Annotated in this window: 53 protein-coding genes and 1 tRNA gene; 16 read left to right on the plus strand and 38 right to left on the minus strand. The window is 43.9% G+C overall.

Annotation, left to right across the window (positions count from 1 at the left end):
• The 3 genes from ACFI6G_RS17675 to ACFI6G_RS17685 form a co-directional block, all read right to left on the minus strand.
• Positions 1-429, minus strand: a 429-nt coding sequence (locus ACFI6G_RS17675) for an NADPH-dependent FMN reductase (RefSeq protein WP_462710383.1), incomplete at its 3' end; no start/stop codon positions are given.
• Between the two features lie 174 nt (positions 430-603).
• The gene (locus ACFI6G_RS17680; RefSeq protein WP_010436875.1) at positions 604-867 is read right to left on the minus strand and encodes a YfcL family protein; all 264 of its coding nucleotides are present in this window, start codon (positions 865-867) and stop codon (positions 604-606) included.
• 9 nt (positions 868-876) lie between these two features.
• Positions 877-1,407, minus strand: a complete 531-nt coding sequence (locus ACFI6G_RS17685; RefSeq protein ID WP_010436873.1) for an elongation factor P hydroxylase — start codon at positions 1,405-1,407, stop codon at positions 877-879.
• 300 nt (positions 1,408-1,707) lie between these two features.
• Here ACFI6G_RS17685 and ACFI6G_RS17690 point away from each other — a divergent pair, with 300 nt between their 5' ends.
• The gene (locus ACFI6G_RS17690) at positions 1,708-2,331 is read left to right on the plus strand and encodes a trimeric intracellular cation channel family protein (RefSeq protein ID WP_004734183.1); all 624 of its coding nucleotides are present in this window, start codon (positions 1,708-1,710) and stop codon (positions 2,329-2,331) included.
• Positions 2,332-2,458: 127 nt separating this feature from the next.
• Here the strand turns inward: ACFI6G_RS17690 and aroC are convergent, their stop codons facing one another.
• Positions 2,459-3,544 (minus strand): chorismate synthase, encoded by a 1,086-nt coding sequence (aroC, locus tag ACFI6G_RS17695; protein ID WP_010436870.1) that lies wholly within the window; start codon positions 3,542-3,544, stop codon positions 2,459-2,461.
• A 267-nt stretch (positions 3,545-3,811) separates the two neighbouring features.
• Positions 3,812-3,888 (minus strand) — tRNA-Arg (locus ACFI6G_RS17700).
• A 211-nt stretch (positions 3,889-4,099) separates the two neighbouring features.
• On the opposite strand from ACFI6G_RS17700, the gene folD reads away from it, so the two are divergent.
• The gene (gene folD, locus ACFI6G_RS17705) at positions 4,100-4,957 is read left to right on the plus strand and encodes a bifunctional methylenetetrahydrofolate dehydrogenase/methenyltetrahydrofolate cyclohydrolase FolD (RefSeq protein ID WP_462710384.1); all 858 of its coding nucleotides are present in this window, start codon (positions 4,100-4,102) and stop codon (positions 4,955-4,957) included.
• Positions 4,958-5,072: 115 nt separating this feature from the next.
• Here the strand turns inward: folD and ACFI6G_RS17710 are convergent, their stop codons facing one another.
• From ACFI6G_RS17710 to ACFI6G_RS17730, 5 genes are all read right to left on the minus strand, one after another.
• On the minus strand, positions 5,073-6,887 hold the full coding sequence (locus ACFI6G_RS17710) for a cation:proton antiporter (protein WP_016783792.1): 1,815 nt from the start codon (positions 6,885-6,887) through the stop codon (positions 5,073-5,075).
• 184 nt (positions 6,888-7,071) lie between these two features.
• On the minus strand, positions 7,072-8,271 hold the full coding sequence (locus ACFI6G_RS17715; protein WP_016783791.1) for a NupC/NupG family nucleoside CNT transporter: 1,200 nt from the start codon (positions 8,269-8,271) through the stop codon (positions 7,072-7,074).
• A 205-nt stretch (positions 8,272-8,476) separates the two neighbouring features.
• Positions 8,477-9,397 carry a LysR family transcriptional regulator gene (locus ACFI6G_RS17720; RefSeq protein ID WP_016789605.1) on the minus strand — a complete coding sequence of 307 codons (921 nt, stop codon included), beginning with the start codon at positions 9,395-9,397 and terminating at the stop codon, positions 8,477-8,479.
• A 145-nt stretch (positions 9,398-9,542) separates the two neighbouring features.
• Positions 9,543-10,541 carry a lytic murein transglycosylase gene (locus ACFI6G_RS17725; protein ID WP_016767501.1) on the minus strand — a complete coding sequence of 333 codons (999 nt, stop codon included), beginning with the start codon at positions 10,539-10,541 and terminating at the stop codon, positions 9,543-9,545.
• A 30-nt stretch (positions 10,542-10,571) separates the two neighbouring features.
• Positions 10,572-10,862, minus strand: a complete 291-nt coding sequence (locus tag ACFI6G_RS17730) for a YcgL domain-containing protein (RefSeq protein WP_010436854.1) — start codon at positions 10,860-10,862, stop codon at positions 10,572-10,574.
• A gap of 221 nt (positions 10,863-11,083) precedes the next feature.
• On the opposite strand from ACFI6G_RS17730, the gene minC reads away from it, so the two are divergent.
• The 3 genes from minC to minE are packed head-to-tail and all read left to right on the plus strand — an operon-like array spanning position 11,084 to position 12,850.
• A complete protein-coding gene (gene minC / locus ACFI6G_RS17735) occupies positions 11,084-11,746 on the plus strand; it encodes a septum site-determining protein MinC (protein ID WP_010436851.1) in 663 nt (220 codons plus the stop codon).
• 21 nt (positions 11,747-11,767) lie between these two features.
• The gene (gene minD, locus ACFI6G_RS17740) at positions 11,768-12,580 is read left to right on the plus strand and encodes a septum site-determining protein MinD (RefSeq protein ID WP_010436849.1); all 813 of its coding nucleotides are present in this window, start codon (positions 11,768-11,770) and stop codon (positions 12,578-12,580) included.
• Positions 12,581-12,586: 6 nt separating this feature from the next.
• Positions 12,587-12,850: a cell division topological specificity factor MinE gene (gene minE, locus ACFI6G_RS17745; protein WP_010436847.1), complete on the plus strand. Its 264-nt coding sequence runs from the start codon at positions 12,587-12,589 to the stop codon at positions 12,848-12,850.
• A gap of 111 nt (positions 12,851-12,961) precedes the next feature.
• Here the strand turns inward: minE and rnd are convergent, their stop codons facing one another.
• The 8 genes from rnd to ACFI6G_RS17785 all read right to left on the minus strand — a co-directional run bounded on the left by rnd (position 12,962) and on the right by ACFI6G_RS17785 (position 20,991).
• Positions 12,962-14,080, minus strand: coding sequence for a ribonuclease D (rnd, locus tag ACFI6G_RS17750; RefSeq protein WP_010436844.1), 1,119 nt, complete (start codon positions 14,078-14,080; stop codon positions 12,962-12,964).
• 144 nt (positions 14,081-14,224) lie between these two features.
• The gene (gene fadD, locus ACFI6G_RS17755) at positions 14,225-15,919 is read right to left on the minus strand and encodes a long-chain-fatty-acid--CoA ligase FadD (protein WP_010436843.1); all 1,695 of its coding nucleotides are present in this window, start codon (positions 15,917-15,919) and stop codon (positions 14,225-14,227) included.
• Positions 15,920-16,024: 105 nt separating this feature from the next.
• Positions 16,025-16,876 carry an alpha/beta fold hydrolase gene (locus tag ACFI6G_RS17760; RefSeq protein WP_010436841.1) on the minus strand — a complete coding sequence of 284 codons (852 nt, stop codon included), beginning with the start codon at positions 16,874-16,876 and terminating at the stop codon, positions 16,025-16,027.
• A 53-nt stretch (positions 16,877-16,929) separates the two neighbouring features.
• The gene (locus tag ACFI6G_RS17765; protein ID WP_010436838.1) at positions 16,930-17,490 is read right to left on the minus strand and encodes a Slp family lipoprotein; all 561 of its coding nucleotides are present in this window, start codon (positions 17,488-17,490) and stop codon (positions 16,930-16,932) included.
• 39 nt (positions 17,491-17,529) lie between these two features.
• Positions 17,530-17,835 (minus strand): hypothetical protein, encoded by a 306-nt coding sequence (locus tag ACFI6G_RS17770; RefSeq protein WP_010436836.1) that lies wholly within the window; start codon positions 17,833-17,835, stop codon positions 17,530-17,532.
• Between the two features lie 105 nt (positions 17,836-17,940).
• Positions 17,941-18,642 carry a tRNA (adenosine(37)-N6)-threonylcarbamoyltransferase complex dimerization subunit type 1 TsaB gene (gene tsaB / locus ACFI6G_RS17775; RefSeq protein WP_010436833.1) on the minus strand — a complete coding sequence of 234 codons (702 nt, stop codon included), beginning with the start codon at positions 18,640-18,642 and terminating at the stop codon, positions 17,941-17,943.
• A gap of 59 nt (positions 18,643-18,701) precedes the next feature.
• Positions 18,702-20,630 (minus strand): ATP-dependent DNA helicase, encoded by a 1,929-nt coding sequence (locus ACFI6G_RS17780; protein WP_016767494.1) that lies wholly within the window; start codon positions 20,628-20,630, stop codon positions 18,702-18,704.
• A gap of 160 nt (positions 20,631-20,790) precedes the next feature.
• Positions 20,791-20,991, minus strand: a complete 201-nt coding sequence (locus ACFI6G_RS17785; RefSeq protein WP_010436827.1) for a hypothetical protein — start codon at positions 20,989-20,991, stop codon at positions 20,791-20,793.
• A gap of 281 nt (positions 20,992-21,272) precedes the next feature.
• On the opposite strand from ACFI6G_RS17785, the gene purU reads away from it, so the two are divergent.
• Entirely contained in the window at positions 21,273-22,106 is an 834-nt protein-coding gene (gene purU / locus ACFI6G_RS17790) for a formyltetrahydrofolate deformylase (protein ID WP_010436824.1), read from the plus strand.
• A gap of 114 nt (positions 22,107-22,220) precedes the next feature.
• Here the strand turns inward: purU and ACFI6G_RS17795 are convergent, their stop codons facing one another.
• A complete protein-coding gene (locus ACFI6G_RS17795; RefSeq protein ID WP_010436821.1) occupies positions 22,221-22,826 on the minus strand; it encodes a VOC family protein in 606 nt (201 codons plus the stop codon).
• A gap of 348 nt (positions 22,827-23,174) precedes the next feature.
• Here ACFI6G_RS17795 and argS point away from each other — a divergent pair, with 348 nt between their 5' ends.
• Both argS and ACFI6G_RS17805 read left to right on the plus strand, forming a co-directional pair.
• Positions 23,175-24,908 carry an arginine--tRNA ligase gene (gene argS, locus ACFI6G_RS17800; protein ID WP_010436816.1) on the plus strand — a complete coding sequence of 578 codons (1,734 nt, stop codon included), beginning with the start codon at positions 23,175-23,177 and terminating at the stop codon, positions 24,906-24,908.
• 269 nt (positions 24,909-25,177) lie between these two features.
• Positions 25,178-25,606, plus strand: coding sequence for an HIT family protein (locus ACFI6G_RS17805; protein ID WP_016767492.1), 429 nt, complete (start codon positions 25,178-25,180; stop codon positions 25,604-25,606).
• 136 nt (positions 25,607-25,742) lie between these two features.
• Here the strand turns inward: ACFI6G_RS17805 and ACFI6G_RS17810 are convergent, their stop codons facing one another.
• From ACFI6G_RS17810 to znuA, 5 genes are all read right to left on the minus strand, one after another.
• Positions 25,743-25,973 (minus strand): FeoC-like transcriptional regulator, encoded by a 231-nt coding sequence (locus ACFI6G_RS17810; RefSeq protein WP_016767491.1) that lies wholly within the window; start codon positions 25,971-25,973, stop codon positions 25,743-25,745.
• A complete protein-coding gene (gene feoB / locus ACFI6G_RS17815; RefSeq protein ID WP_010436809.1) occupies positions 25,970-28,243 on the minus strand; it encodes a Fe(2+) transporter permease subunit FeoB in 2,274 nt (757 codons plus the stop codon). Before feoB ends, ACFI6G_RS17810 begins: the two co-directional genes overlap by 4 nt.
• Positions 28,244-28,465 carry a FeoA family protein gene (locus ACFI6G_RS17820; protein WP_004734203.1) on the minus strand — a complete coding sequence of 74 codons (222 nt, stop codon included), beginning with the start codon at positions 28,463-28,465 and terminating at the stop codon, positions 28,244-28,246.
• A gap of 637 nt (positions 28,466-29,102) precedes the next feature.
• Positions 29,103-32,453, minus strand: a complete 3,351-nt coding sequence (locus tag ACFI6G_RS17825; RefSeq protein WP_065612598.1) for a helix-turn-helix domain-containing protein — start codon at positions 32,451-32,453, stop codon at positions 29,103-29,105.
• A gap of 281 nt (positions 32,454-32,734) precedes the next feature.
• Positions 32,735-33,619, minus strand: coding sequence for a zinc ABC transporter substrate-binding protein ZnuA (gene znuA / locus ACFI6G_RS17830; protein WP_016787725.1), 885 nt, complete (start codon positions 33,617-33,619; stop codon positions 32,735-32,737).
• A gap of 83 nt (positions 33,620-33,702) precedes the next feature.
• On the opposite strand from znuA, the gene znuC reads away from it, so the two are divergent.
• Entirely contained in the window at positions 33,703-34,485 is a 783-nt protein-coding gene (gene znuC / locus ACFI6G_RS17835; protein WP_010436800.1) for a zinc ABC transporter ATP-binding protein ZnuC, read from the plus strand.
• Complete coding sequence (gene znuB, locus ACFI6G_RS17840) at positions 34,485-35,270, plus strand: zinc ABC transporter permease subunit ZnuB (protein ID WP_016787726.1); 786 nt, start codon at positions 34,485-34,487, stop codon at positions 35,268-35,270. The genes znuC and znuB overlap by 1 nt, the downstream gene beginning before the upstream one ends.
• A 131-nt stretch (positions 35,271-35,401) precedes the next feature.
• On the opposite strand, the gene sucD is transcribed toward znuB, so the two are convergent.
• From sucD to sdhC, 8 genes are all read right to left on the minus strand, one after another.
• Positions 35,402-36,274 carry a succinate--CoA ligase subunit alpha gene (sucD, locus tag ACFI6G_RS17845; RefSeq protein ID WP_004734209.1) on the minus strand — a complete coding sequence of 291 codons (873 nt, stop codon included), beginning with the start codon at positions 36,272-36,274 and terminating at the stop codon, positions 35,402-35,404.
• Positions 36,274-37,440: an ADP-forming succinate--CoA ligase subunit beta gene (sucC, locus tag ACFI6G_RS17850; protein WP_010436793.1), complete on the minus strand. Its 1,167-nt coding sequence runs from the start codon at positions 37,438-37,440 to the stop codon at positions 36,274-36,276. The genes sucD and sucC overlap by 1 nt, the downstream gene beginning before the upstream one ends.
• Before the next feature lie 206 nt (positions 37,441-37,646).
• Entirely contained in the window at positions 37,647-38,855 is a 1,209-nt protein-coding gene (gene odhB / locus ACFI6G_RS17855; protein WP_016767487.1) for a 2-oxoglutarate dehydrogenase complex dihydrolipoyllysine-residue succinyltransferase, read from the minus strand.
• Between the two features lie 21 nt (positions 38,856-38,876).
• Positions 38,877-41,696, minus strand: a complete 2,820-nt coding sequence (gene sucA, locus ACFI6G_RS17860) for a 2-oxoglutarate dehydrogenase E1 component (RefSeq protein ID WP_010436776.1) — start codon at positions 41,694-41,696, stop codon at positions 38,877-38,879.
• Positions 41,697-41,793: 97 nt separating this feature from the next.
• Positions 41,794-42,507 carry a succinate dehydrogenase iron-sulfur subunit gene (locus ACFI6G_RS17865; RefSeq protein ID WP_010436773.1) on the minus strand — a complete coding sequence of 238 codons (714 nt, stop codon included), beginning with the start codon at positions 42,505-42,507 and terminating at the stop codon, positions 41,794-41,796.
• A 12-nt stretch (positions 42,508-42,519) separates the two neighbouring features.
• Positions 42,520-44,286, minus strand: coding sequence for a succinate dehydrogenase flavoprotein subunit (gene sdhA, locus ACFI6G_RS17870; RefSeq protein ID WP_010436771.1), 1,767 nt, complete (start codon positions 44,284-44,286; stop codon positions 42,520-42,522).
• The gene (sdhD, locus tag ACFI6G_RS17875; protein ID WP_010436768.1) at positions 44,287-44,634 is read right to left on the minus strand and encodes a succinate dehydrogenase, hydrophobic membrane anchor protein; all 348 of its coding nucleotides are present in this window, start codon (positions 44,632-44,634) and stop codon (positions 44,287-44,289) included.
• Positions 44,628-45,020, minus strand: a complete 393-nt coding sequence (gene sdhC, locus ACFI6G_RS17880; protein ID WP_010436766.1) for a succinate dehydrogenase cytochrome b556 subunit — start codon at positions 45,018-45,020, stop codon at positions 44,628-44,630. Before sdhC ends, sdhD begins: the two co-directional genes overlap by 7 nt.
• Before the next feature lie 417 nt (positions 45,021-45,437).
• Between sdhC and ACFI6G_RS17885 the strand changes: the two genes are divergently transcribed.
• Positions 45,438-46,727 carry a citrate synthase gene (locus ACFI6G_RS17885; RefSeq protein ID WP_010436764.1) on the plus strand — a complete coding sequence of 430 codons (1,290 nt, stop codon included), beginning with the start codon at positions 45,438-45,440 and terminating at the stop codon, positions 46,725-46,727.
• Between the two features lie 167 nt (positions 46,728-46,894).
• Here ACFI6G_RS17885 and ACFI6G_RS17890 read toward each other — a convergent pair whose 3' ends face one another.
• On the minus strand, positions 46,895-47,653 hold the full coding sequence (locus ACFI6G_RS17890) for a Nif3-like dinuclear metal center hexameric protein (protein WP_102277881.1): 759 nt from the start codon (positions 47,651-47,653) through the stop codon (positions 46,895-46,897).
• 123 nt (positions 47,654-47,776) lie between these two features.
• On the opposite strand from ACFI6G_RS17890, the gene ACFI6G_RS17895 reads away from it, so the two are divergent.
• On the plus strand, positions 47,777-48,535 hold the full coding sequence (locus ACFI6G_RS17895) for a DUF1853 family protein (RefSeq protein WP_102277882.1): 759 nt from the start codon (positions 47,777-47,779) through the stop codon (positions 48,533-48,535).
• Between the two features lie 121 nt (positions 48,536-48,656).
• Here ACFI6G_RS17895 and pgm read toward each other — a convergent pair whose 3' ends face one another.
• Together pgm and seqA are read right to left on the minus strand one after the other, a co-directional pair.
• Positions 48,657-50,303, minus strand: coding sequence for a phosphoglucomutase (alpha-D-glucose-1,6-bisphosphate-dependent) (gene pgm, locus ACFI6G_RS17900; protein ID WP_016794721.1), 1,647 nt, complete (start codon positions 50,301-50,303; stop codon positions 48,657-48,659).
• A gap of 93 nt (positions 50,304-50,396) precedes the next feature.
• On the minus strand, positions 50,397-50,936 hold the full coding sequence (seqA, locus tag ACFI6G_RS17905; RefSeq protein ID WP_010436756.1) for a replication initiation negative regulator SeqA: 540 nt from the start codon (positions 50,934-50,936) through the stop codon (positions 50,397-50,399).
• A gap of 93 nt (positions 50,937-51,029) precedes the next feature.
• On the opposite strand from seqA, the gene ACFI6G_RS17910 reads away from it, so the two are divergent.
• The 3 genes from ACFI6G_RS17910 to fldA all read left to right on the plus strand — a co-directional run bounded on the left by ACFI6G_RS17910 (position 51,030) and on the right by fldA (position 52,709).
• Positions 51,030-51,791, plus strand: a complete 762-nt coding sequence (locus ACFI6G_RS17910) for an alpha/beta fold hydrolase (RefSeq protein ID WP_462710385.1) — start codon at positions 51,030-51,032, stop codon at positions 51,789-51,791.
• A gap of 108 nt (positions 51,792-51,899) precedes the next feature.
• Positions 51,900-52,118, plus strand: a complete 219-nt coding sequence (locus tag ACFI6G_RS17915; RefSeq protein ID WP_010436749.1) for a DUF2788 domain-containing protein — start codon at positions 51,900-51,902, stop codon at positions 52,116-52,118.
• A gap of 57 nt (positions 52,119-52,175) precedes the next feature.
• Positions 52,176-52,709, plus strand: a complete 534-nt coding sequence (gene fldA, locus ACFI6G_RS17920; protein WP_010436745.1) for a flavodoxin FldA — start codon at positions 52,176-52,178, stop codon at positions 52,707-52,709.
• Between the two features lie 92 nt (positions 52,710-52,801).
• Here the strand turns inward: fldA and ACFI6G_RS17925 are convergent, their stop codons facing one another.
• The gene (locus tag ACFI6G_RS17925; protein WP_010436742.1) at positions 52,802-53,308 is read right to left on the minus strand and encodes a DUF4442 domain-containing protein; all 507 of its coding nucleotides are present in this window, start codon (positions 53,306-53,308) and stop codon (positions 52,802-52,804) included.
• A gap of 207 nt (positions 53,309-53,515) precedes the next feature.
• Here ACFI6G_RS17925 and fcrX point away from each other — a divergent pair, with 207 nt between their 5' ends.
• Positions 53,516-53,965, plus strand: a complete 450-nt coding sequence (gene fcrX / locus ACFI6G_RS17930) for a ferric iron uptake transcriptional regulator FcrX (RefSeq protein WP_010436739.1) — start codon at positions 53,516-53,518, stop codon at positions 53,963-53,965.
• 160 nt (positions 53,966-54,125) lie between these two features.
• On the opposite strand, the gene glnS is transcribed toward fcrX, so the two are convergent.
• Both glnS and nagE read right to left on the minus strand, forming a co-directional pair.
• A complete protein-coding gene (glnS, locus tag ACFI6G_RS17935) occupies positions 54,126-55,793 on the minus strand; it encodes a glutamine--tRNA ligase (protein WP_016767481.1) in 1,668 nt (555 codons plus the stop codon).
• A 302-nt stretch (positions 55,794-56,095) separates the two neighbouring features.
• Positions 56,096-57,655 (minus strand): N-acetylglucosamine-specific PTS transporter subunit IIBC, encoded by a 1,560-nt coding sequence (gene nagE / locus ACFI6G_RS17940; RefSeq protein ID WP_010436734.1) that lies wholly within the window; start codon positions 57,653-57,655, stop codon positions 56,096-56,098.
• Positions 57,656-57,671: the final 16 nt, after the last annotated feature.

A 57,671-nucleotide genomic window follows, 5' to 3' on the forward strand; every position in this document is an offset into this window, starting at 1 on the left:
TACTGAAAGCGACGCTTTAACGTTACCGCCAAAAAATGGTGCTGAACCTGTTGCCGCACCAAGCACAGTTTGCGCACCACCAGGACCAGGAGAAGTCGCTAAGTAAACCGCTGGCTTGTCACCAAATACTGAACGTTCAATGCGTGTCGCCCAATCAAAGAGATTTTTGTACGCTGCAGGATAGTGACCATTGTGTTCTGCAAACGAGATAACAAATACGTCAGCTTCTGCTAAATCACGCAAGAATGCCTGCGCACCTTCAGCTTGGCCAATTTCTTTCTCAGTATCTTCACTGAACATAGGAACGTTGTAATCGTTGATGTTTAGAACTTTTACTTCAGCACCTTCAATCAAGTTAGCTGCGTAAGTTGCTAATGCTTTGTTGATGGAGGTAGAGCTTGTGCTTGCACCAAATGCGATAACTTTCATGATGTGACCTTTCTGTAATTCCGTTAAGTGGGATTAGAATAACGTAGCCAGGAAATGGAACCATCACAAGAAATGAACGGACTCATTCAAAAATTTCGAATGAGTCTCAAACTATTCACGACTCAGCAAAATGAAAAGGGAGGGACTGAGCGGATAATGATAAATAGCTAGCGATCAAGCTTGATTCTGTAGCTCAACCCAAAGGTCATTGACGATAGTGCGGTCTGCTGGTGTTAGTTCAGAGCGTGCATCTTCTAAACTCTTTTCAATGCGTACTTTTACTTCAGCCACGTCTTCAATACCTTCTTCTTCACATGAAGCCACTGAAAGAGAAATATGACCACGTAAGTAACCACCAGCAAACAATTCATCGTCTGATGCGTTTTCAATGCGAGCATCAATTACTTCAAGTAGTTTTTCTTCAAATTCGATAATCATAATATTCTCTTATTTCACAATAAATTGACTAGCACATAACGGTTCAACATCGTAGAAGCTGCGTAATGCTTCAGAAAGCATTTTTACTCTAGGAGGGAGGCCAACTTCTAAGATACCCATGACTTCACTGTGTACTTTATTCATAAAGGCCAAGCGATCTGGCTCAAAATCGCCGTGTAGATTGTCACAGCTGACATTAAAAGGAAAGCCTGCGCTCGTCGCAATGATCCATTCATACGCTTGTGGGCGTATTTCGACTTTTTCAAACTCAGCTTGAACTGACTCAGTTCGGCCATCAGGTTCATACCAATAGCCAAAGTCTTCCAATAAACGACGCTCAGGACCAGCGACACACCAATGTGCTATTTCATGTAACGCAGAGGCATAGAAGCCGCGAGCGAAAACAATTCGATGATGTGGAGTGTCGTCGTCGGCAGGTAAATAGATCGGCTCATCAGCGCCGAGCTCCAATTTGGTGTTAAAGCTTTCAAAGAAAGTCTGATTAAAAATGTCGATAATGTCTGAGTATTGGTGCGTCATAAATTCATATTTAAGTAAAAAGAACAGGGGCATTTTGCGTTTTTTTAAGCACTCGGTAAAGCCCTATAACGAGTAATGATTTTGTGCTAACCATTAGACTTTATCGTGACAATCGATTGCTGATCCAAGATTACACCACTTTGAGGTAAATAATTAGTTTAGCTAATCCGAAATGCCTATTCACGGTACAAATATTCATTCGTCAATCAGCGTTTTTACTACTACACTCGCGCTTCATTTTTATATCCTCAAGGCCTTATAAAACTCCAATTTATAGACCTAAATTATAGAGCTACAGCAATGCTACTAAGTGTTTTGTATATCATTGGCATCACGGCAGAAGCCATGACCGGCGCTCTCAGTGCTGGCAAACAAAAAATGGATTGGTTTGGTGTAATGTTGGTTGCAAGTGCAACGGCAATTGGCGGCGGTACAGTACGAGATATCTTACTCGGCCATTACCCTTTAGGTTGGGTTGAAAACCCACAATATCTGGCGATCACCTGTATCGCAGGTGTTATCACAACAGGACTGGCTAAATGGGTAATCAAGTTAAAAGGCTTGTTCATTCGTTTAGATGCTCTAGGTCTTATCGTGTTCAGCATCATTGGCACGAAGGTCGCGATGACCATGGGTCTGCACCCAATGATCTGTATGGTGTCTGCCTTGGTAACTGGCGTGTTTGGTGGTTTGTTGCGTGACCTTATCTGCCGTCAAACACCATTGGTTCTGCATGAAGAGCTATATGCATCTGTCGCACTTGTCGCTTCAGGTTTATACCTAGGTTTGCTTGAGCTTGGCATTAACGACGTAACCGCAACGATTGTTACGCTTGTGGTTGGTTACTTGCTGCGTATGGCGGCCGTACGATTCAAGTGGCGCTTACCTTCGTTTCAGCTTGACCCTGAAAGCTCGGTACACTAGCGCTTGCTAGTACTAAAATACGAAACGCTGCGCGTCATGCACTAAAATATAAAAAAAGGGGCAGCCTCATAATGAGACAGCCCCTTTTAGTATCTATAATTTCAATATTGAAAGAATAGATGCAAAATTAGATTTTTGGCGTTTCAGTTGTCACACCAAAGTTTTGACCGCGATGGCGTAGCAAGTGATCAAGCAGAACGATAGCCAGCATCGCTTCAGCAATAGGCACCGCACGGATACCCACACATGGATCGTGGCGACCTTTAGTGATTAACTGCGTTGCTTCACCGTCTTTAGTGATCGTGTCACCAGGAACGGTAATGCTTGATGTTGGTTTAAGCGCAATGCTTGCCACAATATCTTGACCAGTAGAAATGCCGCCTAAGATACCGCCAGCATGGTTGCTGCTGAAGCCTTCTGGAGTTAATGGATCACGGTGTTCACTACCACGTTGATTAACGACATCAAAGCCATCACCAATCTCAACACCTTTCACCGCATTAATGCTCATTAGAGCGTGAGCAATGTCAGCATCTAAACGATCAAATATTGGCTCACCAAGGCCTACAGGCACTTTAGTCGCAACCACTTGAATCTTCGCACCGATCGAGTTGCCTTCTTTTAGCAGGTCACGAATCAGTTGGTCAAACTCAGGAACTTTGTCGGCATCTGGGCAGAAAAACGCGTTGTTTTCGATCTCATTCCAATCCACTTTATCAATTGAGATATCACCCATTTGAGAGAGGTAAGCTTGGATTTCAATACCAAATTCTTGTTTCAGGTATTTCTTCGCAATTGCACCTGCCGCAACACGCATTGCAGTTTCACGAGCAGAAGAGCGACCGCCGCCACGGTAATCACGCACACCGTACTTTTGATGGTAGGTATAGTCAGCATGACCAGGACGGAATTTGTCTTTAATTTCGGAATAGTCTTTAGAGCGTTGGTCTGTATTTTCAATCAATAGACCAATAGAAGTGCCCGTAGTTTGGCCTTCAAATACACCTGATAAGATTTTCACTTCATCCGCTTCACGGCGAGCCGTTGTATAACGAGAAGTACCAGGGCGACGACGGTCCAAATCTCTTTGAAGGTCTGCTTCGGTAATTTCTAATCCTGGTGGGCACCCATCTACGATACATCCTAGTGCGATACCGTGACTTTCTCCGAACGTAGTCACGCGGAAATGTTGTCCGATACTGTTTCCTGCCATTACTTCCTCTAAATCAGCTATTGGCAGAAGGTTTGATTCTTAAACCGACTGGCTAATAGCTTTACTTGTCTATTCTTCGTGAATTCATAGTGGCTTTATTACCAAATGATGTAAACCCAAAAAACGAACAATTTTAACTTTATCTTACATAAGCCGAATGAAACGAATAACAGAAGAAAATGAGTAGCGCTTGAAAAGAAGTGTTTTATGATGTGTAAAATGCAAAAAACCCGACAACTCGGAGAGTTATCGGGTTTCTTTAAATAATGGCACGCCCTGAAGGATTCGAACCTTCGACCACCTCCTTAGAAGGGAGGTGCTCTATCCAGCTGAGCTAAGGGCGCGCTACAGGAACGAATTATACGAATTCGAATCAGTAAAGCAACGGCTTTATGTAACATTCTGATCTAAGTGAGTAAAAAAAGGGCAACAAACATATAAGTGTTGAAAATTAAACCAAAGCAATCGTTTGCTTGATGGTAATCAAAAAGATTTTCTGGAATAATGCGCCAAAAACATCAGCCACTAACTTGAATATCAATACTAAGGAAATTCATGACTGCTCAAAATATTGATGGAAAGCTAATTTCTCAAACGGTTCGCTCTGAAGTAGCGGCACGTGTAAAGGCTCGTACAGAAGCTGGACTACGCGCTCCGGGCCTAGCGGTTGTTTTAGTGGGTGAAGACCCAGCTTCTCAGGTTTACGTAGGAAGTAAGCGTAAAGCGTGTGAAGAAGTTGGCTTCGTTTCTAAATCTTACGATTTGCCAGCCACAACGACAGAAAATGAACTACTAACATTGGTAGACCAACTGAACGAAGATCCGGAAATTGACGGTATTCTAGTTCAACTACCTTTGCCTGCTGGTATTGATACTACTCACGTTCTTGAGCGCATCACACCAGAAAAAGACGTTGATGGCTTCCACCCATACAACGTAGGTCGTTTGGCTCAACGTATGCCTAAGTTACGCTCTTGTACGCCTAAAGGCATCATAACGCTGCTTGACCGTTACAACATCGACTTACGTGGAAAACACGCGGTTGTGGTTGGCGCATCAAACATCGTAGGTCGCCCAATGACTCTAGAGCTTCTTCTAGCAGGTTGCACGACAACAACATGTCACCGCTTCACCAAAGACCTTGAAGGTCATGTACGTCAAGCCGATGTTGTGGTGGTTGCCGTTGGTAAGCCTAACTTCATTCCTGGTGCTTGGATTAAGAAAGGTGCTGTTGTGGTCGATGTTGGTATCAACCGTTTGGAATCTGGCAAGCTCGTTGGCGACGTTGAATACGATGTGGCTAAAGAGAGTGCAAGCTTCATCACACCAGTACCGGGTGGTGTAGGTCCAATGACAGTAGCGAGCCTAATCGAGAATACAATGATCGCTTGTGAACAATTTCACTCAAAGTAACTCGCAGCGACAGTATGAATAAAATGAAAAAGCCGCAACGTGAAGAACGTTGCGGCTTTTTCTATGCTTTTCACTTTTGATACTAAGCTACTCACTTTTAATATAGAGCGACTCGCTACTTATCTGGAATATCGGTTTTTTCTGTCTGTTCAGAAGGTGGTAGTAAGCTAACGATCTCACAATCGGTGGATGCTAGTTTTTCCAAGTCAGAACCTTGTGTCACTAAGCGGAAATCACCGTCGGTAATCACCCCAAGAGGAATCGCTTTAGGGTACAGAGCCTTAAACTCGTTGAGATCAAATGCTTCTGTTAAGCCTGTGCTCTTAATTTGGCTGCCTTGAGCCATTAGTGAATTCAATTTGGAATACGTCACGCCTTCAGAAAACAGACTTCTATTTCCATCGCGGTTCACTTGATGCCTTTCATGTTTATTCTCTGAGGATTCAAGCTCAAACACTTTATTCTCTCCAAACTCGTCTTGATAGTGCATGCTAACTAACGGGTTGGTTTGACGATACGGCGATACAATCATCGCACGCCCTATTCCATCCAAATCAAGATTATTTTCAGCGTGGCTCGAAGCTGGATTACCAAAATAGACATTCAAGTTATCCATGCGCGCCAAGCGAATGCTTTCCCAGTTGGTATCGGCAAGCACACTGTTAATGTTATGTGTCGCCAGTACTTTGGCAAACTGCCGTGCAAAGTGAGTCGCACCAAAGAATACAACCCCTTGTGCCTTCTCCTGGGTCACACCTAACTTCCTTGCCCACCAACTGGCAGTGAGACTCTGAATCACAACCGTACCGATGATGACCAAAAACACCATTGGCACCAACAGGTCTGCGCCTTCGATTAATTGCTTTTCTTGAAGCTTGATTGCAAACAGAGAAGAAACTGCGGCAGCGACGATCCCGCGAGGCGCTATCCAACTCAAAAACCATTTATCTGCCGAGCTGAGATCCGTGCCGATCCCGCTGATCCACACACTCAGAGGACGAGCCACCAGCATAACGACCGCTAATAAGCCAATACCCCCCCAACCTATCGAGAGGAAAGTCCCTGAATCAAGTCGACTCGCCAGTAAGATAAACAGTGCTGAGATAAGTAACACAGTTAAGGTTTCTTTGAACTCAATAATATCTTCAAGATCCAACCCTTTCACGTTAGCAAGCCAGATACCCATGATGGTCACGGTTAATAGACCAGACTCTTCACTCAGGTCATTAGAAAAAGAGAACGCCGCCAACATCAACGTCAGGACAGCCACGTTACGTAGATAATGCGGAAACCAGTGCCCTTGTAACATCTTAGCAATCAGGTGACCGCCAATACTGCCTAACCCCAAACCAATCGCTAGAGTCAGCCCCAAAGCTGAAAGTACATGCCCAGTAGGATCGGCAGAAGAGACAATGTATTCATAAACAAGAACAGCAAATAGAGCGCCGATAGGATCAATAATAATCCCCTCCCATCGCAATATATTGCCTAAAGAGGATTTGGGCTGAATACTACGTAGCATAGGTACAATTACCGTCGGGCCAGTGACAACCACCAATGCCCCAAACAGTGCCGCTAACGGCCAACTGAAATCGACAAAATAATAAGCCCCCATCACGATGCACGCCCATGTAATCAACATGCCGAAACTCACTAAGTGAGTCACCATCCGGCCATGACCTCTGATTTCTTTGAAATTCAGAGTTAATGCACCTTCAAACAGAATGATAGCAACACCTAACGAAATCAGCGGAAATAGAACATCACCGAAAATAACATCGGGATTAAGGATAGTTAAACCGGGACCTAGCAACAGGCCAACGATAAGAAGAGGGAGAATCGCGGGAAGACGCAAACGCCAGCCAAGTAGCTGACAAGCTAAAGACAAAAGTCCAATTAACGCCAAAGAAGAAGTAATCGACAAATCCATTTGTGCCCCTAAAAATTTGTACCACACCCTGTGATACAAACCTATTTGCTGAAACAAGAAAGCCTACGTGATTAAACTATAGGCTCTCTTTTTCGTGCTAACCGAATATTATTGCGATTAATCAGTCACTTTACTATAGGGGAAATAAAGTGACTGACTCATCCATTCGGTACTTATCATCTAGCTACAGAGAAAGTACCACACCAGCAATCGCTGCACTCATTAAGTTAGCAAGCACACCCGCACAAATCGCTTTAAAACCGTATTGTGAGATGAAAGAACGACGCTCTGGAACTAAACTGCCCAAACCACCGATCAGAATCGCCATGGTAGAAATGTTAGCAAAACCACATAAAGCAAAAGTCACGATCGCTTGTGAGTGTTCGCTCAATGCATCTTTTACGTCCATTAGCTGAATGAAAGCCACGAACTCGTTCACGACAATCTTGTTACCGATCAGTGAACCTGCAACCACAGCCTCTGACCATGGCACACCAATCAGCCATGCAACAGGAGCGAACACATAACCTAGGATAAGTTCGAAGCTTAGATTTACGCCAAACCAGTCACCAGCTATGCCCAGTAAGCCATTTAGCATTGCTATCACACTGATAAAGGCAAGTAGTGTTGCGCCCACTGCAACAGCAATGCGAAGTCCAGACATAGCCCCATCTGCCATTGCCTCAACGACGTTTGTTGCTCGTGGAATTTCAACGTCAGACTCAATATTTTCTTGAGCCTCATCTGCGTTACCTGGTACCAAAATCTTGGCCATCAATAGACCAGCAGGCGCTGACATAAATGCCGCAGCGATCAGGTAGTTCAAATCAACACCAAGCGATGCATAGCCAACTAACGTGCCACCAGCCACTGAAGCCAAACCACATACCATCACCGCAAACAGCTGTGAGTCTGTCATGTGTTTTAGATAAGGTTTAACCACCAATGGCGCTTCGATCATGCCAACAAAGATGTTTGCCGTCGCAGACAGTGACTCCGCGCGGCCTGTACCTAGGAACTTTTGCAAAGCGCCGCCGATGAGGTTGATCACCTTTGGCATAAAGCCGATGTGGTACAAACCTGAAATCAATGCAGAGAAAAAGATAATGATGCCCAAAACATTAATCGCAAAAACGAATCCATTATTGGTAAGGCCACCAAAAAGGAAGTTTATCCCTTCTTGACCGTAATTGATTAAGCTAGACACCGCGCCTGTGGCTGCATTCAATACTTCTTTGCCCATTGGAACATACAGTACCAATAGCGCGAATGTAACTTGCAGTAAGAAAGCTAGAGAAACCGTTCTCAGCGGGATATTTTTTCTGTCCGTAGATAGTAACCAAGCGGCAACTAAAATAGTGATAATTCCAAGTAGGGAAGCCATGTGCGTCAACCTAAAAGTTGTAGGTAGGAAAGGCGACGCATTGTATAGAGGAAATCGTTTGCGGCAAGGTGCGATTGTTAACGTGATGTTGGGGTAATCAATTCGGAACAATGTAATTAATTAAATCATTGAATTTTAATAAATAACTTTGATTAAAAAGCATACTTTTTCCATATGGAAATTATATTTATAGATTTAGAAAAAGTTAGCGATGTAATTCAACGCAGGTTTTAAGGTTTTCATCCCAATAGGTCGGTGATCCGATATGGTCTTTAATAAATTCAATCACCGCGGAAAGCTTCTTCGGCATATTCTTGCGGCTAGGGTATACGGCATAGAAAGGCATCAACTGGCTCGCTCGCCATTCCGGTAAAACTTGGATGAGCTTGCCCGTTCTAAACTCTTCCTTCACTAAATATGTGGCTAGATAAGCTACGCCCCACCCTGAAACTGCCGCATCCCGTACTGCTTCAGCCAAATCCACAGAATAATCACCCGCTACTTTAACGCTAAGGTTCTCTTGCCCGTTATCAAACGCCCAAGATGTGTAATCTCGCTCTCGGCTACGATAGATAAGGCAGTTATGGTCAATCAGGTCAGAAGGCACATGTGGAGTCCCTGCTTTAATTAGATAGTCAGGAGATGCAGCCACCACAAACTGACTGTCTGCCAATCGCTGCGCAATATAACCTTCGGGCAAATCTTCGTTATTGGTGATCCAGAGATCCAATCGCTCTTCAATCATATCTACCTTGTAGTCAAACAAGTGGACCTCGATTCTCAGCTGAGGATAAAGTTGTCTGAGCTGATCAATCGCAGGAATGATATGCAGTGTGCCAAATGACTGTGACAAGCCGACTCTCAATATTCCAGAAATATCATCTCGTTGGCTGTCCATATCCATTTGAGCCGCTTTGACAGTATTGAACAGCTGCTCACAGTGCTGATAGAACACTTCCCCAGCTTCGGTCAGCGTTAGGCTACGTGTGGTTCTTTGTACCAGCTTGATACCTATCGAATCTTCGAGCAAAGCAACTTGCTTACTGATGTGAGACACCGACACATTCAAACTTTTTGCAGCACTGGTAAAGCCTTCATGCTTGATTAACGCATGGAATATCACCATCTGTGCGGCTCTATCTGTTAGCACAAGGCCACCTTCTTAAATCTCTGAAATATAAAATCGGATAAAACAAAAAGGACTCCGAAGAGTCCTTTAGTTCGTTCGGCCTATACTAGGCTAAATGCTATTCAAGGCGACCTTAGGTCGATTAATCAAACTTAATTCTGTCTGCTAGGTGGCTAACTGCTAACGCAAAGTAGTAAGAACGATTCCACTTCATTAACACATTGTAGTTGTTGTAAATGAGGTACGAACGACCAGTTTCATCATCAGGCATAATCAGCCAAGCTTTGATGTCTTCGTCTAGCTTAGGTAGCGCGCGACCATCGAAACGCGTAATACCGAGTTCAGACCACTCTTTTAAGTACTTCGCTTTGTCTTCGTCTCGACCTTGCATCTCAATAGACACGGTTGATGGAACGTGAACCTGACGCCCCCAAGTATATTTGTCATCCCAACCCGATTGGCTGAGATAATTAGCCGCCGAAGCAAACACATCTTCTTCAGTACCCCAAATATCTTTCTTGCCATCACCACTGCCATCAGCGGCGTAAGCTAAAAATGAGCTTGGCATAAACTGAGGTTGACCCATAGCACCAGCCCAAGAGCCTTTCATGTCTTTGGGTGCTATATGTCCTTGGTCGAGAATCGTTAGTGCGGCCATAGCTTCTTTACGGAAGAAAGCTTCTCTGCGTCCTTCATAAGCCATGGTCGTCAATGCATCGATAACGCTGTAATTCCCCGTGAACTTACCAAAATTACTCTCTACGCCCCATAACGCGACAATGAACCTTGGTTGAACGCCATACTCATCGCCAATACGCTTTAACGCTTGGTAATGCTCTTTATAAAGCGCTCGCGCCTGCTTCACTTTCCAATCTGGCACTGCTCTTGGAATGTACTCATCCAGAGTCAGTTTTTTCTCAGGCTGATTTTTGTCGGCTTTCACGGCTCTTGGCTTAAACGTCACACCATCAAAGGCTTCTTCAATGATCGCTTCGGAAATGCCTTCTTCACGGCCTTGTTGCTTTAGTTTTTCTACATATTGCTCAAAGCTCAACTCTTCAGCTTGTACTGAGCTAATGGCCAAGCTATTACCCAATAATAACGCCGACACTGCCAATATGGTTTTTGAAAATTTACTCAACGATCACTCCTCCCTGAATTGAGGTGGCTATCACTCTTCGTCTTGAACTTTTTGTTGCGATTTACGCTCTTTATGAAGCTCAAGCTCATTAACCGGTGGTGGCGGAACCTGCAAAAAGAAACCATCGGTATTCAGTGACTCTCTCACTTTATCGATGTTCACTTGAGCCAGTTTACGACCATCCATTTTAATTACCATTACAAAACTAGGTTTACCAAACATTTGCATCAATGCGTCAGGAACTTGTGAGAAATCATCCTTCTTAGGGATATAAAGGTATGTTCCTTCTTTCTTTGAACTTTTATATATAGAACACAGCATGACAAACCTTTTTTAATTGTTTATGACTACAAAACTCTCACTTGCGAGATCAATAGTTTATGTTGGGGAAATATTGAGAACAAAACGTTCATTTGACAACAAGATTACTTGCTGTGCTTGGTTTGGGAATATAACATGATAAACCTAGTTTCAGGCAATGCCCTTTATTTTATTGATAAAGAAATTGTACCCATTCGCTATTGAGGTCCTGTAGTTTTTCGATGTCTAGTAACCCAGATCTAAAAGGTAGCAGTTTTACGCTATCTGTATTGCACTTATCCGATGATCAAGTCGAAAATGCAGTGTCTTTTCTTCAAGAGAAGGTAGACCAAGCACCTACGTTTTTCGCTGCTGCGCCCGTTGTTATCAACATCAGTAAAGTCGCAGGCGATATCGACTTTATTCGACTGAAAAGCGGTATCTCTCAAGCGGGCATGATCCCGGTTGGCGTGGCTGGCTGTTCTGATAAGCGTATGCAAAACCTAGCGAAAGAAGCTGGCTTTGCTGTTATGACAGCAAGCAAGTCTCCCTCTCAAGCTCCGGCGAAAATGGCTCCGATAAAAGTGGTGAGAACACCGATTCGTTCAGGCCAACAGGTGTATGCAAAAGATGGCGATCTATTAATCCTAAGTCATGTAAGCGCCGGAGCAGAAGTGATAGCCGATGGCAGCATCCATATTCATGGCACTTTACGAGGCCGTGCTATTGCAGGTGCAAGTGGTCAAACTGAAGCAAAAATAATTTGTAATGATTTACAAGCCGAGCTGGTTTCCATTGCTGGAAATTACTGGCTCAGCGATCAAATTGATAGCGAGTACTGGCAGAAGAAAACCATGTTCAGTATGGCAAACGATGTATTAAACGTTGATGTCCTCGCAATATAAGAGAAATAAAAGGAAAACAGAATGGCACGCATTATCGTTGTAACGTCAGGTAAAGGCGGGGTAGGCAAAACAACCTCCAGTGCAGCTATAGCCTCGGGTTTGGCTTTAAAAGGAAAGAAAACCGCAGTTATCGACTTTGATATCGGTCTGCGTAACCTAGATTTAATCATGGGTTGTGAGCGTCGTGTTGTTTACGACTTCGTTAACGTTATCAATGGTGAAGCGACGCTGAACCAAGCGATGATCAAAGACAAGCGCACGGAAAACCTGTTCATTCTTCCTGCGTCTCAAACTCGTGATAAAGACGCACTGACGAAAGATGGTGTTCGTCGTGTATTTGATGAACTGGATGAAATGGGCTTTGATTTCATCATCTGTGATTCTCCGGCAGGTATCGAGCAAGGTGCTCTGATGGCGTTGTACTTCGCTGACGAAGCGATTGTTACGACTAACCCAGAAGTTTCTTCTGTACGCGATTCAGACCGTATTCTAGGTATTCTTGACTCTAAATCTCGTCGTTCAGAAGACGGCTTAGAGCCAGTGAAAACGCACCTTCTACTGACTCGCTACAACCCAGCACGTGTGACTCAAGGTGAGATGCTAAGTGTAGAAGACGTTGAAGAAATTCTGCACATATCTCTACTGGGTGTAATTCCAGAGAGCCAAGCGGTATTGAACGCATCGAACAAAGGTGTGCCCGTTATCTTTGACGAAGCAACCGATGCAGGCATGGCTTACAATGATACTGTAGAACGACTACTGGGTAACCAAGTAGACTTCCGTTTCTTAACGGAGCAGAAGAAAGGCATCTTCAAAAGACTGTTCGGGGGCTAATACGCAATGTCATTATTAGAGTTTTTTAGACCACAGAAAAAGACAACCGCAAACCTAGCCAAAGAGCGTTTGCAGATCATTGTTGCAGAGCGACGTAGCCATGACGACCCAGCACCGTCATACTTACCACAACTAAAAGAAGACATCTTGAAGTGTATTGCAAAGTACGTTGAGGTGGATCCTTCAATGGTTGATCTAACGTTCGAACACAAAGATGACGACATTTCAGTATTAGAGCTGAATGTTAAACTTCCAGAAGAAGATCGATAAGTAGAGCTAGAGCCGTGCTTATCAATACTCAATAAAAAAGAGAGCCTAGGCTCTCTTTTTTGTATCTACATTTATAGTTGTAGTTCGCTTAAACTTGGGAGCAATAAACGGTTATTTGATCGCTTTGTTAAGCTTCTCGCCAACCACTTCTAAACGCCAGCCTTGCATAACATCAGGCAATTTCTCAGGGTTACGGTCATGTTTCCAAACCCAGCTCAACACTTGATTTAGTTGCTTCTTGGATGCTAAAAATTCCGTTGCTAAACCACTGTGTTGCGATGCCGTTTTCACTTCGTCTTTCAACACTTTGAATACTTGCTTGTAGCCTGGATAGTCCATTAAGCGTTCTACTGGTGCTGGGTACTCTTCTTCTGGAGTATGCTCAGCTAACTTAACGATTGAACTGATTTTAGCACCATGGCGGCGTACAGAGCGGTAATCAAAACCTTCTTGCTCCATTTGCTTGGGATCTTTCATCGAAAAACGCGCCACGGCCCACAAGTCTTGCTCTTTGAATACAAAGTTCAACGCTAAATCGCGCTTAATCGCTTCTTTTAAACGCCAAGTTGCAAGGGGTCTTAAGATAGCGAGCTGCTTAGGCTTTAACTGCCACGCACCCTTAATATCAAGGTAAGCGCTGTCAGGGTTTGCTTTACGGATACGCTTAGCCACTTGTAAATCAGACTCTTGTTGAGCCGCTTCCCACCAGCCTGCTTCCATCACTTTTTCTAGAAGCTTGTTGTACATAGGCATTAGGTAATGAACGTCTGCCGCAGCATAGTCGAGCTGTTTTTGAGAAAGCGGACGAGCTAGCCAATCAGTGCGAGATTCACTCTTGTCTAAATCAACACCGACAAACTCTGAAACCAAGGCAGCAAAGCCAGTTGATAAGCCATGACCTAAAAAAGCCGCCATGATCTGAGTATCGACCATTGGAGTTGGCGTGCAACCAAATGCGTTCTGGAATACTTCTAAATCTTCACCGCAAGCATGCAGCACTTTTAGGACAGAAGCATCTTTTAACAACCCTACAAACGGTGTCATTTCACCAAGAGCAATAGGGTCAATCAGTGACAGCGTTTCACCATCAAATAACTGAATCAAGCCTAATTGAGGGTAATAGGTTCTTGTACGAACAAACTCCGTATCAAGCATAACGACATCGGCTTCACGTGCTTGTTGGCAAACTCGCTCAAGGTCTTTCAATTGGGTAATGATTTGATAATCCACAAAAACTCTCACTGGTTTTACTTTGATCGCCGGATACAAAAATGCCGACATTAACTGTCGGCATTCTAACACCATTTTTCGGCGCTCGCTTAGATTAAGCACTTCGATGGTTTCTGGTGCGATGGTTACTCGAAAATTAGCTCGTTACTCGCTTGCGCGTTTAGCAAGCTCAGCATCATTCTCTTCACGTAATACACGGCGCAAAATCTTACCGACATTGGTTTTCGGTAACTCTTCACGGAACTCAATCAATTTAGGGATCTTGTAGCCAGTTAGGTGTTCACGACAGTGCGCGATAATGTCTTCTTTGGTTAGGCTAGGATCACGTTTTACCACGTAAATCTTAACCAGCTCACCAGACACCTCATGAGGTTGGCCGATAGCCGCTACTTCTAACACTTTACCATGCAGAGCCACTACGTCTTCAATCTCGTTCGGGTAGACGTTAAATCCAGACACAAGAATCATGTCTTTCTTACGGTCAACGATGTATAGCAAGCCTTCTTCGTCAAACTTAACGATGTCACCTGTCGATAACCAACCGTCTTGATCGATCACCTCTTTGGTCGCTTCTGGGCGTTGCCAGTAACCTTGCATCACTTGAGGACCACGAACTTGCAATTCACCCACTTGATCATTGGCAATTACTTTACCTTCATCATCAATGATACGAACTTCCGTCGATGGTACAGGCAAGCCGATTGCACCCGTGTAGTCTTTCAAGTCATAAGGATTACCCGTAACCAAAGGAGCACACTCGGTTAAACCATAACCTTCCAGCAAGTGAATACCTGTCACTTTCTTCCATTGTTCAGCAACAGCACGTTGAACCGCCATACCGCCACCAACAGACAAGCGTAGGTTACTGAAATCTAGCTCGTGGAAATCTTCGTTGTTTACTAGTGCATTGAACAGCGTGTTTACGCCTGTAATCGCAGTAAATGGGACCTTTTGTAGTTCTTTGATGAAACCAGGAATATCGCGAGGGTTAGTAATAAGCAGGTTTCGACCACCCATCTCAACAAACAATAAACAGTTCACAGTCAGCGCGAATACGTGGTATAGCGGCAAAGCTGTTACCACCAGTTCTCGGCCTTCTTGCAATACAGGGCCGTATGCCCCTTTCGCTTGAAGTACGTTCGCAATCATATTGCGATGCGTTAGGATTGCGCCTTTCGCTACGCCCGTTGTGCCACCCGTGTACTGTAGGAACGCGATGTCATCACCCGCCATAAACGGCTTCACATATTGCAGACGACGGCCTTTGTGCAGCGCTTTTCGAAACGAGATAGCACCCGGCAGATCATACTTAGGTACCATACCTTTTACGTATTTCACAACGAAGTCGACAATTGTTCCTTTAGCACGCGGCAGCATTTGCCCTAGACTGGTTAGAACAACGTGTTTAACTGGAGTGTTGTCCACCACTTTTTCTAGCGTACTCGCAAAGTTAGATACGATCACAATCGCCTTTGCACCAGAATCGTTCAGTTGATGTTCAAGTTCACGAGGCGTATACAGCGGGTTGACGTTCACTGCAATCATACCTGCACGCAATACACCAAAGAGTGCAATTGGGTATTGCAGCAGGTTTGGCATCATAAGTGCGACACGATCGCCTTTCTTCAGTTTCAGATCATTCTGCAGGTAAGCAGCAAAAGCACGACTGCGCTCTTCAAGCTTACGGAATGTCATGATAGACCCCATGTTCTCGAATGCCGGTTGGTCTGCGTACTTCTGTACCGACTGTTCGAACATTTCAATAAGAGATGGGTACTGATCTGGGTTGATCGTTTCTGGTACGTCACTTGGATAACGTGAAAGCCAAGGTTTATCCACGATGTTACTCCTCGTTTATCAGCTGACGACTGCTCGCCGCTATTTATCATTGCGGTATTACAGCACAGCTTTAGTGCATGAGCACTAAAAGGCTCAAACACTTGTTTAAATTTTGTTAACTACACCAAGAATTAGCTCTGAAACTAGCTCTGGGCTCTCTAAATGACAATGATGTCCGCCAGGAATAGTCTCTATATGCAGAGAACTATGGGCTGATTTGTAGCGATTATGCTGCAAATGTCGGAATCCATCATTCCCTAAAACTATTAATTGAGGGCATTCAATAGCCGCCATGATCACTTCAGCATGCGTCTGTGACATACGATACAACGAGTCACATTTTAGGTTAGGGTCGCATCGCCATTGCCAAGAGTTCTCGAACTCGGCAATACCTCGCTCAACAATAGGAGCAATAAGTTCTGCTTTAATTTGATTGGCGTGAACTCTCAGCTTAATAGCATCCTCAAGGCTTGCTAGAGGACGTGAAGGCTTTCTTCGCTGTCGAAGACGACTGAGTACCCCTTCCCTCAAGCGAGAGACTGTTTCGTGGGGAGCTTCTGAAAGAGGTCCGTGACCTTCAATTTGAATTAATCCTGACACCTTTTCAGGAAAGGCGGCACTATAGCAACTTGCGATCAATGCACCAAGTGAATGTCCTACTAGTACCAGTCTGTTTGGCGATAATTTAGTCACCAACTGATGCAAATCATCGATATAGTCGTGAAATGGGTAGTAACTGCCTGACTTATGAGATGAAAAGCCATGACCAAAGAGGTCAATCGCAACCAGATGAGAATTTGGTGAAAGTACTTGTAGATTCGATATAACAGAAGAAAAGCTCGCTGAGTTATCAAGCCACCCATGAATAAAAACGACCGTCGTTGCGGTCGTTTTTGGGTTACCAATCTGCTGTGTTGCAAGTGTTCCACTTGCAAGGGAGTATGACTTTTCAATCATATACGGTTTGTTTTCCCTGTTTTGATGTATCCATAAATCTTAACCAACTCTGCCTATTCGACGTCTTTAATTACGCGGCCTTGTCTTGGCATCGTTTGGAAACTACGACAATGTAAGCTGCGACATGAATAATAGGTAGGAGCAAAGTCGTTCACAACCACTCTCTCTGTAATTTGCCACAAGCGTTGGTTATATACATTCATGACTGGGAAGGTATAAGGATAATCACCAATGGTGCTATCTTCTGAGCCATTTGATGTGCCAACTAAAGTAACCAATCGGCCTTCAGCAAAGCTCAATGGTTCAACATAACCATCAATGTACGCAACAAAACGCCCTTTTGGCTCGGCATCTAGATCAGGTTTCCCGTTACTTGAGATCGCCATATTAACCACTTCAACACGCGTCTTATCTTTCAAGTTAGTTACTTTGGCAATCACACCACCTAAGCGAACATCGCCCGCATCCGGTAGGGTGTTTACCCATTCCTGATAATTGGTAACCACTTGTTCTGAGTTTGCATTAAGTTCTTTTGGAAGCGATGAGCACCCCATCACCATCGAAGAGAAAGCAACAAGGAAAAATAAGCGAGATTTAGAAATGAGAGAAAACATAATGCTGGTCCTTGGAACAGGAGAAATAAGAGCGCAAAGCTAGATATAAATATCGACCCCAATAAGCTTCGCAAGTTCCTCTTTTTTAGCTTGATTCATCACATCCATATACTCTTCCATCGCACGTCGTCCACGTCCTTCAGGAAGATCATATTGAACCTGAGCTTTGTGAATCTCAGATTCTTTAACTTGGCGAATCGAATGCGAGACAGCATTCGCGACCCTAGTTGGCTGACCAACTGAGGTTTTTGCATCGCCTTTTTTTACCTCATTCTTTTTATTGGTTCGATTGGTTTTGGATGTATTGCCTATCGAAGAAGGAGGTAAGCCGTTTATTGAAACCATGCTTGAAGAGTTTTATACCTGACTTTAGTGATCTGACTTTAGTGATCTGAATTATGAGTTTATCATGGCTCTACAAGATATGTTGCAGAGCCAAACAGTACCTATTTACTCACGACCTGGCAGCTTTTTCCACGTCACTTTATCACGAAGATAAACAGGCTCAGACTCTTCTGCTGCAACCGCTTTACCGTCTGCGTAAGCAAACTGAGCAAGGAACGCCATATCTTGAGCTTCTGGGAACAGCACTTCACACGCTTTGGTGTTGATCGCTAGTGTGTCCATATGCTCTGCATACGCTTCCCACCCTGTGCCGACTTTTGCCCATGTCTCAGAATCCGCTTCAAGCTGCGCAGCTAATTCGCTTGGTGGTGTAACACACTCAGCATCAACTGCAGTCCAACGACCATCTTGTTCACGGCTGTAACGAGCCCAGTACACTTCACTCATGCGAGCATCAATCGCTGTTGCTACGTGCGTTTCACCAAATTTACGGTAGCTGCCCTGCGCCATCGCTGCCAATGTAGACACACCGATCATCGGTAAATCAGCACCAAAAGCCAAGCCTTGAGCAATACCGATACCAATACGCACACCCGTGAAACTGCCTGGGCCTTGGCCAAACGCGATTGCGTCGATATCGGTTAAAGCGACATTCGCTTCTTTCAGTACTTCATCAACCATAGGTAGAATTTTTTTCGTATGATCTCGAGGAGCCTCTTCGCTACGTACGAACACCTGGTCACCCATTACTAGTGCAACTGAACAGTTTTCAGTTGCGGTATCTACTGCAAGAATTTTCGCGCTCATTCGTGTCTCAAATATTCGTTATCTAATCTAAAAATAATGGCTAAGCTCAACAATGCTAATTACTCAGCAGCGGTTGAATGGTCTTTAGCTAAGAATTCTTTAATAATCCCTAAGTCACGGGTACGTGGGATAGGCGGTAAACTCGCCAAAAATATGCCACCGTAATCGCGAGTCACCAAGCGGTTATCGCAAATAATCAAAGCGCCATTGTCGCGTTTATCACGTATCAAACGGCCAACACCTTGTTTCAAGGTAATTACAGCGTCTGGCAACTGCACCTGTGCAAAAGGATCACCCCCTTTTAACTTACAGTCTTCGATTCGAGCCTTTAATAAAGGATCATCAGGGGCTGTAAAGGGCAATTTATCGATGATAACACAGCTTAATGCGTCGCCCCTAACATCTATCCCTTCCCAGAAAGCGCCAGTGGCTACCAGCAATGCGTTACCTAATTCCATGAATTCGGCTAAGGTTTTTTGTTTACTTGTCTCACCTTGTAGCAGGACTGGAACCGAGAGCGTTTCACGGAATCTTTCGCCTAGCTCTTTCATCATGCTGTGAGAGGTACACAAGAAGAAACAGCGACCTTGGTTTTGCTCAATCACAGGGGTCAACATTCTTACTAACTTATCCGCTAAGCCGGGACTATTTGGTTCGGGAAGATAGCGAGGCACACACAAACGCGCCTGATTTGGATAGTCAAACGGGCTTGGCAGTGAAAACTGTGCTGACGGTTTTAACCCGAGTCGAGAGGTGAAATGGTCGAAATCGTCCGACACAGCCAAAGTTGCTGAGGTAAACACCCATGCTCCCGGTTTAAGCTCGATTTGTTCGTGGAATTTATCCGCGACCGACAATGGTGTGATGTGTAAAGCAAAGTGGCGTGGCGTGGTGTCATACCAATAGGAATAACCGGTAATCGACACATCACATACACGTTCGATACGCGACTTAATCATCGTTGCACGCTCAAAAGCCGTATCTAATAACTGACTTCGCCCCAGTGCCAATTTCAATACATCGACCGCAAGCTGCAACGCATCTTGTAAACGTACTAGCTCTCTTGCAATCGACTCTGACTTCAATGCTTCACGCCAGTTACCACGAAAGCCGGTATCACCGAGTACGATACGCAGATCAGCTGACGATTGAACGAGTCTATCCCCTACTTTCTGCAGCTGACGCATGTCTTTGGCTTCAGTTCGGTAAGCGATTTCAATGTCTTTGGCTAGCTCCTGGATCTGTCGACTAGAAACCGATTGCCCGAAATACTGACTGGCGATATCAGGAAGTTGGTGCGCTTCATCGAAAATAAACACATCGGCTTCAGGTATCAGTTCACCAAATCCGGTTTCTTTAATCGCTAAATCCGCTAAGAACAAGTGGTGGTTCACTACAACAACATCAGAGTCCATCGCTTTTTTACGCGCCTTAAGCACGAAGCAATCAGTGTAGCTTGGGCACTCTTTACCTAAGCAGTTATCATTAGTTGAGGTAATAGTCGGGATAACAGGGCTGTCTTCAGCGATATCATCACAATCACCCAAATCACCCGTCTGAGTGGATGACGACCAACTACGAACTTTTACCAATTGCGCTAGTAGTGTTGGATCAGTATGAGTGCCATGACTCTCTATCATTTGGCGGCTCAACCTATCCAAACATAAATAGTTTGAACGACCTTTCAGCAAAGCAACCTGACCATAAAAACCAAGCGCATCGACCATCAATGGTAAGTCACGATGAAATAGCTGTTCTTGAAGGTTTTTTGACCCCGTACTAATAATGGTTTTCTTACCACTAAGCAGTGCCGGTACTAGATAAGCAAACGTCTTACCGGTACCCGTCCCTGCCTCAACAACTAATTGGCTTTGTTGTTGAATTGCTTGTGAGACCGCTTCAGCCATGTCTAACTGAGCTTGTCGTGGTTGAAACCCTGGAATCGCTTTACCCAGAGCACCATCAGCAGAAAACGTTTTAGATATCATAGAGTACGAGGCTTGGAAAAATAGAAGGCGAATTATGTCAGGTTTAGTGAGCCGGTGCGAATCAAGAATGACTTCGCGCCGGAGGTATTTGGTTTCGTTTGATTTGGTTTAAGCGACCTAATAGGTAACGACCAGAGAAGTAGTAATCAAAGAATCGTTTTCATTTTCGGCTAAGATAACGCGACAACCAAGAAGCACCTTCGAAATGGTTATCACAAGGTTGGATGGCTTTTACTGCATCGAATGGTGAAGTCTTACTTTCCCACATTTCATCTAGAATATTACCGTCTAACTCGGTACCTCTCACCAATGAATTCACTCGCTTGCAGTACAATTTTTTTGCTAGTAACTCTTTATCCATAAGTATCACCTCTATTTTTACCGCGGCAAGAATTACCTCGGTTGAAGTTCAAATGCGTACTAAGGTCAAAACTATAAAAACTAAGCTTCTGCCTTTATTACTATCTAAAAACGGATATTTCTACATAAAGCAATTGTTCAAACCGATAAATGAACAGCAGAATTTGTTGAAACCAACTCGATAATAGATTAATTATAACGGTTATATTGCGGCTCAGTTCACCGTTCGGCGGCCTGCATTTAATTTGAATAATAAAAATATTTCATGGAAGTAAGATGCAAATGGAAAGAAAAACGTTACTCACACACTGTACTGACGCCCCTGGCCTCATCTCAAAGATCACCAACATTTGTTACAAGCACCAACTCAATATTATCCACAACAATGAATTTGTAGATAATACAAGTGGTCACTTTTTCATGCGTACCGAGTTAGAAGGGTATTTCAATGATGAAACTCTGCTTGCTGATTTAGACCAAGCTCTACCAGAAAACACAAAACGTAAACTTGTAGATTCGTCTCGCAAACGTGTTGTTATCTTGGTGACAAAAGAAGCACACTGCCTTGGCGATATTCTGATGAAAAATTTCGATGGTAGCTTAGATGTTGATATCGCGGCCGTTGTCGGTAACTACGATACGCTACAAAGCCTAACTGAACGTTTTGACATCCCATATCACCATGTTTCTCATGAAGGGCTAAATCGCCAAGAGCATGAGAAGAAGATGCTTGAAGTTATTGATCAATATGAGGCGGATTACCTTGTACTTGCGAAGTACATGCGTGTGTTGACTCCGGGATTTGTTGAAAAATACAACCATAAGATAATCAACATTCACCACAGCTTCTTGCCAGCTTTCATTGGTGCTAAGCCATACCAACAAGCCTACGAGCGTGGTGTTAAGATCATTGGTGCTACGGCGCACTTTGTAACGAACGATCTCGATGAAGGTCCAATCATTAAGCAAGATGTTATCCCTGTGGATCACAACTTCAGCGCGAAAGACATGGCACAAGCTGGTCGTGACGTAGAAAAGAATGTATTGAGCAAAGCCTTGAACAAAGTGGTCAACGATCATGTATTTGTTTATGGTAACAAAACAGTGATTCTGTAAGCCGAATATTAATTAGCTTCCCAATCAGAAATAAAAACGCGCAATAGGGTTAACCCCATTGCGCGTTTTTTGTATCTAAATCTCAGGTTGGCTTAAGATATTCCCAGTAAATCCCTACTCAAATTCAGCTTGTTCAGACTCAACAATCTTCTTCAAAGTGTGTGGATGCAGCTTGATGCAAATCCCTTGATGCTTGAATGCAACGGTTGGGTTATTCAAGCGTTCACCCTCGCCTTTCGGACTAGAGAGTTTTACCTTAACACCGTGCTCCGACAAAGTGTCAAAGTTAGCAGCAAACAGCGGGTAGGTTTCTTTAAGATCCGCTAAATACTCATCGGCGGTTTGCGCGTGAGAAGGAATCACAAACTCTACGTGCTCCCAATCTTGGCTAGGGTAGCTCTTGCCTTCCGCAGGATATGGCAGCTCTAAGCATTCAATTCTCCAGCCTAGGCTTTGTAATGGCTCATCAAAAGCCAACACCACAATGGGACGACCGTTGATCATAGCTTCTGAAATCGTCGAACCATATTCAGACCATGCATGATGCGCAGATTTTGCTAATTCAGTTTTATTGATTCGAAGCGCAATATGATCCGCTTGAGCAAAGCTTAAATCTAAACCTAAGATATTTCCTAGGTTCTCGATTTTTGCCATAAAGGTATCAAGGCGTGCGATCATTTGTTGTGGTTCTAGTTCAGCTTGCTTCAGGCTCATCGTCATCGTCTATATTCTCCAAATAATGGCTGCATGTTATCAGTTTTGCTTCCATCAACAAGCCTTGCTTTGCCAAAAAACACTCAGCGAAGTACGCTAACTCAGCTTCCCAAACAGACAAACTCAGACGGGTAAAAGTCGATTGTCAAAAACCCCTAAGTAAATGTTAATTTTCTATCAATTCGACCTATAAGAAACCTTACAAAATTGGTATGATTACCGCCATTTCTGTGAACTTAAACAGAGTCTGCTGTTCATTTCGGCATTAAATCGTTAACTAGAAGCATAATTAACCAATTTAGTGACCATGAAATAATGGCCACTCTTATCATCCTTGAATTGAAGGAAACGCGTGTGAATATCCAAGCACTTATTAATGACAAAGTATCTCAGGCTCTAGAAGCCGCTGGCGCACCTGCAGGCTCTCCTGCTGCTGTTCGCCAATCTGCAAAACCACAGTTTGGTGATTACCAAGCAAACGGCGTTATGGGCGTTGCTAAACGACTAGGCACTAACCCACGAGAATTTGCTCAAAAAGTATTGGACGTTCTAAACCTAGACGGTATCGCTTCAAAAGTTGAAATCGCTGGTCCGGGTTTCCTAAACATCTTCCTAGATGAAGCTTTCCTAGCAAAACAAGCAGATGCAGCGTTGGCTGATTCTCGTCTTGGTGTTGCAGTAGCAGAAACACAAACCATTGTTGCAGATTACTCTGCGCCAAACGTAGCAAAAGAAATGCACGTTGGTCACCTGCGTTCAACCATCATCGGTGATGCGGTTGTTCGTACTCTAGAATTCTTAGGTCACAACGTTATCCGTGCTAACCACATCGGTGACTGGGGAACTCAATTCGGTATGCTGATCGCAAACCTTGAGCGCGTTCAGGCTGAATCTGGTGAAGTTTCAATGGAACTTGCTGACCTTGAAGGCTTCTACCGTGAATCTAAAAAGCTTTACGACGAAGACGAAGAGTTCGCAGTTAAAGCTCGTGGCTACGTAGTGAAACTGCAAAGCGGCGATGAGTTCTGCGCAGAGATGTGGAAGAAGCTAGTTGACGTTACTATGATTCAAAACCAACGTAACTACGACCGTCTAAACGTATCTCTTACTCGTGATGACGTAATGGGCGAAAGTATGTACAACAACATGCTACCAACTATCGTTGCAGATCTGAAAGAGCAAGGTCTTGCTAAAGAAGATGATGGTGCACAAGTTGTATTCCTAGACGAATACAAAAACAAAGATGGCGACCCAATGGGCGTTATCATCCAGAAACGTGATGGCGGCTTCCTTTACACAACAACCGATATTGCTTGTGCAAAATACCGTTTTGAAGAGTTAGGCGCTGATCGTGTTCTTTACTTCATCGACTCGCGTCAACACCAACACTTAATGCAAGCTTGGACTATCGTTCGCAAAGCTGGCTACATCCCAGAGTCTGTTTCTCTTGAGCACCACGCGTTCGGCATGATGCTAGGTAAAGATGGTAAGCCATTCAAGACTCGAGCAGGCGGTACTGTTCGTCTTGCAGATCTTCTTGATGAAGCAGAAGTTCGTGCAGCACAGCTAATCGAATCTAAGAACCCAGAACTAGCGGAAGAAGAAAAAGCAACAATTGCTAACACAGTTGCAATGGCAGCGGTTAAGTACGCAGACCTTTCTAAGCACCGTACTACTGACTACGTATTTGATTGGGACAACATGCTTGCATTTGAAGGCAACACAGCACCGTACATGCAGTACGCATACACTCGTGTTGCTTCAATCTTTGCTAAAGCTGGCATTTCTATGGACTCTCTTGAAGGTGAAATCAAAGTCACTGAAGAGAAAGAGAAAGCACTTATCGCAAAACTTCTACAATTTGAAGAAGCGGTACAGTCTGTTGCTCGCGAAGGTCAGCCACACATCATGTGTAGCTACCTATTCGAACTTGCTGGTCAATTCTCTAGCTTCTACGAAGCATGCCCTATCCTTGTGGCTGAAGATGAAACCGTTAAGCAAAGCCGCCTGAAGCTTGCTGCACTGACAGCTAAGACTATCAAGCAAGGTCTGTCGCTTCTTGGTATTGAAACTCTAGAGCGTATGTAATTCCCTTCGGGTTACAATGAATAAATACAAAGGTTGATGTGAGAGCATCAACCTTTTGTTTTATCTAACATATACTGATACCAATCGTAGTAAATAACTAATCATCCTAGCTGGTTAAAACGCTCGATAACTGCGTTAGAATTTTTGATTGTAGAGTAACTACTTATCAAAAGAATCTGCCTTGTTCTCAAACCTTTTTCCTGCGCTATTTCTGATCATTTACTTACTGTGATTGGTATGACTTCAAGAAATCGAAATGGATAATAATAATGAGCTTTGAACTTCACCCACAGTTAGCAAAAGACACCACACTTATCGGCGAATTTCCACTAAGCTTGGCACTGCTAAGCAAAGACAGTGCAGTGCCTTGGGTTATCTTGGTACCAAAACGTGCCAACCTAAAAGAGTTGCATCACTTACCAATGAAAGAACAACAGCAGTTCTTACTTGAGTCTCAAGCGGTAAGCCAAGCATTAGAAGCGACATTCCAACCAGACAAGTTAAACCTTGGCGCGCTGGGTAACATGGTGCCACAGCTACACATTCACCATATTGCGCGTTTCAAAAACGACATCGCATGGCCAGGTCCAGTATGGGGTAACACCAAAGGTGAGCAACGCAGTGAAGAAGAACAAGCAGCAATCCATACTCGTATCCAAAACGTTTTGTCGCTGAGTTCTATCTTCAAGAAAGCATAATTTGAGTTGTTCTCGCTGAGCTTTAAAGCAAGACAGTTCAGAATAGACACATGACAAAAGGCCGCTCATCTAAAATAGGTGAGCGGCCTTTTATTGTCTAATCTCGCCGTTTTCAACGAGAGTATCAAGATCTGAACTACATCATCACATTCAGTGACAAGCCATCTTGCTTGCTGATGGTGTAGCGAATCCGTGTTGTATGGCCATGCTTATTGGTGTCGACCAGGCGAGATATCTTGCCTTTCTTGACCCACACTCCTAGCATCGCATCGATGCCGTCTTCACTTATCCCAAACTTAGATGCAAGCTCACTACGAGCAGCAACGCCTTGGCTATCAATGTATTGATGAAGTTCAGTTAAAATCATACGACTTGCACCTCTAAGGCTTTCTGCTTACTGCCCACTTTCTTGAAGACACGATACGTCACCACAAAACCACCAGCAATCGCCACCATCCATACTGCACTTGTCACTGGATGGGCAGCAAAGTTTGCTGCTTGGTAGTAGAAGGTCGCACCAAAGTACCCAAGAGCCATCGTCCAAACCGCTATGAAGCGTGCAAACATCTGACCAAATTCACGAACATAAGCACCCATCGCTGCCACACAAGGTGTGTAAAGCAGAATAAGAATCAAGTAAGCGAATGCAGCATGCCCTGACACGAATTTATCTTTCAAGTTACCAAAGATAGAGGTATCCACTTCTTGATCAGCCGCCACAGAACTTGAATCAGACAAATCACCAACTTCAATACCTAGAGGATCTGAATAACTCAAGCCAGATAGGTTTTCAGGAATGGTCATTACCGCTTCTTGCAGGCTTGCTGCTAAATCAAATTCAGCCGCTTCTTCATCGGATGGTGTTGTATATAAACTGTTTAATGTACCCACCACCGCTTCTTTAGCGAAGATACCCGTAATAATACCAACCGTTGCTGGCCAGTTATCTTCCGTAATACCAATCGGTTGGAATACAGGCGTTACAACTTGAGCCGCTTTAGACAACACAGAGTTTTCGCTGTCTTCATTACCAAAGCTGCCGTCCATACCTAGCGAGTTCAAGAAGCTCAGGATTGCCACAACCATTACGATAGTTTTACCTGCGCCAAGTACGAAACGCTTCAGTTTTTGCCACGTTTTAAGCATTACGTTTTGCACTGTCGGCAATTCGTAATCTGGCATTTCCATTACTAAGCTATCGCTGCTACCTGGATAGATGGTGTTCTTAAGGAACAGACCCGTAAACACAGAAGCAACAATACCCATGATGTACAGAGCGAATACCACGTTTTGTCCCGCGCCAGGGAAGAATGCTGCTGCGAACAGTGCGTACACCGGAAGACGAGCACCACATGACATAAACGGCGCCATTGATGCAGCCAGTTTACGTTCGCGTTCTTGGTCAAGAGTACGCGTCGCCATAATTGAAGGCACGTTACAACCAAAGCCCAGTACAAGCGGTACAAATGCTTTACCCGGTAAGCCAATCTTCTGCATTACTTTATCAAGTACAAATGCCGCACGAGCCATGTAACCCGAGCTTTCGAGTACAGCTAAGAACAGGTACAGTGCAGCGATAACAGGAATGAAAGTCGCAACCGTTTGAACACCACCGCCGATACCATCAGCGAGTATGGTTACTAACCAAACAGGTAAGTGGCCATCCAGTAAGTGGTGTCCACCATCAACTAATATTGCCCCTACACCAATATCGAAGAAATCGATAAACGCACTACCAATATTGATAGAGAACATGAACATTAGGTACATGATGACGAAGAAGAAAGGAATACCGACCCATTTATTCAAAATGAATTGGTCTGCTTTCTCTGTAAAGTTGCGGCTTAGTTTACCTTCGCTGCGACGAACACGTTTACAAAGGTCGTGTAAGAAAGTGTATTTTGCATCAGCAACAGCGAGGTCGATATCAAACTCAGCACTAAGACGCACACTATCAATTTGGGTGCGAGTGTGAGGGGCAAGCCCATTTAATACCAAGTAATCATTTTCTAACGCACGAATAGCCAAAGCTCGGTGAGAAACATCAGCATCATCGAACTGTGATTCAACAGAAGGAATCAATGCCTCTAAAGCTACGTCGTAATCAATAGAAATAGGATCAAGGCTCACACCTTGAACAAGCAGTTTATGAAGACGCTCTTTAAAGCGAACCACTTGACCTTTGTCGTTTGCAGACAAACTTAGCACAGGGCAACCTAGCTCTTTCTCTAGCGCTTTAAGATTAATCACCTGACGTTCACGCTTTAACACATCCATTTTGTTCAACACAACGATCATTGGGCGCCCCAACTCACGTAGCTGTAATGTCATGTATAAGCTTCGTTCTAGACAGCTAGCGTCGACAACATTGATGATAACGTCAGCTGGATGAGTCAAAACGGCACGAGACGCGATAGATTCATCAATACTGTTAGCATCATTACCACTATCAAGAGCGTAGATACCTGGAAGGTCAGTCAGTTGAAACTGATCGCCCGCATGCGAATACAAACCCGTTTTCTTTTCTACGGTTACACCAACCCAGTTACCAACGTGCTGTTTCGCACCAGTCAGTGCATTGAATAATGTTGTTTTACCACTATTAGGGTTACCAACGGTAAGAACTTGATAATCCATTTAGATAACCTCGATTTGTTCTGCAATGCTTTCACGAATGGCAATTGAAACCCCTCTCACTTCAACTTGAAGCGGATCACCCATAGGTGCGCGACGAATCAACGTCACCTCGGTTTTTGGCAGCATCCCCATAACCATTAGTTTTTTTCTAACGTCCGGTGTTAGGCCTGTTAGTGCAACAATAGAAGCCGCTTTTCCTTGCTCGAGTTGTGAAAGTTTCATAAATACCCAATTCGTGACTGATAATGAGAAAGATTGTTATTAACAGCCATGATACACATACATGACCACAATTCTATTGTGTGAAATCAAAGTTTTCGGAAATACATACTCGTAAATTTCGTTAAAAACGTTTACGTCAAAAACGTTACTTTCAACAATTAGCGAGAACTACCTCACGAGTACCGCCCAATCAAAACCAAAATAAATCATTAAATATCAATAACTTAATACAATGTCGGTTTTCTCACAGATATCTGGCGTTAATTTTATAAGTAAAATAAGTAACTCACCGTATAGTTTCTCCATCGAAGAGAAATTACTTCTCTTTAATTTTATTCCAGAGGTGGTGTGGTTTCCATATCACTCCGGCAGCAAGCGAAGGTGTCCTTGGCACCCGTGGTATAGTCCCCCCGGCTATGCCACGATATTTTTTTTCTTTCCTTAATTTTGTCACTTTCCACCAAAAATCGTTAGAACTCCCAACTCCAAATATCTTCCGTATCTTCCGTATCTTCCGTATCTTCCGTATCTTCCGTATCTTCCGTATCTTCCGTAAAACCCTAAAAAAGCCCCGACATGAATGTCGAGGCTCAAGGTGTCTTTATTGACCTTTAGACAGGAATAAACCTGCGGTTGATTACTCTTCGTTATTTTCCGCAAACTTAGATGGAGACATGCCAAAGTGGTGCTTAAATCGCTGGCTGAAATAAGAAGGGTCATTAAAGCCAGAATCGAACGCGACGTCTGACACCTTTTCTCCGGCCAATAACCTTTCACAAGCATGCTCTAAGCGAACTTGATTAAGGTGCTCTTTGAATGTCTTGTTGTAAGCCGATTTAAAGCGTCGTTGTAAGCTTCTCTCTGACATGAACAAGTATTTAGCAGCTGTTGCAGTGCCAAACTCCGCATCAGCGTAATGTTCACTAACAAGCTGAGACACTTTATTTTTCCATTCTTGTTCTGCCGTCAGTTTTTGTTGCTCTGGTGACGAAGCGGCAAGCTTAATCGTTTCAATCTGTTCTATTGTGCTTGCTTCAAGGTCATCCAAAACCTGATATTCAATTGGCCATGAAAGCTGAACCTTGTTTTGAGAATCAGAAACAAAAGCGTTGAGCTCGCCACCGCTTTGATTGATTAACAAAGGTAGTTTCTCGATATTAAGATCAGTCGACTTTCCATTGCTTTCATTAATCGATGAAGCCAATTTAGGAAAAGGCATACCATGATCGCGAATGGTCACGACTAAATGCTCTTCAACCTCTTCAACCAATACCACCATACTCTGCGATTTAAAATTTCTCTTAATGATACTCGCAACTAAGCTATTAAAAATGATATCCAAATTGAAATACAACAACGACACATGCCTATGCTTGGTTTCAACGTTAATATCGAGCTCAATACCCGCTTTAGCTAGATCACCTTTCCACGCTTTAAGCACAGATTCCAATACTAAAATTACATCGCAACAGACTGTCTCTGAACCTTCTTGGCTATTGGTCAATTGGGCGAGCCCGTTCTTCAACGTCAGGATTGGTGACTGACCTTGGTCATCGTTCCAACTAGGTAACATCGCAGCAATCTGAGTCACTTCATCAGATAACTCCTTCGCTGTATGTGAGACCAAAACATTTTTGACCAACAGCTGTTTCTTGAGTTGTTGATTGGTCGTCAATAAAATACGACTTTGATGTCTCAGCTGGTCCGTTTTTAATGCAACTTGCGCTTTCAAGTGTCTGTTGGCAAAAGTGACATAACGCGAACGCCAAAAAACAAGAACAGTCACCAATCCAATTAACATCGTAAGAGAACTAGCTACAGCCCAATTACTCAAGTACCAAGGCTCAGCAATTGAGAAACTTTGGGTTGTAGACACAAATCGATAATGAGAATCTTTCACCGGCTTAACTTCTAGCGTGTAATCACCTGGGAGCAAATGATCCAGTGTTAACAAACCACCCTCAAATTCGCTCCACGGCTCGTCATCGGTGAGCCGATATTCCATCGCAGGCGCGAATGTCGCGGGTAAAATACCAAGCTTAAAGCCAATCGATGAACCGTAAGGCACTTCCTCTAGGTCAACTGTTTTACCACCAAGTGATACAGTTTGCTGATCAACACTTATCTTACTGAGTAATGCTCGGCTATGAGGTGTGGTCGAAACCAATAACTCATTGGACAGTGCTGTAACCACACCATATTTTGAGCCTAAAACCAACCGAGATGATTGATTCTCATCACTGTAAAACAGGGCACACGCACCAGCAGTCAGTTCATTAGTGATCAGACCAAATGGCGAACCAATATGTTTGAGTAATTGCCCATCAAGCCCGTAGTAACTTACACCTTTCGAAGACCCTAACCAAACACCGTTATCATCGCTGATCAAGCAATTTGGGCTAATGTTATCTTCAATAAGAGCAACCTCTTCAATGACGTTGGTGTCATGAGGCATTCGATACACCCCATAACTACCCGCGAACCACTGTGCGCCATCTTTGGCCTGTTCGATATCAACAACTTTACCAAACCGCTCACTCAAACGACTGAAGCTAATTCTCTTATCAATAAAGGAATAGAATCCGTGATCTGTACCAATATAAAGACTGCCTTGCAAACCCATATTAAGGTCAGTAATTTTCGCTGGCAAAAACTTATCAACCAACCAATCAGTGCCATAACTGGTGAGAGCCATAGTATCAAGCAACAATGAATAAAGGTTTTGCCCCGAACTCATCCAGAGCACATTGTCAGCTTGAAGCGCAAAGTTCTCAATGTGGATACCCTCAACAGCTCTCGGTAAGTTGAGCTCTTGAAGTTCTAATGTATTGGTATTAATACTAATAATACCGTCTTTTGTTGCCAGCCAGATTGAAGTATCAAAAACCTCTAAGTCCTTTACAGGTTTTTGATAAACACGAACTGGGGGGGCTTCACTTTGAGAGTCGACTAAATACAGCCCCATCGAAGATGCAACCCACGATAGATTATCATTCACAGGCTGTATCCTATTTATCACCACGCTGCTGGAATGCATTCCCATTCCTGTTAGCGGCGTTCTAGAGAATGTCTTACTGAATAGTGAAAAATATCGAATACCATTATTGGTCGCAACCCACATTCCCCCCGCATGGTCATTGATCAGCGAATATATTTTCTCGCCTGGCAATGAGAAATCTTGATTGGCAGCTTGATCAAAACGTGTAACTTGACCAGTAATAAAATTATAGCTAACGAGCCCGTGCTCTGTACCTATCCAATATTGATCAGACGTTTCAGCAAGAGACAACACATGTGAACCTCGAACAAATATCTCTTTATCTGGATCAGCAAGATCAACAATGACCGCACCATTTAAAGTCCCAATAATGAGTTCGCGTCTAGTGTTCGAGAAATAAACCGTCTCAATGTGGTGCTTGTCTGATGCGGCAATGTGAGTAAACTCTTGATTTTCCGAAAGATAAACTCCCGAACTCGTCGCTAATACCCATTTAGACAACACACGCTCTGCGTCATTAATTACGATGTCACTGCTATTGTTATATCGATACAGCTTGAGTAATGAATAAGTGTTGAATTCTAGAGATTGCGTATTGTAAGTATAAAAATTGCTACCATCGGTCACCCAAATATAATCACCAGATACACCGATATTAACGATCTCAGCACCGGGGCTTAGACTAAACGCGAGCTCATTACCGATACCTGGGGTATGTCGATAAACCTCGTTATCGAAAAAACTCCAAAATTCATCGTTGAGAAACGCCACTTTTTCTGAAGAAAATTGTAGAAGACTGCCCTTTCTCGGTAGCAGGGTACGACCATCGTAAAATAGAACTTTTCCATGCACATCGTAGATCCAGAGACCTCCTCCAGCCCCGAGATATAGGTTTTTGGCCGCAAGAAAATTCCCTTGTGCTTGAACAGGCAAAGGATAGAAAACAGAGGGTGATGTATTTACCGCTAGAACGCTAAATGAAACACTCATTAACATGAGCACTTTGAAGATAATCTGATACAACTTTTAATCCTGAACAGCAACAACACATGAAATTTCAGTAGCCGCAATGGTTCACCACTGCTTGAACATAAGCTGAGTTTTTTTGTGATTATAATTATCTTTCTATTTTAGCGGAATTTAACGAAGGAGAAAGGAGGTTTACGATTTGTTGAAAGGTTTTATCTTAGCGGTCACGAAAATGCCGCAAAAAAGCGGCATGATTCATGAATTATCGGGAACAAAGTAAGGTAATGACTACTTTATATTAATTACTCAGCACTTAAGCAGCTTGTGTAACTATCTGTAAGTTGCTGAAGAAAATCGAAATAACTTCCACTCTTCACTTCAACACTTGAACCTACCGGGTCAAGTTGCCCTTGCTTCGCATTACTTCCACGAGTTACCGACTCAATCACAGCAGGTGTAAATTGAGGCTCAGAGAATACACATTGGACATTGTCACGTACCAAAGTTTTCTTGATTGCAATCAGACTTTTAGCTCCGGGTTTACGTTCAGGACTAACCGTAAAGTGACCTAAGTTATTCAATTCAAATTCTTGTTCAAAGTAACCATACGCATCGTGGAACACGTAATAACCTTTATTTTTCACTGGTGCAATTTGGTCACGAATCGATTGTTCTTTATCTTTCAAAGCAATGAGGAATGAATCTAGGTTCTCTTGATACGCCATCGCGTTATCAGGATCAGTTTCAATCAACTTAGCTGAGATATATTTAGCGGCGACTTCAACTTGATCGATACCTAGCCAAAAATGTGGGTCATGGCTACCATGGTTATGTCCTTCATGCGCGTCGTGGTCTTCATGCCCAAATTCTCTCAGTTCAATTCCAGGAATTGAACTGATCTTTATAACGTTTTCTTTCGAACCAATCACCTTAGTCAAAAAGGCTTCAAGGTCAGGACCGAACCAAATCACCATGTCAGCACTATGAACTTTTTTGACATCAGATGGCTTAAGCGCATAATCATGCGGCGAAGCATTACTGTTCATTAGCACATCCGGTTCACTAACGCCTTGCGTTAATTCCGTGACAATCATTTGAATTGGTTTAAAACTTGTTAAAATAGTATTAGCACTTGCAACACTTGGCGCTAAAAGCAAAGTAGCAAGTATAAAAGATGAACGTGACATAATCCCTCGATAATAGAAAAGTAGCTTAGGCTTGAGGTAAATGTTACATTATAACATTAGCGAATTGCAAATGAGTTCTATTCATGGATAACTTAATCCAACTAGATTCTGTGAGCGTCGAATTTGACGGTCGAAAAGTTTTAGACAACATATCTCTAAATTTAGAGCGTGGCAGAATCACTACCCTAATTGGGCCAAATGGCGCGGGGAAATCAACCTTAGTTAAGGTACTACTTGGGCTCCAGAACAAATATTCCGGAAAGATCACCAAATCAAAAAAACTAAAAATTGGTTACGTTCCTCAAAAGCTAAAGCTGAACGACTCTCTGCCTCTCAATGTAGAGCGTTTTCTTAAGCTCACCGGAAAATTCAGTAAACAAGAGATCCTAGAGTCTTTGATGCTAGTGGGCGCTGAACACCTGATGAAAAGTAACATGCATCAACTGTCTGGTGGCGAAAACCAACGTGTGCTGATCGCTCGCTCTCTTTTGAAAAGACCCGATCTGCTCGTTCTTGATGAACCCGCACAAGGTGTTGATGTACAAGGCCAAATCGATCTTTACGATCTGATAGATTCCATCCGTCACCGCTTTGGTTGTGCTGTGTTTATGGTTTCACATGACTTGCATTTAGTGATGGCAAAAACAGACGATGTGATCTGTCTGCATCACCACATCTGTTGCTCTGGTGCACCAGCTGATATCAAGCACCACCCTTCTTATATAGCGCTATTCGGTACCGCGGTTCAAGAGAGTTTGGCTTTCTACCACCACCAACATGACCACCATCACCATGACTTGGCCGGCCAGCCAGTTTCTGGAGATGTGCACGACTGCTCCAACCATAAACACGGACATCACCACTAATGCTTGAGTTTCTTCTACCTTCTATTCTTGCAGGCTTAGGCATTGCTCTTATTGCTGGACCACTGGGTTCGTTTGTAGTGTGGCGCAAGATGGCTTATTTTGGTGACACCCTTGCACACGCCTCTCTGATGGGCTTAGCGCTTGGCTTCCTGTTCAACATTAACTTGTACTTCGCGCTGCTGATCTGTTGTTTGATGCTGGCTGTGTTGCTCGTAACATTGCAAAAACAAAAGCTGGTCGCGACGGATACCCTACTCGGTATTTTGGCGCACAGTGCGCTATCACTTGGCTTGGTTGCTGTCAGCTTCTTAGACAATGTTCGTATTGATCTGATGAGCTACCTATTTGGTGACTTGCTGGCGGTATCTCCGATTGATTTAGTGTTCATCTATGCGGGTGCCGCTGTAATTGGGCTGGTACTGGCTATCTTTTGGCGACCACTATTATCAACGACAGTTAACGAAGATCTCGCGGCTGTTGACGGTATAAACATTGATTTAATGCGTCTGATTTTGATGCTGCTTGTTGGTATCGTGATTGCTGTCGGTATGAAATTTGTGGGTGCGTTGATCATGACATCACTGCTAATCATTCCAGCAGCAACTGCAAGGAAGTTTTCTAATACACCGGAACAGATGGCGTTCCTTGCTTCCATTATTGGCTCTATCTCTGTATTCGGTGGATTAAGCTTGTCTTGGTTCTATGACACGCCTGCTGGCCCGTCTGTGGTTATCAGTGCGGCTGCGATGTTTATGCTATCTCAGATGGTTAAGACCCGAGCGTAATCATACGATTCGTATCTCGTATCTCGTATCTCGTATCTCGTATCTCGGGAACATAAAAAAGCTTGGTCAGTGACCAAGCCTTTTTTATATCGTTCAGTTAACTTCTATCTCATTCGATAAAAGTTAGCTGATTACCAACCTGTGATTTCACGTAGGCCTTTACCAATGTCAGCAAGAGACTTAACTGTCTTAACGCCTGCTGCTTCTAGTGCTGCGAATTTATCTTCAGCAGTACCTTTACCGCCAGAGATGATTGCGCCTGCGTGGCCCATACGTTTACCCGGAGGAGCTGTAACACCAGCGATGTAAGAAACAACTGGCTTAGTTACGTTCGCTTTGATGAACTCAGCCGCTTCTTCTTCCGCAGTACCACCGATTTCACCAATCATTACGATTGCTTCAGTCTCTGGGTCTTCTTGGAAAAGTTTTAGGATATCAATGAAGTTTGAACCTGGGATTGGGTCACCACCGATACCAACACATGTTGACTGACCAAAGCCTTCATCTGTTGTTTGCTTAACTGCTTCGTACGTCAGAGTACCGCTGCGCGATACAATACCTACTTTACCCTTCTTGTGGATATGACCAGGCATGATACCAATCTTACACTCATCTGGAGTAATAAGACCTGGACAGTTAGGACCGATCATGCGAACGCCAGTTTCTTCTAGCTTCACTTTAACGTCGATCATATCTGTTGTAGGGATACCTTCAGTGATCGTTACGATCAGTTCGATACCTGCATCAATCGCTTCTAGGATTGCATCTTTACAGAAAGGAGCTGGTACGTAGATAACGGTTGCTGTTGCGCCTGTTACTTCTACTGCTTCACGTACTGTGTTGAATACTGGAAGGCCTAGGTGAGTTTGACCACCCTTACCAGGTGAAACACCACCAACCATTTGCGTACCGTATGCGATAGCTTGGTCTGAGTGGAATGTACCTTGACCGCCAGTGAAACCCTGACAGATTACTTTAGTGTCTTTGTTAATTAATACAGACATTATTTAGCCTCCGCAGCAGCAACAACTTTCTGAGCAGCATCTGTTAGAGATTCAGCTGCAATGATATCAACGTCAGAATTAGCAAGTACTTCGCGACCTAGGTCTGCGTTAGTACCTTCTAGACGAACAACTACAGGAACTGTTACGCCAACTTCTTTAACCGCACCGATAATACCTTCAGCGATCATGTCACAACGAACGATGCCACCGAAGATGTTTACTAGTACTGCTTTAACATTGTCATCAGAAAGGATGATCTTGAATGCTTCAGCTACACGTTCTTTTGTCGCGCCGCCACCTACATCAAGGAAGTTTGCTGGCTTGCCGCCGTGTAGGTTTACGATATCCATCGTACCCATCGCAAGGCCTGCACCGTTAACCATACAGCCAACGTTGCCATCAAGTGCTACGTAGTTCAGTTCCCACTGTGCTGCGTGTGCTTCGCGTTCGTCTTCTTGAGATGGATCGTGCATTTCACGTAGTTTAGGCTGACGGTACATCGCGTTTGAGTCGATGTTGATCTTGCCGTCTAGACAAAGCAGGTTGCCTTCGCCAGTGATTACAAGCGGGTTGATTTCTAGTAGAGCTAGGTCGTACTGAGAGAACATTTGGCCAAGACCCATGAAGATCTTAACGAACTGTTTAATTTGATCGCCAACTAGACCAAGTTTGAACGCAAGTTCACGACCTTGGTAAGCTTGAGGGCCAACAAGAGGGTCGATCGCAGATTGGTGAATCAACTCTGGAGTTTCTTCAGCGATCTTCTCAATGTCCACACCGCCTTCAGTTGACGCCATGAATACAATTTTGCGCGTTGCACGGTCAACAACAGCACCTAGATAAAGCTCGTTAGCAATGTTCGATGCTTCTTCAACTAGGATTTTTGTTACAGGCTGACCATTAGCGTCTGTTTGGTAAGTCACTAGGTTTTTACCTAGCCACTTTTGTGCAAACTCTTTAACGCCTTCTTTAGTGTCATGTAGCTCTACGCCGCCCGCTTTACCGCGACCACCAGCGTGTACTTGACACTTAACAACTTTCTTGGCTGTACTAATACGGCCTGCAGCTTCGAAAGCTTCTTGTGCTGTGTCACACGCGAAACCTTCAGGTACAGGCAAACCGAATTCTGCAAACAGCTGTTTGGCTTGGTATTCATGCAAATTCATTTTGATATTCCGTTTATTTTCCCTTAAGGGATTATTATTTCCATAACGACACAGTTTCCTGTGTTACGTCTGTAGGGTCTTCTCAAATCAACTGCTGTCCATTTTCTAATGGCTTTACAGTTCAATTGAAGGCCAGACGTTGAGCAGCCTAGCCTTTGAAACTTTTTACGTCTAGCTAACAGGGTTAACTAGACGTTTTAGCGATACTAAACGTCTAATAGCAGACGTGCAGGATCTTCTAGAAGCTCTTTGATGGTCACTAGGAAGCCAACTGATTCACGGCCATCGATTAGACGGTGATCGTAAGAAAGCGCTAGGTACATCATTGGTAGAATCTCTACCTTGCCATCAACAGCCATTGGACGGTCTTGGATTTTGTGCATACCCAAAATTGCCGCTTGAGGCGGGTTAATGATTGGCGTAGACATTAGAGAACCAAATACACCACCGTTTGTGATAGTAAAGTTACCGCCCATCAGCTCGTCAACAGTTAGCTTGCCGTCACGGCCTTTGATTGCTAGCTCTTTGATGCCTTTTTCGATGTCAGCGAAACCTAGTGTGTCACAGTCTTTCAGTACTGGAGTCACCAGACCACGTGGCGTTGATACTGCCATGCTGATGTCGAAGTAGTTGTGATAAACGATATCTGTACCATCAATAGAAGCGTTCACTTCTGGGAAACGTTTCAGTGCTTCTGTTACTGCTTTCACGTAGAAAGACATGAAACCAAGACGCGTATCGTGACGCTTCTCAAATTGGTCTTTGTACTGCTTACGAAGGTCCATGATTGGCTTCATATTCACTTCGTTGAAAGTAGTCAGCATTGCTGTGCTGTTTTTCGCTTCTAGAAGACGGTTTGCAACTGTCTTACGTAGGCGAGTCATAGGCACACGTTTTTGGCTACGAGCCGCTGCTGGCGCTTCAACTGCTGGTGCAGATGCTGCTGCCGGCGCCGCTTTCGCTGCTGCTAGATGTGCGTCGATGTCTTCACGAGTAATACGACCACCAACACCAGTGCCTTTAACGTCAACCGGTTGTAGGTTGTGTTCAGCAAGCAGGCGACGAACAGCTGGGCTTAGTGCATCGTTGTTCTCTTCTGTTAGCGCAGCCTTATGGCGCTTATCAGGAGATGCTTCTGTATCTTCAGTGGTGTCTTTCGTTGGTTCACCAGCGACAGCACCCGGCTTGATTTTAGCCAGAAGTTGCTTAGAAAGTACCGTAGCACCCTCTTCTTCGATGATAGCTTCCAGAACACCCGCTTCAGGAGCCGGTACTTCTAGAACTACTTTATCTGTTTCGATATCTACAATGACTTCATCACGTGCAACCGCTTCGCCCGGTTTTTTGTGCCAAGTAGCAACTGTTGCATCAGCCACAGATTCAGGTAAATCTGGAACCAGAATTTCAATTGTCATGTGCGTATTTTCCTTTTACTTCTAGTTCTTAAGTAGGGTCAAAGCGTCGTCAACTAACGCTTTTTGTTGTTTCAAGTGTACCGACATATAGCCAACAGCTGGTGATGCTGACGCAGGACGACCTGCGTATTGAATATCAGCACCTACTGGGATAGCAGCTCGGAAATTATGTTGGCTACTGTACCAAGCACCTTGGTTTTGTGGCTCTTCTTGACACCAAACGTAATCGACTACATTTGTGTACTGTGCGATTGCAGCTCTTACGTCCTCATAAGGGAACGGGTAAAGTTGCTCAATACGTACAATAGCGACATCGTCTTGCTCGTTCTTACGTCTTTGATCAAGCAGGTCAAAGTAAACCTTACCTGAACAGAACACGACGCGCTTTACGTTCTCAGGAGCCAGATCATCAATTTCTGCTATTGCTGGTTGGAACGTACCTTCGGCTAAATCTTCCATAGAAGACGTACACAAAGGGTGACGAAGCAATGATTTAGGCGACATTACGATCAGAGGACGACGCATTGGTCGAACAACCTGACGTCGAATCATGTGATAAACCTGCGCCGGCGTTGAAGGAACAACAACCTGCATGTTTTGTTCAGCACATAACTGAAGGTAACGCTCAAGACGTGCAGAAGAGTGCTCTGGGCCTTGGCCTTCATAACCGTGAGGAAGTAACATTGTTAGGCCGCATAGACGTGCCCACTTTTGCTCACCTGATGAGATAAATTGGTCGATCACAACCTGTGCACCGTTTGCGAAATCACCAAATTGTGCTTCCCAAAGGGTTAGACCGCTTGGCTCTGCTGTTGCATAACCATACTCAAACGCTAGTACTGCTTCTTCAGATAACACAGAGTCAAACACTTGGAATGGCCCTTGTTTATCATGGATGTTCGCAAGAGGAACGTAAGTGCTCGCATCTGATTGATTGTGCAAAACTGAGTGACGGTGGAAGAAGGTACCACGACCAGAATCTTGGCCAGAGATACGAATGCGTTTTCCATCATCAACCAGTGTTGCGTAAGCCAGAGTTTCAGCCATACCCCAATCGACTTGTTTTTCACCATTCACCATGGCAGTACGATCGTTGTACAGTTTATTGACTCGGCTTTGCAGCTTATGGCTGTCTGGGTATTGGCAAAGTTTGCTACCAAGCTCTTTCAGGCGCTCGATATCAATTTTGTTGTCCCATTCAATGTTCCAGTCGTGACCAAGGTACGGAGACCAGTCAACAGAATGAAGTGCCATTGGGCGCCACTCTTTAACCACAACTTCACCGTGATCAAGTGCATCACGATACTCGTTAACGAGTTGGGTTGCCGTATCAATACCAAACTCACCGCGCTCCATCAGTACGTCAGCATACAGCTTACGTGGTGTTGGGTGCTTCTTGATTTTTTGGTACATCAAAGGCTGTGTTGCGTTTGGCTCATCGGCTTCATTGTGACCATGGCGACGGTAACAAACCAAATCAATAACAACATCACGCTTAAACGTATTACGATAATCTAGTGCCAGGCGAGCAACGAAAGCGACCGCTTCTGGATCATCAGAGTTGACATGGAAAATCGGAGCCTGAACCATCTTCGCAATATCAGTACAGTACATCGTAGAGCGTGTATCGCGAGGGTTAGATGTTGTAAAACCAACTTGGTTATTTACAACGATACGAACCGTACCACCGACACAGAAACCACGCGCTTGAGACATGTTAAACGTCTCTTGTACTACACCTTGGCCAGCAATTGCTGAGTCACCGTGAATAGTAATTGGAAGTACGCTGCTGCCATCTTTATCGCCTAGACGATCTTGACGAGCACGCACTGAGCCGATAACTACCGGGTTTACGATTTCTAAGTGTGATGGGTTAAATGCGAGTGCTAAGTGAACATTGCCGCCTGGTGTTGCGAAGTCTGCAGAGAAACCTTGGTGGTATTTCACATCACCAGTGCCCCACGTGTCGTCATTGTGCTTGCCCGCAAATTCGTCAAACAGATCTTGTGGCTTTTTACCAAGCACATTGACCAGCATGTTTAGACGACCACGGTGAGCCATACCAACAACAACTTCACGCATGCCTTGTCCACCAGCATGACGAATAATTTCTTTCGTCATTGGAATAAGAGCATCACCACCTTCTAATGAGAAACGTTTAGCGCCTGGGAACTTAGCACCAAGATAGCGCTCAAGACCTTCAGCAGCTGTTAGCTCTTCTAGGAAAGCTTGCTTTTCTTCTTTATTGAAAGATGGTTGACCAGATACAGATTCTAAACGTTGTTGAATCCAACGTTTTTGCTCTGTATTCGTCATGTGCATGTATTCAGCACCGATAGACCCACAATAAGTTTGCTTAAGAGATTTATAGAGATCTTTAAGCACCATCGTCTCTTGGCCTATGGCAAAAGAACCGACGTTAAACGTCTCATTGAGGTCATCTTCGGTAAGAGTGTGGAAAGAAGGATCCAGCTCTGCAACTGTATCTCTTTTCCATAAACCGAGGGGGTCTAGATTTGCTGCTTGATGCCCTCGGAATCGATAGGCATTAATAAGTTGCAGAACTTTTACTTGTTTCGCATCGACATCTGGATCACTAACTTGGACACTGTAATGCTTTGTTTCTTGAGCGAGTCGACGGAAGTATTCACGAACACGAGAGTGTGGTTGTTCCACCGTTTCTGAAGCTTGCACAGGCAATTCTTCGAAAACGCTTCTCCATTCGTCACTTACCGAATCGGGGTCACTTAGATACAGTTCATAGAGTTCTTCTACGTACGTTGCATTGGCGCCAGCCAAGTGTGAAGACTCGAGCCATGCCTTCATCACGCCGTTGTGCATATTTTCCCTTAACCAGTAGTTTTCACGTTTGCTGCGGTCTGAGCCGAGCTATTAAAAGGCCGCCCCAAAACTTCTAGGGCGGCAATTTTTTTATAACTTAAACCGAACGATTTACCAGCATGGTCTTAATATGACCAATCGCTTTCGTCGGATTTAATCCCTTAGGACAAACACTTACACAATTCATGATGCCATGGCAACGAAAAACGCTAAATGCATCATCAAGATCGGACAAACGTTCGTCTGTCGCCGTATCTCGGCTATCAATTAGCCAACGGTACGCTGCAAGCAAGCCAGCAGGACCGATGAATTTATCAGGGTTCCACCAGAACGACGGGCATGAAGTTGTACAACATGCACACATGATACATTCGTACAGTCCATCTAAATGCGCGCGCTCATCAGGGCTTTGTAAGTTTTCACGTGCCGGCGGTACATTGCCGTCTGACACGAGGAATGGCTTAACCTTCTCGTAGTTGTCGTAGAACTGCGTCATGTCGACAATCAAGTCACGAACAACTGGCAAACCAGGTAATGGGCGGATTACAATTTTGTCTTGGCCAGAAAGCGCAGACAACGGAGTAATACAAGCCAGTCCATTCTTACCGTTCATGTTCAGACCATCTGAACCACACACACCTTCACGGCACGAGCGACGGAATGAGATTGTTGGATCTTGTTCTTTCAACAGAATAAGCGCGTCCAAAAGCATCATGTCTGAACCTTCATCCACCTCTAGGGTGTATTCCTTCATGTAAGGCTTTTGGTCGACATCTGGATTGTAACGATATAAAGAGAAATTCAGTTTCATGGTCATATCTCCTTAGTACGTACGTGCTTTAGGCGGGAACGCTTCACGATGGATTGGTTCCATGTTTACGCCACGCTTAGTCATACTTTCAGATTCAGGGTTGTACAGTGAGTGACATAACCATTGCTCATCGTCACGGTCTGGGAAGTCAAAACGAGCATGAGCACCACGGCTCTCTGTACGGAAGTTAGCAGCAACAGCTGTTGCAAACGCTGTTTCCATCAGGTTTTCAAGCTCTAGACACTCAATACGCTGAGTGTTGAACTCCGTAGATTTGTCAGATAGGTGTGCATTTTTCAGACGTTCACGAATTACTTTAAGCTCTTCTAAGCCTTCAGCCATTGCTTTGCCTTCGCGGAATACTGAGAAGTTGTTCTGCATACATTGCTGAAGATCTTTACGAATTTGCGCAGGGTCTTCGCCGTCTGTACTGTTTTCCCAACGGTTGTAACGCTCTAGAGAACGCTCAATGTCAGCTTCAGTTGCTGGCTTAGCTTCTTCTTGCTTCTTCAGAGTCTCACCTAAGTGTAAACCTGTCGCACGACCAAATACCACCAAATCAAGTAGTGAGTTACCACCTAGACGGTTAGCACCGTGAACGGATACTGATGCAATTTCGCCACAAGCAAATAGACCTTGGATTTCAACATCGCTGCCGTCTTCGGTTTGCTTAATAGCTTGACCAGAAACTTGTGTTGGGACACCACCCATCATGTAGTGACATGTCGGGATTACTGGGATTGGCTCTTTTACTGGATCAACATGAGCAAAGGTACGAGACAGTTCACATACACCAGGTAGGCGAGATTCAAGCGTCTCTTTACCTAGGTGATCAAGTTTCAGCTTGATGTGTGGACCCCATGGACCATCGCAACCGCGACCTTCACGAATTTCAACCATCATTGAACGAGCAACAACATCACGACCCGCTAAGTCTTTAGCGTTTGGTGCATAACGTTCCATGAAGCGTTCGCCGTCTTTATTGAGAAGGTAACCACCTTCACCACGACAACCTTCCGTTACCAATACACCTGCACCAGCGATACCCGTTGGGTGGAACTGCCACATTTCGATGTCTTGCATAGGAACGCCAGCACGGATAGCCATACCAACACCGTCACCAGTATTAATATGTGCATTAGTTGTTGATGCGTAGATACGACCCGCACCACCAGTCGCAAGAATTGTTGCCTTCGCTTTGAAGTAACAAACCTCACCCGTTTCCATACAAAGCGCGGTTGTGCCTAAAATTGCACCATCTTCGTTCTTAACAAGATCCAGTGCATACCACTCAGAGAAAACCGTCGTTTTATGCTTAATGTTTTGTTGGTAAAGCGTATGAAGCAGTGCGTGACCAGTACGGTCGGCTGCCGCTGCTGTACGAGCCGCTTGCTCACCACCAAAGTTTTTCGATTGACCACCAAAAGGGCGTTGGTAAATAGTACCGTTCTCAAAACGAGAGAATGGTAGGCCCATTTTTTCAAGTTCGATTACCGACTCAGGACCGTTTTTACACATATATTCGATAGCGTCTTGGTCACCGATGTAATCGGAACCTTTTACAGTATCGTACATATGTTGTTCCCAATGGTCTTCATGCGCATTGCCAAGAGCAACAGTAATGCCACCTTGCGCTGAAACCGTATGAGAACGAGTAGGGAAAACTTTAGAAAGCAATGCACAAGATAGGCCTTGCTCAGAAATTTGCAGTGCGGCACGCATACCTGCACCACCAGCGCCGATAACTACGGCATCAAACTCACGAACAGGAATAGTCACTTACGCACCCCACAAAATAAACAGACCAGAGAAGAAATATCCAAGAAGAACTGCAACAACACCGACTTGAAGACCAACACGCAGTTTTGCGCATTTGATGTAGTCAGTTAGTACTTGCCATAGACCGATCCACGCGTGAACCAAAACAGAAGTAAGCGCTAACATAGTGAAGACTTTAGTGAAGGTTCCACCAAAGAATTGCGTCCAAGATGCGTAAGAAATATCACCAGAGAAAGCACAGAAGCTCACTAGGTAGATAGTGTAGAGAGTCATAATGATGGCAGTTGCACGGATCAATAAATAATCGTGAACACCATTACGACCAAAAGTAGAAACGTTGTTTACCATACTAAGATCCCCGCTAGTAGAGACAATACCGCTGTTGCTGCGAATGCAACCTTAGCGCTCTTAGCGCCAGATTCCAGCTCTTCGAAGTGACCGAGGTCCATAAGAAGGTGACGAATACCACCAGCAATGTGGTAAGCCAAAGCGGTTAAAATGCCCCACAGAATAAACTTCACGAAGAAACCGTCGACAATGTCGCTAGCTTCCATAAAGCCTACTGGGGATGAGAGGGAAGTGGATAGTAACCAAAGCAGAATTCCAATCGCGACAAAAGTTATCACCCCAGACACACGGTGTAGGATGGAAGCTATTGCTGTGATCGGAAAGTGGATGGTCTGTAAATCTAAATTAACAGGTCTTGTCTTTCTTTCTTTCACGGGCTTGCTCACTCAGCTCCATTGAGCATTATGGTCATTAAATAACCTTATGATATTGTTATGGACAAAATTTGATTGCTAACCTTCAAAATTTAACATTAACTTAACAAATAACTGAAGTTGAGCCTTAGATAATTGTAAAATAATTGTTAACTGCTCGATTAAGAAAGACACCTCACATTTCTTCTTAGCCTTGCATTTATAAGGTTTTAACCAAACTTTTCAGCGCCACTATACGGCTGGCAACATTCTAATACAATTGATGTAACAAATAATGCTACACAGACCAGATTTTTAACGAATTTAATGTAAAAAACACTAACAAGTGCACACAAAGCTGCAGAAAAATTGACTTTCGGACGTAAGACCAGTAAAAAAATGGCACATAAACATCCTGGACGGATAAAATAATAAACAAAGGAGATTGTTATGGCGGATAAGAAAGCTACCCTTCACATTGAAGGTCATGCGCCGATCGAACTGCCGATTACAGAGGGTGTACTTGGTACACCAGTGATCGATGTTCGTACACTAGGTTCTAATGGTTTTTTTACTTTTGATCCTGGTTTTCTTGCCACTGCATCTTGTGAGTCTCAAATCACTTTTATTGACGGTGGAAAAGGTATCCTTTTACATCGTGGTTATCCAATTGACCAACTTGCCAATAACGCTGATTACTTAGAAGTATGTTACATACTTCTATACGGTGAAGCCCCTTCTCGAACTGAATACGAAAAGTTCAAGACTACCGTGACACGTCACACTATGGTGCATGAGCAAATTGCTAGTTTCTTCCACGGCTTCCGTCGTGACGCTCACCCTATGGCTGTAATGTGTGGTGTTGTAGGCGCTCTAGCGGCGTTCTACCACGACTCACTTGATATCAACAACGATACACACCGTGAAATTGCGGCTTATCGCCTAATTTCAAAAATGCCAACGCTGGCAGCAATGTGTTACAAATATTCAATAGGTCAACCGTTTATCTACCCACGTAACGACTTAGGCTACGCAGAAAACTTCTTACATATGATGTTTGCAAACCCATGTGAAGAATATGAAGTGAACCCTATCGTTGCACGTGCAATGGATAAAATCTTTACACTACACGCAGACCACGAACAGAACGCTTCAACGTCCACAGTACGTCTAGCCGGTTCATCTGGTGCTAACCCGTTTGCGTGTATTGCGGCAGGTATCGCATCACTTTGGGGGCCTGCTCACGGCGGTGCAAACGAAGCTTGCCTACGTATGCTCGAAGAGATTGGTAGTGTAGATAACATTGAAGAATATGTTGCGAAAGCAAAAGACAAAGATGACCCATTCCGTTTGATGGGCTTCGGTCACCGTGTTTACAAAAACTATGACCCACGTGCAACAGTAATGCGCGAAGCATGTCACGAAGTACTTAAAGAGTTAAACATACAAGATCCGCTACTCGATGTAGCAATGGAACTTGAGCGTATTGCCCTTTCTGATGAGTATTTTGTTTCTAAGAAGCTATACCCGAACGTAGATTTCTACTCAGGTATCATTCTGAAAGCAATCGGAATTCCAGTATCAATGTTCACAGTAATCTTCGCGATGTCTCGTACTATCGGTTGGATTGCTCACTGGAATGAAATGCACAGCGATCCGACTAACCGTATCGGTCGTCCTCGTCAGCTGTATACTGGTGAAGAACAACGTGACTTTAAAGCACTTCACGAACGTGAGTAGTTGCTATAAAGCATAATGTTAAAAGGGGTTGATGTGAGAACATCAACCCCTTTTCTTTTATACGGGATACTTTGAATCTTTACCTAACCTTACCAACTGTACTCTTATAGAAATTCTTTCTTTGCAAAAACTACAATCGACTAGATATTCCCAATCACTTACCTGTTTTACACAGGATTATCAATATCAATAAACTCGACATCTAAACCGTGCTCTTTCGTTAGCCACTCACCTAATGCCTTCACACCATATCGCTCTGTTGCATGGTGACCCGCAGCAAAATAATGGATGTCTTGCTCACGTGCTGAGTAAGTCGTGCGCTCTGAAATTTCACCAGAGATAAATGCATCAATACCCTGAGAAGCCGCTAGTTCAATGTAGTCTTGGCCACCGCCAGTACACCAACCTACCTTTTCAATCATTTTATCGGTGTTTTCAGGAGCAATATGTAACGGTATACGATTCAAAACTTGACCAATCTTTGCAGCAAGCTCTTCACCTGTCACTGGTGTTTTTAATTTACCAAACATTGCAACCGATTGTGGATGTCCTTCCAAGCCACCTTCAACTTCAATATCAAGCAGTTCAGCGAGCTTAGCATTGTTACCAAGTTCAGGGTGGATATCGAGAGGTAAGTGATAACCTAGAAGATTAATGTCATTCTTAATCAGAGTACGAATGCGCTTGCCCTTCATGCCTCGAATCGCTTCTGACTCACCTTTCCAAAAGAAACCGTGATGAACCAACAAAGCATCGGCGTTCAATTCTACCGCTTTATCAATCAGAGCTTGAGAGGCCGTTACACCAGTAACGATGCGCTTCACTTCATAAGCCCCCTCAACTTGAAGACCATTCGGGCAGTAATCTTTAATCTGCTGTGGCTGCAGTTTTTCGTTCAGTAGCTTTTCTAATTGTATGTTATGCATTTTTATTTCCAGCTTACCTTTATAATAACGCCGTTATATCAATTTACGGGTAGAATGTCGAAAGCCCCAGGGCCATGTTTATAAAGATCTACGTTTATAAAGAGCTATGTTTATGAGGAAGAGATGACAACACTGCAACGTTTTTACCAATGGGTTATCGACTCACCGCCATTATTGGAAATCAAGCCGCCCATATCTGATCTCGGTGCATTCTCAAGCCACCTAGAAATCGACGAATCACATACTTATAATGGTAATCCTAGATTAGGTTTTCTCTACCAACACCTATGTGAACAAGTCATCATTGCTTCGGATAATTATTCAATCAAGCACGATGAGATTCAGATCAATGTCGAAGGTAGAACACTAGGTGCTATCGACTTTATTCTCGAAGAAGAGAACAGCCAAAAACTGCAACATTGGGAAGTAGCGATTAAGTTTTATCTACTCCATGAACAGACATGGTTTGGTCCGAACGCTCACGACCAATTAGATAAGAAGCTCGATCGAATGTTGGACCACCAATTGGGTATGTCATCTTCAACGGCCTTTCTTGAACAATATCCAGAGATCGATGTCGACTCAAAACATCTCCTCATGCAGGGTCGTCTCTATACCAACCCATTCTTAGATCAAAAAATACCTACTGAATGTTTGGGCTACGACATTAACTCAAGTCAAGTAAACGGTTTTTGGTGCTATCAAAACCAAGCCCATTTAATCACTGAAGCGCTCTACCCTCTCAGCAAAGAGGAATGGGCTGCGGGTACTGATGACTTCACCAGTGAACCTCTTACTGAGTTTGGTGAGCGCTTTGTACATGGGCAAACCCAATCTGGGCAATTCTGGTTTGTGATGCCACAAAGTTGGCCACACGGTTAGCCGCCTAAGCTAACTAATTTTGCTTTTCCCGCTTACACGCAACCAGCGCAAATAAAAAGGGCTGATGCTTTCACATCAACCCTTCTATTATTTGCTTGATAATTCTATGAATCGTAATCGATTATAGACCAGCCGCTGCAAATACTTGGTTCACAATCTCTTGAGCTTCTGCTTCAATTGCTTTTAGGTGCTCTTCACCTTTAAAGCTCTCACAGTAGATCTTGTAGATGTCTTCAGTACCTGATGGACGAGCAGCAAACCAACCGTTCTCAGTTGTCACTTTAAGGCCACCAATCGCAGCACCGTTACCTGGAGCGTGTGTTAGGCGTGCAGTAATTGCATCCCCAGCAAGCGTCTCAGCAGAAACCATCTCTGGAGAGAGCTTTTTAAGCACGTCTTTTTGTGCGCCATTAGCTACTGCTTGAATTCGGTTGTACTTAGATTCACCGTGTTTAGCGGCAAGTTCTTCATAGTACTCTTGTGGGTTCTTACCAGTAACGGCTGTGATTTCAGCCGCAAGTAAGCAAAGAATCAGGCCATCTTTGTCTGTAGACCAAGGCGTACCGTCTTTACGTAAGAAAGATGCACCCGCACTTTCTTCACCACCGAAACCAAACTGACCGTTATAAAGGCCATCAACGAACCATTTGAAACCAACTGGCACTTCGCAAAGCTCGCGGCCTAAATCAGCAACAACGCGGTCAATCAGAGCGCTTGATACTAACGTCTTACCAACAGCAACGTCTTTACCCCAACCTTCACGGTTACGGTATAAGTAGTCGATACACACTGCTAGAAAATGGTTTGGATTCATTAAGCCTTTTGGTGTAACAATACCGTGGCGATCGTAATCAGGGTCGTTACCAAACGCTAATTGATAATCGTCTTTAAGGGCCAGTAAACCTGCCATCGCGTACGGAGAAGAACAATCCATTCGAACCACGCCATCTTTATCTAAAGACATAAACTGGAACGAAGGATCAACAGCTTCACTTACCAAAGTAAGATCTAAGTTGTACGCTTTGCCGATTTGACGCCAGTAATCGATGCCGCTACCACCTAGTGGATCAACACCAATTTTGATGTTTGCTGTCTGAATCGCTTCCATATCAACCACGTTAACCAAGTCAGCAACGTAAGGAGCAACGAGATCAACTTCTTTTACTAAATCAGACTGTTTAGCTAGCGTGATAGGGGTACGTTTAACACCTTGCATTTTCTCAGCAATGATGACGTTCGCACGATCTTCAATCGCTTGAGTTAGCTCAGCTTCAGCAGGGCCACCGTGTGTCGGATTGTATTTAATACCGCCGTCTTGAGGTGGATTATGTGAAGGTGTGATAACAATGCCGTCGGCTTTTTTATCATTTACTAGGTTATGCGTAAGGATCGCGTGCGAGATGCCTGGTGTTGGAGTAAAGCCATTTTTTTCTTGAATAATAACTTCAACACCGTTCGCTACAAGCACTTCGATAACAGTAGAAAACGCAGGCTCAGATAGAGCGTGAGTATCTTTACCTAAGAAAAGTGGGCCTGTTGTACCCTGTTCAGCACGAACTTCAGCCACCGCTTGTGCGATCGCGAGAATGTGGTTTTCGTTAAATGTTGATTTGTCTGCTGTACCACGGTGACCCGAAGTACCGAATAGAACTTTATGCTCAGGGTTACTAGCATCCGGTTGCTGTAAGAAATAGTTAGCCACTAAAGCCGGAATATTATGAAGATCTTCCTGCTGAGCTTTTTGCCCGGCACGAGGGTGCATAGCCATTTTTCGACATCCTTATATATAAAATTTAAAAACAAAAAAAACCTCATAATATCTTCTTATCCATGGATATTATGAGGTTTAAATCAGATTTCTTTAAATTGAACCTGTTACTTTTTCTATCAATTCTGCTTGGAAATTCATGCGGCTCATAAGCTGCTCAACCATCTGTCTTTTGCGGCTAGTATTATTATTAGTAATAACCCAAAAAGGACTGTGTGGAATCGCTTTAGGCTTGGTTGTATTCCCGTTTGCTAACAACGTCTCTTCGTTATCTGCAAAGTAAACACGCTTACGGCCTTTTACTTGAGTTGCTTCTGAAAAGCTTAAAGGGTCGATTTTATGCAGTGTTGATAACACAAGCATGAAACGATCAATGGCTTTCTTTAGTGATGCAAACTCATCTGATATTAGTAGTGAGCGCATTTCTTTAACGCCATCGAACTTCTCTGGAGTAAAGCCTACCTCTTTGCTAACAACGATACCTTTTGGTTCAACGATCTCATCGATCGGAACCATGCCTTGGCTATCAACCTGTAACAAGCGGCGCAGAATATCTGAAGCGCTTTCGCCAATACGTTCTGTCTGACCCGCAATAAAACGGTATAGGTCCTCATCAACCTCAATTGTTTTCATTCGCTTTTCACAATCTCAATGTTTAAACTCTGGGGGATTATAGCGAGATCCGCGCGGATACTCTACGTCAAACCCACCATGAATAAGATAAAAATGTCAGTACAGCTCAACTATAAAATTGAAGGTGAGGGTCACACCATTGTTTTGATCCATGGATTATTCGGTAATCTGGACAACCTTGGCCTGCTCGCTAGGGATCTAAAAGCCGATCATCAGGTACTTAGCATCGATCTACGCAATCACGGTCAATCCTTCCATAGCGACACCCATAATTATCAAGCAATGGCCCAAGATGTTGCCCAATTGCTGCGTGATCTTGAGTTAAAAGACGTCACTGTAATTGGTCACTCTATGGGTGGCAAAGTAGCGATGGCACTGACACAGCATCTTACACTGCATAAGTTGATTGTCTTAGATATGGCACCGGTCGCATACACCCAAAGTCGCCACGACAACGTATTCGCCGGTCTGCAAGCGGTTATCGAAGAAAAGCCGACCTCACGATTGGATGCGCTAAAGATCCTCTCAAAACATATCGAGATCGACGGGGTTCGTCAGTTCTTAACAAAATCTTTGTTCAAAACAGAACAAGGCATTATGGAATGGCGTTTTAACGTGGCATCACTATTGAATAACTACCCCCAGATCATTGGTTGGGAACCCGTAGATAAAACCTCGGTCAAAACATTGCTAATAAAAGGCGGTGATTCTGATTACCTCACTGCCGATCATCAAGCCGCGGTTCAACAACAATTTCCTAACGCTAAGGCTCATGTCATTGCGAATACTGGGCACTGGCTGCATGCAGAAAAACCAGCTGAAGTACTCAGAGTAATCAGAAAATTCATCGCTTAACTGCTCTTTTTCATGCAGATAAATGAGAACTGTGCAATCACTGCAGATTAACTTTATCTCACAACAGTGATATAGTGCGCCCAAGCAAAATTGGTATATAAGGTTCCCATGCTTTACGACTACATGAACATCATTGAATCTATTGGTTTAGATCTCCTGTTTGCCGCGATTTTCTTTTTAATCGGTATGGCAATTAAGGACGTTCTAAAGCAGGGAAATGTTCCTGCATTTGGTCGTCGTATTGTATGGTTAGTACTTTTCCTTGGCTGCGCAGGTTTTATCGCTAAAGGGATAATCCAACTAAGCTGGGAAGGAACTGGGATCTAACGATTTCCTCCGAACTTTGTTACACCGACAACAGACAAAATTAAAGGTAATGATTCTATGGCAAGTGTAGGTCTCTTCTTTGGTAGCGATACAGGTAACACTGAAGCTGTTGCTAAGATGATTCAAAAGCAATTGAGCAAGCAACTCGTTCACGTTCAAGACATTGCAAAAAGCAGCAAAGAAGATATCGATAACTTCGATCTACTGCTGCTTGGTATCCCTACGTGGTACTACGGCGAAGCACAATGTGATTGGGATGACTTTTTCCCAGAGCTAGAAGCTATTGATTTCTCAACGAAGCTTGTTGCTATCTTTGGTTGTGGCGACCAAGAAGATTACGCAGAATACTTCTGTGATGCTATGGGTACTATCCGTGACATCGTTGAAGCAAAAGGCGGTACTATCTTAGGTCACACATCAACTGAAGGCTACGAATTCGAAGCATCGAAAGGTTTAGTTGAAGGCGATGATAGCCAATTCGTTGGTCTATGTATCGATGAAGATCGTCAACCTGAACTGACTGACGAACGCGTTTCTAATTGGGTTAAACAAATCCATGAAGAAATGTGCTTAGCAGAGCTAGAAGACTAGTGCCCGTTCACTAATCGTGACTAATTAGTCACGATTATACAGATATGAAAAAACCTCCATTTAGGAGGTTTTTTACTATTTATATCGCCGGATTAGCATTCAGCTTCTAATCCGTCGTCATCCTCTCTAAACTGCGGTTTCTTTCTGACATACAGAGTGCGCTGAATTTCTGAAACCACATTCCCCTTCTTATCCTTCACATAGATAACAAATTCAGGGAAACATTTTTCTCCAAGCTGTGTCTGACGATAAATTTCATCAAGCTGCCCCTGACTGATTTCAAAATCGGCGTACAAGTCAGACTGACCAGGCTTAATGAAGTTAATGCTCGCTTCCTTATCCCAAACATAATACCGCTCACCTAAAATTCCCATTAACATCAAAGAGTAAACAGGGTCAGTTAAAGAAAATATGCTGCCGCCATATTGAGTGCGATTGGCGTTTTTGTTCCACCAGCGTAGCTTTAATATCGTCTTAACGACTCTAAAGTCAGGGCTTATATGAGCAATACGAATACCCGCTCCCCAGAAAGGTGGCCAAATATTGAGTGCGAATTTTACAATGTTCGGTTTGTAGATTTTTGCGAGTTGCTTATTCATAACAACATTCCATGTTCATATCAGAAACACCGTCACCTTGACTGGTCGAACCTCCACTATAAGTGAGATGCCTCTATTTTACAAAACAGATTGTGATGTCAGTGAGTAACCCTTTGAAGTTCGTGGTTTATTGTTATGCCTGACTAAACTATAATGGTATTAATATTGAATTCTGTTAATTGCGGCAGATCATCAACAGGAAAGTATATGTCAGACAATAATCAAGCGCTAAAAGATGCTGGTCTTAAAGTGACCCTTCCACGGCTCAAAATTTTAGAAGTATTACAACAGCCAGACTGCCAACATATTAGTGCTGAAGATTTATATAAAAAGCTGATCGACTTAGGTGAAGAGATTGGCCTTGCTACCGTTTATCGAGTGCTTAACCAGTTCGATGACGCAGGTATTGTAACGCGTCACCACTTTGAAGGCGGTAAGTCTGTATTTGAACTTTCAACACAACACCACCATGATCACCTAGTGTGTCTAGACTGTGGCGAAGTTATCGAATTCTCTGATGACCTTATCGAAGAAAGACAAAAAGAAATTGCAGAGCGTTACAACGTGAAGTTGACAAACCACAGTTTGTACTTATACGGAAAGAGCATTACCGGAGATTGCAAAGGCAATCCAGACGCGCATAAAGCGAAGAAGTAACATAGAACGCTGGCTTGGGCCGGCGTTTTTTATATGGTCACTACATAAGACGATTAATCGCAACTTATTCTATAATTGACGACTTTATTCAGATACAAAAAAACCGGCTCTAAGCCGGTTTTTTATTAGGGTGCTTATCGAAAGCGAATCACTTTAGCGATTAAGCTTCAGTTTTTCCCCAAGTATCGCGTAGACCAACCGTACGGTTGAATACTAGTGCAGCTGCTTTAGAATCTTTCGAATCTACACAGAAGTAACCTGTTCGTTCAAACTGGTACGCTTGCTCTGCTACACCTTCAGCTAGGCTAGGTTCAACAAAACCGTTAAGTGTAACAAGTGATTCAGGGTTGAGCGTTGCAGCAAAGTCATCAGCAGCAGCTGGGTTTGCCACGGTGAATAGACGATCGTACAAACGAATCTCAGCAGGCAATGCTTTATCAGCCGATACCCAGTGGATAACGCCTTTCACTTTACGGCCATCTGCAGGGTTCTTACCCAAGGTTTCGTTATCGTAAGAACAGAAGATAGTCGTAATGTTGCCTTCTGCATCTTTTTCGATACGTTCAGCTTTAATCACGTAAGCACCACGTAAACGAACTTCTTTACCTAGAACCAAACGCTTATACTTTTTGTTTGCTTCTTCACGGAAGTCATCACGTTCAATCCAAATTTCACGCGTAAATGGTACTTCACGAGTGCCCATTTCTGGCTTGTTTGGATGGTTTGCAACGGTTAGCGTTTCTACTGCGTCTGCTTCGTAATTTTCGATAACGATCTTAACCGGATCCAGAACAGCCATTGCACGAGGTGCATTTTCGTTCAGATCATCACGGATACAAGATTCAAGTGAACCGAACTCAATCATGTTCTCTTGCTTAGTCACACCAATACGCTTACAGAATTCACGGATAGAGCTTGAAGTGAAACCACGACGACGTAGACCAGAGATAGTTGGCATACGAGGGTCGTCCCAACCTTCAACTAGGTTTTCAACCACAAGCTGGTTCAGCTTACGCTTCGACATTACCGTGTATTCAAGATTCAGACGGCTAAACTCGTACTGACGAGGTTGGCAATCAATCGTGATGTTGTCTAGCACCCAGTCATACAAACGACGGTTATCTTGGAATTCAAGCGTACAGATAGAGTGGGTAATGCCTTCTAGTGCATCAGAGATACAGTGTGTGAAGTCGTACATTGGGTAAATGCACCACTTGTCACCTGTCTGATGGTGGTGAGCAAAACGAACACGGTAGATAACAGGATCGCGCATCACCATAAATGAAGAGCTCATGTCGATCTTAGCACGTAGGCACGCTTTACCTTCTTCAAAGCCACCGTCACGCATTTTTTCAAACAACGCTAGGTTCTCTTCAGGGCTGCGGTCACGATATGGACTCGCTTTACCAGGCTCTTTTAACGTGCCACGGTATTCACGGATCTGCTCAGGACTTAGCTCGTCAACATACGCTAAGCCTTTATTAATTAATTCCACAGCATAAGCGTAAAGCGTATCGAAGTAGTTTGATGAATAACAAATATCACCAGACCATTCGAAGCCTAACCAGCTTACATCATTCTTAATTGACTCAACGTATTCAACGTCTTCTTTTTCAGGGTTTGTATCATCGAAACGAAGATTACATTGTCCCTGGTAGTCCTGAGCAATACCAAAGTTCAAGCAAATAGATTTAGCGTGACCAATGTGCAGGTAGCCATTTGGCTCCGGCGGGAAACGAGTATGCACGCTACTGTGTGTACCATCCGCTAAATCTTTATCAATAATTTGGCGAATGAAATTCGATGGACGAGCCTCAGCTTCACTCATCTATAGCACCTCTATGTATTTAGTATTGTCAGAGAAAGTTATCTTTCATATCCGAGACAAAGGCCGCTTTTATTGCCTGTCAAAGATAGAAAGATCATTGTTGCTAATCATCCACAATTCTGCGCCTTTGCACAATAAGAACCGTCCTTTAATTGTGATTATTTCTCCGATTCGATGAAGAATAGAACGAACATTGTTCACTGGCTCTAAACAACAGGCACAAAAAAGCCTCCCATGTGGGAGGCTTTCAATTTGACACTTACTTAAGAGTAACTTTACGTCTTAATTAAGTACTTCCCTTACTATGGAAGTTTTACATCAGATAGGTCTTCACCTGCACCGATAGCTTTCATTTCGCCAGCTACAATTTCAGCTAGTGGACCTAGGATAACCTGTAGGTTGTTTTCACCTAGTTTAACCACACCTTTAGCGCCGAGCTTCTTAAGAACAACTTCATCAGCGATAGAGCGGTCTTTTAGCGTTAGACGTAGACGAGTGATACAAGCATCGATTGAAGTCAGGTTTTCGTGACCACCTAGTGCTTTTAGGTATTGGCGTGCAACCTCACCTTTTGGTGCGTCGCCAGCAGGAGCCGCTACAGCTTCGTCATCATCTTCACGACCTGGCGATTTCAAGTTGAAAGCGCGGATTGCGAAAGAGAAAGTGAAGAAGTATAGAGCACCGAATGCTAAGCCAATCAATAGTAGAGTGAATGGTTTAGTTGCTAGACCCCAGTTCAATACGAAGTCGATAAGACCAGCAGAGAAACCGAAACCGTGCAAAGTACCAAACATGTTAGCAACAACTAGAGACAGACCAGTAAATACAGCGTGCATTGCGTATAGAGCAGGAGCTAGGAATACGAACATGAATTCTAGCGGCTCTGTGATACCTGTTAGGAATGAACAGAATGCAACAGAGAACAGTGCGCCACCAACTTGACTACGTTTTTCAGCAGGAGCAGCTAGGTACATTGCAAGTGCAGCACCTGGTAGACCAAACATCATTACAGGGAAGAAACCGTTCATGAATACGCCAGCACCTTTATCACCACCGAAGAAACGGTGTAGGTCGCCAGATTTAACTGTTTCAGTCACTTCTTTCACAACAGTTGTGATTTCTGGAGTAACAGAGTTAGCGAATGTGAACGTGTGCTCTTGACCAACAACTAGTGTTTTAGCCAGTGCAGGGTCAACACAAAGTTGAGTGATACCAGCGAATGCGCCTTGACCAGCAACGATGATTTCTTGACATGTGCCCATACCAAACCAGAAGTATGAGTTCAATACGTGGTGAAGACCAACAGGGATAAGTGCACGGTTAAGAGTACCGTAAACGAATTGACCAACAGCGCCAGACGTTGATACTGCGTGAGCTAGTGCGTCTAGACCAGATTGAACACCAGGCCAAACCACACCAGACACAGCACCTGCAACAAGTGCAAATAAGCCGGCCATGATTGGTACTAAACGTTTACCTGCGAAGAAAGCCAGCCACTCAGGAAGACGTGTTGCATGGAAGGCGTTGTAAGAGTGACCTGCGATGATACCTGCGAAGATACCGCCGAAGAACGACATGTTAACGTCGGCGTTAATTGTCGTTGCTGTAGCTGTTAGTACGAAGTAAGCAACTGCACCAGCAAGACCCGCTGCGCCGTTACCATCTTTAGAAAGACCAATCGCGATACCTAGACCAAAAAGCAATGGTAGGTTACCGAAGATAGCACCACCAGCTTGCGCCATAAATGGAATATCAAGTAGATCGCCTTGACCTAAACGTAGTAGAAGCGCCGCAATCGGAAGCGTTGCGATAGGTAGCATTAACGCTTTACCTAGCTTCTGTGCATATCCTAGAATATTCACCAGTTGTTTCCCCCTA

The organism is Vibrio sp. PSi01 (assembly GCF_054960695.1).

Coding starts and splice junctions, on each gene's coding strand:
- ACFI6G_RS17680 (WP_010436875.1), bottom strand. CDS start 867: ATGATTATCGAATTTGAAGAAAAACTACTTGAAGTAATTGATGCTCGC.
- ACFI6G_RS17685 (WP_010436873.1), bottom strand. CDS start 1,407: ATGACGCACCAATACTCAGACATTATCGACATTTTTAATCAGACTTTC.
- ACFI6G_RS17690 (WP_004734183.1), top strand. CDS start 1,708: ATGCTACTAAGTGTTTTGTATATCATTGGCATCACGGCAGAAGCCATG.
- aroC (WP_010436870.1), bottom strand. CDS start 3,544: ATGGCAGGAAACAGTATCGGACAACATTTCCGCGTGACTACGTTCGGA.
- folD (WP_462710384.1), top strand. CDS start 4,100: ATGACTGCTCAAAATATTGATGGAAAGCTAATTTCTCAAACGGTTCGC.
- ACFI6G_RS17710 (WP_016783792.1), bottom strand. CDS start 6,887: ATGGATTTGTCGATTACTTCTTCTTTGGCGTTAATTGGACTTTTGTCT.
- ACFI6G_RS17715 (WP_016783791.1), bottom strand. CDS start 8,271: ATGGCTTCCCTACTTGGAATTATCACTATTTTAGTTGCCGCTTGGTTA.
- ACFI6G_RS17720 (WP_016789605.1), bottom strand. CDS start 9,397: ATGGTGATATTCCATGCGTTAATCAAGCATGAAGGCTTTACCAGTGCT.
- ACFI6G_RS17730 (WP_010436854.1), bottom strand. CDS start 10,862: ATGCTGTGTTCTATATATAAAAGTTCAAAGAAAGAAGGAACATACCTT.
- minC (WP_010436851.1), top strand. CDS start 11,084: ATGTCTAGTAACCCAGATCTAAAAGGTAGCAGTTTTACGCTATCTGTA.
- minD (WP_010436849.1), top strand. CDS start 11,768: ATGGCACGCATTATCGTTGTAACGTCAGGTAAAGGCGGGGTAGGCAAA.
- minE (WP_010436847.1), top strand. CDS start 12,587: ATGTCATTATTAGAGTTTTTTAGACCACAGAAAAAGACAACCGCAAAC.
- ACFI6G_RS17760 (WP_010436841.1), bottom strand. CDS start 16,876: ATGATTGAAAAGTCATACTCCCTTGCAAGTGGAACACTTGCAACACAG.
- ACFI6G_RS17765 (WP_010436838.1), bottom strand. CDS start 17,490: ATGTTTTCTCTCATTTCTAAATCTCGCTTATTTTTCCTTGTTGCTTTC.
- ACFI6G_RS17770 (WP_010436836.1), bottom strand. CDS start 17,835: ATGGTTTCAATAAACGGCTTACCTCCTTCTTCGATAGGCAATACATCC.
- tsaB (WP_010436833.1), bottom strand. CDS start 18,642: ATGAGCGCGAAAATTCTTGCAGTAGATACCGCAACTGAAAACTGTTCA.
- ACFI6G_RS17780 (WP_016767494.1), bottom strand. CDS start 20,630: ATGATATCTAAAACGTTTTCTGCTGATGGTGCTCTGGGTAAAGCGATT.
- ACFI6G_RS17785 (WP_010436827.1), bottom strand. CDS start 20,991: ATGGATAAAGAGTTACTAGCAAAAAAATTGTACTGCAAGCGAGTGAAT.
- purU (WP_010436824.1), top strand. CDS start 21,273: ATGGAAAGAAAAACGTTACTCACACACTGTACTGACGCCCCTGGCCTC.
- ACFI6G_RS17795 (WP_010436821.1), bottom strand. CDS start 22,826: ATGACGATGAGCCTGAAGCAAGCTGAACTAGAACCACAACAAATGATC.
- ACFI6G_RS17805 (WP_016767492.1), top strand. CDS start 25,178: ATGAGCTTTGAACTTCACCCACAGTTAGCAAAAGACACCACACTTATC.
- ACFI6G_RS17810 (WP_016767491.1), bottom strand. CDS start 25,973: ATGATTTTAACTGAACTTCATCAATACATTGATAGCCAAGGCGTTGCT.
- feoB (WP_010436809.1), bottom strand. CDS start 28,243: ATGGATTATCAAGTTCTTACCGTTGGTAACCCTAATAGTGGTAAAACA.
- ACFI6G_RS17820 (WP_004734203.1), bottom strand. CDS start 28,465: ATGAAACTTTCACAACTCGAGCAAGGAAAAGCGGCTTCTATTGTTGCA.
- ACFI6G_RS17825 (WP_065612598.1), bottom strand. CDS start 32,453: ATGAGTGTTTCATTTAGCGTTCTAGCGGTAAATACATCACCCTCTGTT.
- znuA (WP_016787725.1), bottom strand. CDS start 33,619: ATGTCACGTTCATCTTTTATACTTGCTACTTTGCTTTTAGCGCCAAGT.
- znuC (WP_010436800.1), top strand. CDS start 33,703: ATGGATAACTTAATCCAACTAGATTCTGTGAGCGTCGAATTTGACGGT.
- znuB (WP_016787726.1), top strand. CDS start 34,485: ATGCTTGAGTTTCTTCTACCTTCTATTCTTGCAGGCTTAGGCATTGCT.
- sucD (WP_004734209.1), bottom strand. CDS start 36,274: ATGTCTGTATTAATTAACAAAGACACTAAAGTAATCTGTCAGGGTTTC.
- sucC (WP_010436793.1), bottom strand. CDS start 37,440: ATGAATTTGCATGAATACCAAGCCAAACAGCTGTTTGCAGAATTCGGT.
- odhB (WP_016767487.1), bottom strand. CDS start 38,855: ATGACAATTGAAATTCTGGTTCCAGATTTACCTGAATCTGTGGCTGAT.
- sucA (WP_010436776.1), bottom strand. CDS start 41,696: ATGCACAACGGCGTGATGAAGGCATGGCTCGAGTCTTCACACTTGGCT.
- ACFI6G_RS17865 (WP_010436773.1), bottom strand. CDS start 42,507: ATGAAACTGAATTTCTCTTTATATCGTTACAATCCAGATGTCGACCAA.
- sdhD (WP_010436768.1), bottom strand. CDS start 44,634: ATGGTAAACAACGTTTCTACTTTTGGTCGTAATGGTGTTCACGATTAT.
- ACFI6G_RS17885 (WP_010436764.1), top strand. CDS start 45,438: ATGGCGGATAAGAAAGCTACCCTTCACATTGAAGGTCATGCGCCGATC.
- ACFI6G_RS17890 (WP_102277881.1), bottom strand. CDS start 47,653: ATGCATAACATACAATTAGAAAAGCTACTGAACGAAAAACTGCAGCCA.
- ACFI6G_RS17895 (WP_102277882.1), top strand. CDS start 47,777: ATGACAACACTGCAACGTTTTTACCAATGGGTTATCGACTCACCGCCA.
- pgm (WP_016794721.1), bottom strand. CDS start 50,303: ATGGCTATGCACCCTCGTGCCGGGCAAAAAGCTCAGCAGGAAGATCTT.
- seqA (WP_010436756.1), bottom strand. CDS start 50,936: ATGAAAACAATTGAGGTTGATGAGGACCTATACCGTTTTATTGCGGGT.
- ACFI6G_RS17910 (WP_462710385.1), top strand. CDS start 51,030: ATGTCAGTACAGCTCAACTATAAAATTGAAGGTGAGGGTCACACCATT.
- ACFI6G_RS17915 (WP_010436749.1), top strand. CDS start 51,900: ATGCTTTACGACTACATGAACATCATTGAATCTATTGGTTTAGATCTC.
- fldA (WP_010436745.1), top strand. CDS start 52,176: ATGGCAAGTGTAGGTCTCTTCTTTGGTAGCGATACAGGTAACACTGAA.
- ACFI6G_RS17925 (WP_010436742.1), bottom strand. CDS start 53,308: ATGAATAAGCAACTCGCAAAAATCTACAAACCGAACATTGTAAAATTC.
- fcrX (WP_010436739.1), top strand. CDS start 53,516: ATGTCAGACAATAATCAAGCGCTAAAAGATGCTGGTCTTAAAGTGACC.
- glnS (WP_016767481.1), bottom strand. CDS start 55,793: ATGAGTGAAGCTGAGGCTCGTCCATCGAATTTCATTCGCCAAATTATT.